Genomic DNA, 50,105 nt, shown 5'->3' with positions numbered 1-50,105 from the left:
TTTTGCGAAAATTTCGCAAAAATGAGACATAATTTTAGATGAGACATAATGAGGCCTCACCATTAGAATTGGCATTTTTTTGACAGTGGAAACAATAGAGTGAAGAGATCGGAAAACTAGATTCCGCTATAAAGCTTTTGGTGGGTCTCGCGATGGCTTTTGGTAAAAGTATCCATCTATCAATGTGTAATTTTTCTTCAGCTCCTTCTCTTTGTTAGATGCGTGATAAGAGTAGATCACCTTCGATTCCATTGCGTTTTTACAAATGGGACAAGCTAGCGGATCTCTAACATCAAACGATGATTTAATGGCTTCTGACCAAGTAGATTTCTTGGCCTGAGATTCTAACTTTAACCTCTTTGCAGGTCTTACATAAATTCCATAATAGCGAACAGACTTCTCATGTTTGTTGGGAAGAAAAAAAAGCATACGGGCAAGAAATTCATCAATCGGCATCGTTAAACTTTGATACAACTTTTCTTTGGTGATGGATTCGACATTGCTTTTGTAACGGAATGTTAACGTTTGTTTATTTTGATCTACTTTTTGAATTTGGCTATTATGAAAAAGTCCAAAGGCAATGTATTGGGCGATACGATATATGGAATCAGATTCTCGAACGTTAATTTTTTCAAAGTAAACATGGAAACCTTTTGGATAACTTTTCGTGAAAAAAGTATATTCGTCTTTATTTATATATTTCTTTCGAAGTAAGTATTTGCAAACATTCCTTTGCCAGTCGAATCGCACGGTTTTGTAAGGCATAAAATCGATTTGTTTGATTCCGTTAGAGGTTGTATTTAAAAGATCTCTCGTTGCAATCGCATGGACATGCGGATTGAAATTTAAATGATTTCCGGCTTCGTGAAGTGTGCTAAGGATACCCGGTTTAAAACGTTTGTCTGTCAGGCTAATGGTTCGTAATCTTTTTGTATAAACCTTTGCCGCAAGGCCATTGAGAAATCGTGGATTGACAAGTCTTTGAAATAGAAGTTCATTCAGTCTACCTGGCAATGTGAAGACGATATGATAATGTGGAAGTTCAGGATTTAAGATTCTGGAAAGGTGAATCGACCAACCAAAGAGCTTTTTTCGATAACAAGACAAACATAGCCGACTCTTACACGAAAAAGGAACTGCTAAAACAATTTTACAATCTTTGCATTCGTTCCATACAAAACCTCTATTGAATTTACCACAGGTAAGAAGTTTTTCCACCTCTCGAAGCTTCCAGATTGGAATTTTTCCGAATTTAGATTCGAATTTGTCCACATAACTTGTAATAAATGTCTCATAATGATTCTTCCAAATATTTTTATACTCGGACTCGCGGGTGTGGGCAGGTGTATAGGCTTGCTTGGCTTCTTTGGAAGAAATGAATATTTTGAATCTCCAAGTAGAGAAAAAACTCTCCTTAGAGAAAGGTCATGAATTTTGGAGAAGTGACCTTTTTTATTTTATAGTCAAACCAATCCTCCGCGCCCCGGATCGACCGAGCGCCCTCGTCGAGGGAGAGCCGGAAATGTGCGCCCCAAAAAAAAAAGGGAACCATCACTTGGTTCCCTTTGGGTTTTATATAAAATGATTTTAATACTCGTCGTTTCGATACGCTTCGCTACTCAACGACCTCGGCATCATCGATTGACTACTCAACGACCGAAACGATGACGACCCTAAAAGCGGAGCATTGAGTAGGCCGAAGGCCGTATCGAAATGCGAACTACTCCTTATCTTATCCCTGGTTTGATGTATTTCAATTCATCCAAGTAACGACCCGTTCCAAGCACCACACAAGTCAGTGGGTTTTCGGCACGGAAGACAGGAACTCCTGTTTCTTTGGTGAGGTAGTGTTCGAGACCACGGAGGAGGCAACCACCACCTGTGAGAACGATTCCTCGTTCTACGATGTCGGCGGCAAGTTCTGGAGGAGTGCGCTCGAGAACCGATTTGATTCCGTCTAGGATTTCGTCTGTTGGTTCTTTGAGGGCTTTACGGATTTCGTTGGAATCAAGTTCGAGGGTGCGTGGGAGGCCAGAGATCGCATCACGGCCTTTCACTTCCATCGTGTCGACACGTTTGTCGGCGAATGCGTTTCCGATTGTGAGTTTGATATCCTCGGCAGTTCTTTCTCCGACCACTAGGTTGTATTGGTTACGAAGGTATTTCACAATGGCTTCATCGAATTCGTCCCCACCGGTGCGGATGGATTCGGCAATTACCATACCACCCAGAGAGATCACAGCGATTTCTGTGGTTCCCCCGCCGATATCTACAATCATGTTCCCTGCTGGTTCATGGATCGGGATGTTGGCACCGATTGCAGCAGCAAGTGCTTCTTCGATGAGGAAGATTTCGCGAGCTCCGGCTTGTTCTGCGGACTCACGTACGGCACGTCTTTCTACTTCGGTAATTCCAGAAGGAACTCCGATGACGATGCGCGGTTTTACAAATGTAGTGCGGTTGTGAACTTTAGCGATGAAGTAACGAATCATCTTTTCCACAGTTTCGAAGTCGGCGATCACCCCGTCTTTCATGGGGCGGATGGCAACGATGTCACCAGGAGTTCTTCCTAGCATTCGTTTTGCTTCTTGTCCCACTGCAAGGACTCGACCAGTAGAGGCCTGGACTGCCACGACCGACGGTTCTGATAAGACAATCCCTTGTCCTTTCACATGCACGAGGGTGTTCGCGGTTCCCAAATCGATTCCCATATCGTTCGAGAAAAGTCCATAAAGGTTATCAAATATCATATCAGATCCTGGTGAAAGAAGTACGAAAGGGGGAATTTACGGTGGGTTCACACCAAAACAATAGAATTCTACCCGTTCCCCATAATTTTCGGCTGGTTTTTGCTTTCAACCGTAAAAATTTTCGATAGGCTAGTTAGATACAAAATGCTTCCTTTCTCACAAATCTTAAGAAAACCAAACCAGGCATTTCGCACGGAAAAGATCCTTGCTGCCATTGATTTGGGCACAAATTCCTTTCACATCGTTGTCGTAAAACTAAGACCGGATGGTACACTCGAATACCTTACCAAAGAAAAAGAATCAGTAAGACTTGGGAGCGGTAGCAGTGATTATGCGGTCATTACGGATGAGGCAATGGATCGGGGACTTGCTTGTTTGAAACGTTTCCAGTCTTTAGCTGCCTCCTATCAGGCTGAAATTCGAGCCGTTGCGACAAGTGCCCTTCGGGAAGCTGAGAACCGCCAAGTATTTCTAAACCGAGCCGAGAAGGAAACGGGAATTCAAATCCAAGTGATCTCTGGAAACGAGGAGGCTCGCCTCATATATTTAGGGATTTTACAGGGTCTTCCGGTCTTTGACAAACGAATCTTACTCATTGATATTGGAGGCGGAAGTACGGAACTTCTGGTAGGAGAAAAGGGCGAGATCCTTTTTTCTACTAGTTTGAAACTAGGAGCCATCAGGTTAACAGAAAAGTATTTAAAGAAAGATCCACTGAGTGCCACGGATATACAAAAATGCCGGATTCATATTGAATCGGTTTTATCTGCCTTTTTACCGCAAATTGAAACTTGGAAACCCTTTATGGTTGTGGGGAGTTCAGGTACGATCACTTCTGTGACCTCCATAGTTCTTGAAAAAAAGATGGAAAAAAGGGACAGATTGAACGGAACCGAGGTGACAATCGATCAGTTTAAAGAAGCACGTAAACAGATTTTAGATGCTGATAGTTTGAAAAAGAGGCTTAAAATTCCAGGACTTGATTCCAAAAGAGGGGACATCATCGTTGGTGGAGTTTTGGTTTTAGATGAAGTATTACAAAGGATCAAAGCTCTTTCCTTTACGGTGAGTGAGTTTGCTCTCAGGGAAGGGATTGTGTATGACACAATCGAATCTTGGTTTCGCAGAAAAGATTCTACTCTACCGCCTCTAGACAATATTCGAGAAAAAGCGATCAAAACTGTCGCTAATCTTTATCCCGCAGGAAAAAAACATGCAGCTGCCGTCGTAAAAACCACCTTGCAGATGTTTGATGATTTGAAGGATTTACATCAACTTGGAAATTTAGAACGCGATTATTTAGAAACAGCTTGTTATCTGCATCAAGTGGGATTATGCATTTCGCATCACAATTATCACAAACATAGTTACTATATCATTCGAAACTCAGAGGCAATGGTGGGATTTTCCAATGCTGAAATTGAGATCATTGCTCTTATCGCTCGTTATCATAGAAAGGGTGGGCCCAAAGGGAAGCACGAAGAGTTTAAGGCACTGAGACCTGAAGACCAACTCCTTGTCAAAAAACTTGCAGCCTTCCTTCGCATTGGCGACGGCCTCGACCGATCCGAAAAATCAATCATTGAAAGATTGGACGCTGTATATGAAAAAGGAAAAGTCCTCTGTCGGTTGTATCACCAAAAAGGTACAGATCCTAATTTAGAAATTTGGTCTGTGGAAGAAAAAAAAGATCTTTTTGAAGAAACCTATGGTGTATCTTTAGAGTTTCAAACTTTTACCTTATGAAATTCCATTTAAGATTTTACTGTTTCTTTTTCCTTCTGTTTCCTTTATCTCTCTTGGCTTTGCCAGTGGATTTGACTAAGAACTGGAATGTCAAAAAAGGTTGGTGGGAGTCTGAAGTTCCGATGGGTTCCGGTTGGATTGTATTGGAATCACTACCACTTGTTTCTATCAAATCTCAATTAGAATTCCCTGAAGGGAATTTGCAACAAGTGACAATGGTAAAACCATTTCTTTTATCCGAAATCGATTTCAAAGAAACGGAAGCTGATATTTTTGCCTTACACATTCCCAATTTATCTAATTTGTACAAAGTGTACATAAATGGGGAACTCGTCGATACGGGCGGAATTTTAGAAAATGGTCATATTGTTAGAAGCGGATATAAACGAAATATCCTTATTAAACTTTCCAGGAATTCGCTGAAAGTTGGGAAAAATGAAATTCGGATCCTACTTGCTGCGGAACCTGGAGAGGAGTTGAATTTTTACAAAGTATTTAATGACTATACTACATCAATAGATCGTTATACGGTCTTGGAAAAAGTAGAAGATGAATATATTACATTTATGCTTCTGTTTTTATACTTTTTTGTGGGGATTTATCACGCTTTGTTTTATTGGAAACGGCGAAACGAGGAATACAATCTTTACTTCGCTTTATTTGCGGTATTTTTATCGGTTTATATGTATTTCAGGTCGCAGGCAATTTACTATTGGGACGTGGATCCATTTACAGTCACAAAAGTAGAATACTTTGTGGTATTTCTCACTCCACCTTGGCTTTTGTTATTCGTTGATACTTTTTTTCGCAAACGAATTAGCCGCATCACAAAAGGATATTTTGTTTTTAGCATTGCACTTGCTATCGTTCAATTTTTTGTCAATAGAGCCATCTCCGTTGTGCTTTTACGAGTTTGGCAGGGATCGGTTTTAGCATTCAGCGTAGTGTTGTTTTATATAACTATTCGTGCGGTAATGAAAAATAATAAAGACGCCAAAAGGTTGTTAGTTGGAATTTTATTCTTAATGTTCACCGCAATTTGGGATATCATAGGTGCCTCGGGAATGATTTCCATCCAAAACTTAAATCTGTCTCGATTTGGTTTTTTGTTTTTTGTCTTAGGAATTGCTGTTGTTTTGGCCAATCGGTTTTTGCGAGTTCACAAACAAGTAGAAGAGCTAAATGCAAACCTAGAGCGAAAGGTTGTCGAAAGGACAAACGAGCTACAAGAAATGCTCACTCGTGTTCAGGAATTAAAAGTCCAACAAGATGGAGATTATTTTTTAACTTCTCTCCTTCTTGATCCGCTGCACGAATCCAAAAAATCCCATTCAGAAATGATTGGAATTCAGTCGTATATCAAACAAAAAAAAGAGTTCGAATTCAAAGGCAAAACCAAGGAGATCGGTGGAGACCTTATCATTTGTGATGACATTGTTCTGAATGGGAAAAAATACTTCGTTTTTATTAATGGAGATGCGATGGGTAAATCCATACAAGGGGCAGGCGGCGCACTTGTGTTAGGTGTAGTTTTTTTATCTTTTATTAAACGAACACAACTATTATTAGAAAGTCAGTCCAAATCTCCAGAACGATGGATCAAAGAATGTTTTTATGAACTTCAGACTATTTTTGAATCATTTGATGGATCTATGCTTGTTTCCGTTGTTCTTGGACTGGTCGAAGAAGAAACAGGTGTGCTTTATTATCTCAACGCAGAACATCCTTGGACTGTATTATACAGAGATGGAGTTGCTTCTTTTATAGAAGACGAGTTGGAACTTCGTAAAATCGGTACGAAAGGAATGGCGGGACATGTTCGGGTTCGAGTCTTTGTTTTGGAAAAAGGAGATATTCTTTTTATTGGTTCCGATGGCCGAGATGATTTGATTTTGGAAACAGGGCCTGATGGTTCTCGCATTATGAACGAGGATGAAACCAAATTTTTGCAAGTAGTCGCCGAGTCAAAAGGAGATTTGGAACAAATTGTTAAGAACCTTCAATCGATAGGAAGTTTTTCCGATGATTTAACTCTTCTTAGGTTAGAGTGGATGGGTTCTGGCAAACGAATGAATTCCTATTCACTAAATTCTTTAGGATCTGATCATTTTTTATATTCAGAACTCCAAGCTGTATTAGAATCTGGAAACGCAGAAGAAGCCTATCAAAACATTGAACGAATGTTAGCGAATGAGAGCTTGGAGGATGATATCCGAATTAATTTACTAAGGGAAAAGTCAAGAATTTCGCTATTATTAAGGAAATTTGATTCGGCAGTGGCATCTTTGGAATCTATATTTCCTTATTTTGTAACGGACAATGAAATTTTATTACAATTAAGTTACGCCTATCGAAAGTCGAAAAATCTAAGTAAGGCGATCGAAATTGGAGAAAGACTTAGAGCCAGAGATCCCAAACACATTCGAAATCTTATTAATTTAATAGAATGTTATCGGCTACAGAAAAATGAGGAACGAGCTAAAAAGATTCTCTCAAGGCTTGGATCCATTGCTCCTGAGAATCCCCAATATTTGAAGCTAAAGGAAAGTTTCAGCTAAAGAAGGTTTGATTCTAGTCCTCTGGTTTTTTTTAAAATCCTCTTTTTTCCTCCAGGGAGTCCCTAAAATGTCCGCTTTGGGTTGTAGAATCAGCGGTATATTTGTGATATTACAGAAAAAGGAAATAGAATGGATTTTAAGTTCACTCCGTATCATGTCTTTGTCGTTGGTTTACTTGCATTTTTGCAGTTTACAGTTGTTCTTGATTTTATGATTCTATCTCCCCTGGGAGTTCTGGTCATGAAAGAACTCCAAATTTCAACACAACAATTTGGGTTTGTTGTCTCTGCTTATGCTTTTAGTGCAGGTATATCGGGATTGTTAGCTGCCGGTTTCGCCGATCGCTTTGATCGCAAAAAATTGTTACTTTTCTTTTATGTTGGATTCGTTATCGCAACCTTTCTCTGTGGAATCGCAACGAATTATTTCTTTTTATTTGGTGCTCGCATATTGACAGGTGTATTTGCGGGGGTTCTATCTTCCATATCCTTTGCCATAGTTGCCGATTTATTTCCTTTGCAAGTGAGAGGAAGGGTGATGGGATTCATTATGACTGCTTTTGCAGCAAGCCAAGTATTTGGGTTACCCATTGGTATTTTTATATCCAATCTATGGGGTTGGCAATCTCCATTTCTCATGATTGCAGGAATTAGTGGAACCGTTGGATTCATTATTTTTATATTTTTGAAACCTCTTACTACACACCTTGATAACAAAACGGATACTCATGCATTGCATCATTTAGTAAAAACAATAACCCAACCGAAATATCTACCTGCTTTTCTTGCAACTACCTTACTTGCCACAGGCGGATTTATGTTAATGCCGTTTGGTTCTGCATTTTCTGTTCACAACCTTGGTGTAAAATTAGAAGATTTACCTTTGGTTTATATGGTGACAGGTGTTGTTTCTATGTTAGGTGGTCCATTAATGGGTAGACTCAGTGATGCAATTGGAAAATATAACATGTTTGTGATTGCATCAGCTATTGCGGCTTGTATTATTATCTATTACACAAAAATGGAAATCACACCATTACCTATTGTAATTTTAGTAAATTCATTTCTTTTTGTTTTTGTCGCCGCACGGATGATTTCTGCCAATGCATTGACTTCCGCTGTTCCCGAGTTACATGACCGTGGTGCCTTCATGGCAATTAGTTCTTCGATCCAACAAATATCAGGTGGAATTGCTGCTTCTGTTGCGGGTTTAATTGTGATTCAAACTTCTAGCGGTTATTTGGAAAGATACGATATTTTAGGATACGTGGTTGCTTGTGCGATTGTGTTCACTGTGATACTCATGTACAGTGTAAACCAAATTGTTTTGAAAAAACATACAAAGTAATAAAACGAAAGTTTTCAAATAAAAGTGAATCGGTAGGAATCATTTGAAAGGCGGGAAAGATCTCCCGCCTTTTTTTGTAATCAATTTGGAATTGGTTATTTCTTCGATAGTTCGTTTGCCAAATCCACTAACAAGCGTACACCATATCCAGTTGGTCCGTGGAATTGGGTTCCAGATTTTTTCTTTCTCCATGCCGCACCAGCAATATCAATATGCGCCCAGTTGATTGACTCATCTACAAACTTTGAAAGAAAAATCCCGGCAGAAATAGTTCCTGCTCCCTTTCCACCACCCGTGATGTTTTTTAAATCAGCAATGTCTGATTTTAAATCTTCCCCATACTCTTCCCAAAGAGGAAGTTCCCAAACACGGTCGTCCGAAGATTCCGAAGCAGTGAAGAGTGCATCCCGGAGTGGATCAGAGTTAGTAAGGATGGCCGCCGCTTCATGACCTAAGGCAATGATCACAGCTCCCGTAAGAGTGGCTAAATCCACCATATAGTCTGGTTTGTAATTTTTGGAAACATAGGATAAAACATCACCGAGAACAAGTCTTCCTTCTGCATCCGTGTTTTGCACTTCCACAGTGGTTCCATTGTATGCCGTATAAACATCACCTGGTTTGATCGCTTTTCCATCTGGCATATTTTCTGCGACACCGATCGCAGCTACTATATGGATCGGCAGTTCGAGAGCGGCAATGGCACCAATCGCGTGTATGGTGGCAGCGGCCCCACACATATCATATTTCATTTCATGCATTTCGCCTGGTGGTTTTAAAGAAATTCCACCCGTATCAAAGGTTAAACCTTTTCCAACTATAGCAAATTTCTTTTTGGCTTTGGCCGGTTTGTATTCTAATATCACCATTTTTCCATTCAGTTCTGAACCTCGTGCCACAGCCAAGATTCCACCTAGGCCTTCTTTTTTCAGTTGCGGTTCGTCCCAAACTTTAACAGAAAGTTTGTATTCCTTTGCAATTTCCTTAGAACGAGAAACAAAATCATCAGGAGTAAAATAGTTTGCAGGAAGATGTGCGATATGACGAGCACCATTTACATGTTTGGCGACAATTTTACTTTTTGATAGTCCCGATTCTGCAAGACTAGTCGCAGATTTGTCTTCGAACTTTAGATATACGGCGCCGACTTTCTTTTTTTCTTTTTTCTTTGTTTGTAAAACAGAAACAGGATAACTTCCTATAAATAGTGTGTTTGCAATTTGGTAAGCGATGCGATCAGCAGAAAACTTTTTGGAAAGGGATTTGGAGATGATAATTTCAAGACCCATTCCATCATAATTTAGAATTTTTTCTCCATATTTAAAAAAATGAGAGATAAACTTTCTGAAATTAAGTTTTTCTCTCTCACCTAATCCTAGATAGATGGTTTGTTCTGTTTCATCGCGAAATTCCTTTCCGAGTTCTCCAGAAAAAACTTTGGTTTCGATTTGAATCGGGAATTTTTTCCCAAGTTCTTCTTTGACATCTTCTTGAAAGATGGGGATAAGTTTGTAAAAAGTTCCAGATTTTGGGGAACCGATTTGGATTTGGAGCGGAGAGGTTTCTATTTTCATTTCCCTTGGATTTCCTGAATGTCTTTGATGATTTCTTCAACGTGTCCTTTTACCTTCACGCTGTCATAGATTTTTTTGATTTTGAGAGAGTTATCTAAAAGAAAGGTCGATCTAACAATACCCATTCCCTTTCTCCCCATAAAAACTTTTTCTCTCCAGACACCGTAAGCTTCACAAATTTCGCCTGATTCATCAGAGATTAGATCAAAATTGAGTTCTTGTTTTTCAATGAATTTGGTATGCGATTTCGGATTGTCTTTGGAGATTCCCACGACATTAAATCCAAATTTTTTGAGCCTTGAAAAATTATCTCGGAAGTCACAAGCTTCTGTTGTACATCCTGGAGTCATATCCCTCGGATAAAAATAAACAACTACTCCATTTTTTCCTGTTAGGTCTGCGAGTTTTACTTTTTCGCCGTTTTGGTTGACACTGGTAAAATTGGGGGCTTTTTTCCCTACTTCCAACATAATATTCTCTCCTGGTATTTGCATTCTTTTTGACATTTTTTAAGTTGTCAATTTCGGAATTTGGTTCGATACTCTTTGTATGGACTCCAAGGAAAGAGCAGCTCTGATTCGCGAAGCCAATACCGCTTTCAACGCAGGCGATATACGTAAAGCACGTGAACTCTTCCTGAAAACGGATTACAAGGATGGTCTCATTCGTTTGGGTGATCATTTTATGTACGATCGGAAACTTCCTATGTTGGCCTTTGGATATTATAAAAAGGCAGGCAGGCAGGACAAGGTGGACGAAATTTTCCAACGAATGATTTATGGTCTTTCCGTTTGGCTCGGTCGTGATAAATGGAAACTCCCGACACCTGCAAATCAGGTGGAATCCACTGAAACTAAAACCTCTTCGCCGCTAAATCCAGATGATTTTGTTGTGCATCCCATTCTTAAGGCAAAGGCTTTGGAGATACTTTCTTCAAATCGATAGTCCCTTCGGATCGTCTAAGGAATAAACATGATAGACAGTTTTACCTTACAAGCCCTTGTTATCTCTACTCTTATCTTATTTTCTATATTATCGAGTAAGTTATTCTTTCGTTTTGGATTTCCAATTTTACTTATTTTTTTAACCTTCGGTATGTTAGCTGGTTCCGATGGTCCTGGCCAAATTGATTTTAGTGATTATGGCCTTGCGCAATCGATTGGTATTTTTGCCCTTATTTATATTCTGTTTTTGGGAGGACTAGAAAGTGAGTGGGATAGTTTAAAAAACTTTTTATCTGTCGGTATTCGGTTGTCGATTGTGGGAACCATTCTTACTGCACTGATTTTAGGGGTTCTCATCCACTTTTTATTTCCTGTTCTTGGATTTATGGAATCGTTTTTACTTGGTTCCATCGTGAGCGCAACGGATGCGGCCTCGGTATTTAATATCTTTAAAACAGGTTCTTCTGATTTACCAATCCATTTAAAGAAGATCATTGAATTCGAATCAGGTTCCAACGATGCAGTAGGTGTACTTTTAACAACCATCTTTATGAATCTCATCACTGCAGATGCGAGTTTCAATGGTTTCCAATTTTTTCGTTTTTTTGTGATGCAAGTTCTTGTTGGATCAATGATGGGATATAGTCTGGGGATCCTCATTCTTTATCTAATGAACTCCGTCAAACTGGGATATGATGGTCTGTATCTAGTTTTTATTACTGCCTCAGTTCCTTTTATTTATGCAGTTACAACAGTGTTCCAAGGGAATGGATTTTTAGCTGTATACATTGCCGGGATTATTGTTGGCCGAAACAAATTCATTCATAAAAAATCCATCTTTCGATTCTTGAATGGTTATGTTTGGATTTTGCAAATCGGTATGTTCCTTTGTTTTGGTCTTCTTGTTTTTCCTTCACGTATGGCCAATATTTGGGTACCGGGACTTCTCATTGGGGTATTACTCATTCTTTTTGCAAGACCAGTGGCTGTGTTTATTTCGCTTCTACGAGTTAAGTTACCTGTCAAAGAAAAGTTATTTATTTCTTGGGTTGGATTACGTGGTGCCTCACCGATCATCCTTGCAACGTTTCCTATTGCTCAAGGTCTCGTTTGGGGTGATTTACTTTTCCATATTGTCTTTTTTGTAGTCCTTGTTTCACTTCTGATCCAGGGTTCCCTCATCCCGAAAGTGGCGCAGTGGCTCGGAATTTTAAAGGTCAATCCTGATCGCAAAATTTATCATCCAACAGACTTTGATAACATTGAGTTTCCGGGAATGACCTTACAGGAGTTGATTGTGCCATATAACTCCAGTGTGGTGGATAAAGCATTGTTCGAGATTAAACTTCCAGAACAATCGCACATTCTACTCATTGCCAGGGGGGAACAATTTTTAATTCCTTCCGGTAACACACAGGTAAAAGGTGGGGATGTAGTTTGGGTGCTTGCCAAAGATGATGTGATGCCTACCATAGGCAAAACGTTTATGGCAATTTCTTAGATAGTTGGATTTTTGTTACTTCTTAACTTTTACCAGTTTTTTATCTAATCGAAATCCATAATACACAGGAAGGGCTATGAGAGTGATCATTAGTCCCCAACCTGCAGTCACTGGTTTTTCAATAAAGAGGATTGTCATCACGGCAATATTTGCCAAAATATAAAGGAAAATGGGCAAAGGATAAAAAGGAATTTTATAATCCGATTTTAATCCCATCTTTTCGAACCGAAAGGGTGTTGCTGCTGTGAGGCACGAAAGAATTAATATCGAACAAGTGATCATATAAAGCAGAGCTTCGATTTCTTTAACAAACAAAAAAAGAATCGCCACAAAGGCCTGAAAAAAAATCGAAACATAAGGACTATGCCATTTAGGATGGATCTTAGAAAAAGAAGGAAGGAAAACTCCATCTCTTGCCATCGCAAAGTAAACACGGCTTCCTCCGATAAGTATTGCTGACATGGAACCCAAAATCACCCAAGCAATAAAACTTGTCGTTAAAATTGAATAGTTTACACCAAATAACTTCTGAAAGGCGATGGCACCAATCCCATCTTGGCCGCTTAATTCTTCAATAGGGGCAGAAATTACGAAAAGCAAATTGATAACAAAATACAGTCCTGCGACAAGAAAACAGGCGGTAATGGCAGAACGAACAATCGTTTTTTCTGGATTTTTTACCTCTTCTGCAATGTAGGTAATCATATTCCATCCCAAATAAGAAAAAGACACCGGAACAATCCCAATCAAAACTTTGGAATAAAAAGAAAGTTCCGTTAGGTTAGGGATAGGGGAATGGATTAAATAAGACCAATTGGTGTTTCCAATCGAAAATCCGAGTGCTAAAAATAGAAGCAGGCCTGTAATTTTTAAGACAGCAAAAACATTTTGTACACGCACTGCCGACTTAATTCCAAAGTAGTTGAGCGTACTAAAAAATAAAATTGGTAAAACACCAATGAAGGTAATGGAACTAATCTGTAAATCCAAACCTAACAAAGTATATGTGGGAGATTCCCAAACAGGAAGTTCTGGAAATAAAATTTGAACATACTTTCCGAAGGCGAGGGCAAGTACAGAAACACAAGCAGAGAAATTAGTGAGTAGGGATGACCAGCCACTCATAAAAGCAATGGCTGGAGAGTAAGCAACTCTTAGATAAACATAATCTCCTCCAGCAAAAGGGAGGAGGCGAGCTGCATAAGCATAGGTGATGGAACCAGAGAGAGCTAAAATTCCGCCAACAATCCAACAGAATAGGACAATCCAAAGATTTCCGGTTTCTTTGATCAAATACCCGGAAGTGAAAAAAATTCCCGACCCCACCATAGAGGAGAAGAGAACAGAAATGGAATCAAAAGTATTGAGGCTACGTTTTAATTCCAATTAATTGCCGAGAAGTCGTTTCACCATTGTTTCAGAAATTGGTTTCATAGAAGAAGCAGACAAAGTTCCGATTTTACCTTTGAACTCTTCTGGGTTTAACATCATACCAAGAGAAAAGATATTTTCGCTCTCTACTTCCTTTTTCTTTAGTTCTGCAAGCAGGCTGGAAATATTCCCTTTGCTGGTTTCTAAAATCTCTGGTTTGGTTACTTCCCCTTCACCTAACTCTGGGAACAGTGGTTCTCCTTCAAAAAGGAGTTCTTTCAGTTTATCTTCTTTTTGGGTGTTATCTTCCAAAAGGCCAATCCGAGATTGTTCCCTGGAAAGTTGTTTTTGCAATTCCGTGAGTCGCGATTGGATATTGTGATACTGAACAGGAAGGCTGACAACAAAGTCGGATTTTTCATCTGACTTTTGTACAGGAGTTCCTGACTTTCCAGAGACATCTTTTGTGTCCTTTTTGTCCTGGATTAGTTTTTCGGCTGAGTTGAGGAGACGATTGAGACGAACATCCATGTCCTACCTTCCTTGGTAAAGGCCTTATGTCTCGGCGGTGCCTGGACATATATCCTATGACTACCTGTCTAATTTTCGGTTAGCCCGTACAAGGAAAATAAACTTTTTCTAAAAAAAGTAAAGAATTATTAAAGTTGACTCGGGTTTTTGTAAGGTTTTGCTTGTGGGAGTTTATGGAAAGAAACCAATTTCTTCTCTTTCTCTCCTTTTTGTTCTCCACCATTGCCACAATTCTCGGAATTGCCATTTTGGTATCTGGATCGAGTCTTGCCCGTTTCTCTAGTGGGACTGGCGGCGGTCTTTTCCAAGCCAGTGAAATTGGAGCTGTCGTCATACCGATCGTAGGTGAGATCCATTCTGGGGTATCCACATTTGATTCTACGGGGGCAGAAACCGTTTTGCGCCAATTACGTGATTTAGAAGAAGATGGAAATATCAAAGGAATCCTTGTTGAGATCAATTCCCCGGGAGGAACAGTTGCTGCTTCCCAAGAAATTTTCAACGAACTCCTTCATCTGCGAAAAACCAAAAAGATTGTGGTGAGCATGAAGGATGTGGCCGCCTCCGGTGGGTATTATATCGCCGCAGCTTCCGATTATATTTTTGCACAAAACGGAACCATTACGGGCTCCATTGGTGTCATTTCCTTTGCGCCTAACGTGAAAGGTCTTTTAGATCGTTATGGAGTGGGCGTTCGTACTTATAAGGCTGGGAAATACAAAGATATGTATTCGCCATTTCGCGATTCCACAAACGAAGAAGATGATATGATCGGCAAACAATTACAAGACACCTATCGCAAGTTTGTGGAAGATGTTGCCAAAGGAAGAAATAAAACTGTTAAGTCCATCGAAGAATTAGCAGAAGGAAAAATTTATTCCGGCGAAGATGCGTTCCGTAACAAACTTGTAGATGACATTGGTGGAAGAAGAGAGGCTCATAAAAAACTTTCTGAACTTTGTCAATACGATGGTCTCATACCACTTTTTGAACAAGAGGTCTCTCCTTTCGATCGATTTTTACAATCAATAGGTGTTAGCTTTTTTGGAGATAACTCTCATGTATCCAAAATCAGATCTCTCATTCAATCTCAAGTTTTGGTTATCTTACCAACAGCACTCGGAAAATTAATGTTATGAGAGATTTTTTCTTCGATTTAGTTGATGTTTTAGAATTGGTATTTTTGGATCCCCTTCGTTATTCGGAGGAGGTCCAGGAAATCCCATTTGCAGCAAGTCCTGTATCCAGTTGGATGTTTTCCATCCTTTCCGCCTTGTCTTTGTCAGTTGGTATGAGTATTCTTTCTGCTCCATACACCATTTCGACTATTTCGTTTTTGTTTTTTGGTTTTATTGCCAATTTGTTTTTGTTTCGTTTTTTCCCTTTTTTTTATGCTTTGGTCGCAGATTATTATGTACAAAAAAAAGGAAGATCGCCAAAACTTTTATTTTTGATTCTTTTTGCGAGACACTCAGTCGTATTGTTTTTGTTATTTGCTCCTGTTTGTATTGTATTTCATGCTTTGGGACTTTCAGGACTTGGAACGGGCTTTTTTCTACTTTTGAGTTTTATTTTGTTCTACAGTTTGGTTGTTTCTCGCGGGCTCAAGTCCATCTATGAACTAAGAAACCGTGATTCCCTTCGGTTTTCGTTTTATGCACTTGGCCTTACCATTCTATTTCCTTTTCTTATGAATTTGTATACGGCAACTAGTATACTCCAATCGATTTCAGGCGGTTTTTAGTTTGAATTTACTGATCACAAATGACGACGGAATTTCTTCCGCCGGAATTAAAGCTTTAGAACGTATTCTTGGAAAATCTTATCAAACTTATCTCATTGCACCATTGAAAGAACGTTCTGTGACTTCTATGGCGCTTACCGTGTTCCAAGGGATGCGTGTGGAGCGAATCAATGACAACCATTATATTGCCGACGGCTTTCCTGCCGATTGTGTGAACATTGGACTGTATGCAGAGATCTTTCCGAAAATTGACTTTGTGATCTCTGGGATCAACAGGGGTGTGAATATGGGTTATGATGTCCATTATTCCGGAACTGTTGGTGCGGCAAAACATGGAGCTCTTCATGGGATTCCTTCTCTTGCTGTGAGTTCTGGTCGGATTGACCCAGAGGATGGTTATGAGAAAGAAGCAGAACTTGTTTTATCTTTTCTTTCAAAATACAAATCACAAATCCAGTCCGGTGAAGTTTGGAATCTAAACTTTCCTCCCGAAATTTCTGGATCAGGTTCGTTAGACGAAATTGTATTCACTCGTCTGGGCAGGCGTCGTTACTCTGAAAAGTATGAAAAAAAACAAATCATAGAAGGTGTCAGCGAATTTCAATTAAATGGAAGTTTGCTTGGGCATGATGATGAAACGGGCACTGATTTTGAAGCCTATTACCAAGGAAAACTTCCTGTTACACCCATCCAATTGGATCTCACTGAAAAAAAACGATTAGCGGAATTACAATCCAAATAGAACTCATGGCAGAAGAAACAGATTACCTCGGTTATATGAACAAAGGCAATTATGCTATGGCACTGAATCTTTTGGACCAGGCCTTACTCCAAAATCCAGAAGATCCCATCCTTTTGTATAATTTTGCTTTGTGTTGTTTTCAGACAAAAAACTTTAAAAAATCGATTCAGGTTTTGGACCGAATCTTAAGCGAGTATCCGGGATTCATTGAATTAGATAATGTGTACCGCTTAAAAGTATTTGCCCTTGTGGAATTAAAGGATTGGGAAACAGCCGAGTCCATTATCAAAGAGAGATTGCAAGTTGCTGTGGATGATCCAAAACTATTGTCTTTTTTGGCCCATGTTTATGAATACACACATCGCTTGGAAGAGGCCATAGAAATTCACAGACGGATTCTAAAGCATACTCCCGATTACAAAAACAGTTTGAACTCACTTGGATACCTGCTTGCTTTGAAAAAAAAGCTAAATACGGAAGAACGTTCGGAAGCCATTCGGTCTTTAAAAAAAGCATTGGAACTCGATCCCAACAATCCGGCCTATTTGGATTCCTTCGGGTATTTCTTGCAAACCATTGGAAAACCAGAGGAAGCTTGGAAAGCCTATCGCAAAGCCCTACAAAAGAACCCAAACCATCCCATTCTCCTCGAAAGACTCAAGAACCTGAAGAAATAAATCTCCCTTTTGTTGACACAGTCCTTCTTCCAAAAACACTGGTGTTTCAAGGACTTTCTCGGGATGTAGCGCAGTGGTAGCGCATCTGTTTTGGGTACAGAGGGTCGCAGGTTCAAATCCTGTCATCCCGAATCAGTTGGTTCTATCTGACCCGGTAGCTCAGCTGGATAGAGCAACTGCCTTCTAAGCAGTTGGTCGGGGGTTCGAATCCCTCTCGGGTCGATGATTGTTCTAGAAACGGTGGATGTAGTTCAGCGGTAGAGCCCCGGTTTGTGGTACCGGTCGTCGCGGGTTCGAATCCCGTCATCCACCCATTAAAAAATTTCCCCTTCAACGATATAGTTTTTCAGCTAAGGGTTATGGGTGCCTCGCGTTCGTCTGACCCTCCGTGGCCAGAGCTCCCGCCCGCATCCATCCGTGGATGCTTTTCGGCGCCCATAACCCTTAGCTGAAAAAGATTCGAATTCATAGGGAAATTTGGTACGAATAAAAAGTTTAATAAGATACTAAAGATTGGGGTTCGAACGATTTTGCGATAGAGTTCGAGTAGGAGAAAAATGCAAGACACCTTGCATTTTTTCCGTTAAGCGAGAACGACCGAGCGCAAGGATTTGCGAGCTCTCGCCAAAGACGGCCCGGAACGAGTTGTGCTATAGTACCATTGGTCGTTTAACACCAAGGGATCATAAATGAATATGTTTTATAGTTTAGGTTGTCGTGAAATTTGGGAATCAATCGTAACTCGACGAATCAATATCTTTACAAATTATCTTTTTTCTGGACTCCAATCGTATTCCATACGTTTTGCGGTCCGAGTTGCTACTTCCAAACCAAATTGTTTTTGGAGAAGGTAAAAACTCAAATGGATACCGGAGGAAATTCCACCCGATGTAAGGATTTTCCCACTATCAGTATATCTAACGTTTTCTATCACATTTAATAGTGGATAATTGTTTTTTAGAGTATTAACATCCATCCAATGAGTAGTGACTTCTAAGTAGTCTAAAAGCCCTATTTCTGCTAATAAAAAAGCTCCCGTACAAACAGAGGCTAAATGCTTAACTTTTGAATATTTTGCTTTAATCCAACTAATGATTGTTTGATTTCTAATCTTTAACTCTTCGGCGCCGTATCCTCCAGGGACTATAAGAATTTCCATCCGAGGGCAATTTGAGTATTCAAAGTTAGGCAAAACCATCAATTCGTTACTTGCTTGAAAGGGAAAAAGGTTCTTTGCCACTAGAAATAGACTACACAATTTCCTTTGATCAGTAGTTACTGCGAGCGAAACTACTAACGAAGGGACCAGTAATGTCCATTACTTCTACTTTAGGGAATATGAGTATTCCTATTTGCAACATGGATAAAAACCCTCTTTTTTTACTTTACATGATTAAAAATTAATTTCTAATATGGGTCGTTTGTAATGAAACAAAATAAGTAATTTCGTGGAAGGTAAAACGATATGTCATTCCAAGATGCGATTAAGGTATGTTTTCAAAAATATGCTGATTTTAGTGGCAATGCGAAAAGGCCAGAGTTCTGGTGGTGGGTAGTCTTTTGTATCATCATTAGTGCGATACTTAACATGTTCCTTCCTATCATTGGTGGAATCTTTTCCCTAGCGGTCTTGTTGCCTAGTTTGAGTGTAGGTTCCCGTCGTCTACATGATGTGGGAATGAGTGGTTGGTGGCAATTGATTGGTCTAACTGGAATTGGAATTTTGGTGCTTATTTATTTTTGGGCACAAAAGGGAAAATGACAATCGGTTTTTTTAAAGTTTAGGTTCCCTATTTTGCGTTAAGGGGACGTAGGGCTTGGTCGCCTTCCATTGTTAAATGGTAGGCGACGGGAGCGTTAGCGCACCCCGAAGTGACCCGGCCCTTTTTTATAGGGATTTAATAACTGGTCCCATTGGGAACGCGCTGCTTTTTCTTTTTAAAAATCTTCTGATCCACTTCTAATGCATTTTTTATAAAAGTGATTAAGTCTAATTCGTTGATTTCTTCCTTTGAATGGTAGGTGATACAATAAACTTGCTTTCGATTTTCTCTTTCTAGTTTTTGATTGGGATCGTTTAACAGATAACCATTACAAAATCCAAACTGCACGCCAGATTTTGGTCCTGGCTTAATGGAAGCCGGCCAAATGAAACAAACTCGACTATTTTGAAAGTAGTAAAGGACGGAATAGGAAATCCTTTCTTCGAGACTATCAAATGGTTTTAAAATTTCTTTTAACCGCAATATAATAGAAATCTCGGTTTCTGTAAGAGATGAATAGAATTGTTCGAATTTATCTTTCATTGAGTTGTTATGGATTTTGTCTATCTAGTGACGAATGAATAGAAGAGTAGGGAAAATTTTTCGTCAACCCATTGTTTGAAGGAAAAGGAACTTTTTGGATAGAAATGGATTCGATTAAAGTGACCGATTAGAAAAAGTGATGATAGGTTTAGTCTTTTTTTTCTGGCAAAAGGATTATTTTTTCTTTTGCGTTTGGAATGCGGTCCAAGGGACTTATAATATTCTCTAAGCGACTTCTTGCTACTTTCGTATAAATTTGTGTGGTTCGGACACTAGCGTGTCCGAGTAATGTTTGAATCATTCGTAAATCGGTTCCCAATTCTAATAAATGCGTAGCAAAAGCATGTCGCAAACTATGGAAACTAACCTTCTTTTTTATTTTTGCCTTCTGCGCAGCATTTGTGAAGATACTTTCCGCAGTACGAATGTTTAGTGGTCTATTTTTCATACCTGGGAATAACCAAGGATTCGCTTTAACTTCGTTATAACTTTGTTTTAGGAGTAAGTTGTATTCTCTTATTTTTAGATATTCTTTTAATTCTTCAATGAGTGTGGTAGCAAGAACAGTATATCTATCTTTTTTGCCTTTGCCTTGATTGACACGAACCATATTTCGTTTTAAGTCTATATCGGTTATTTTTAAATGAATCACTTCGCTCACGCGTAATCCTGAAGAATAACTGATAAGGAGTAACATTTTGTGTTTTTGGTTTGGTAAAGCGTTGAAGATGGCTCTTGTTTCTTCTGCGGACAAAACTTCTGGGAGTTTAGATTCTACTTTCATCTTGGGGAATTTTAGATGAGTGAACTGCTTTCTGACCTCACGAAAATAAAAGATAAAGGCTTGTCTTGCGGAACGAACACTAGAGGATTTTGCACCACGCTCAATAACTAAATGGTCCAAATAATTTTCTAAATCCAACAATCGTATATTGGATGGAAGTTTTTCTGTAAACAATAACAATCGAAATAGATGAGAGTAGTATGTTTTTCTTGTACAAAAACTTAAATTTCTTTCTCTGGTTGCTTTGAAATAGTCTTGTAGTATCCCACATTGTTTCGGAATTTCTCTTGGTAAAATTCTGATATCATGCTGCTCAAAAGCATCTAATAATTGTTTTATAATGATTGGATCGTTCGGATAAGACCAAGTTCTATTTACAGGATGGTAACAACCTTTTGGAATCGATTTTGCAATAGATACAAAAATTTCTGAAAATCGAAATCGTAAATGAAATCGATTGTCATCGAGTGAATAACGAAGTTTTAACATTTGGCACCTAACCTTGTATTTGTATTTTAGTTAGGTGGAATCTCTTTGGTTTGGTTCTTATAATTTAAAGTTTTGTTAGTTTTTAATGGAGTTTCGTATATTTTCCGGAGTTGGGGGTGAATCTAGTATCCCCGCCCTGACTTTGGGAGGGGTTCTAGACCCGCCACCCAATGTGTTCCCTCTATCACAACCCAATCAATTTCGATAACCAAAACTACTTTTGCAGCTTTTTTTTCTTGGAAAGTTCGCATTCTCGCACAACCTAGAGAGAACAAGGAGACTTATGAACCTAATCACTGTCGGACTCGGCGTATTTTTTATTCTCTACGGAACCACCACCTATATCCTTCGCATTTACAAGCCGAGTTTTTTTTGGAAATTAGAGCCGATGAAACAAAAATGGGGCGAAAAACGCGGATACTTCATCCATGTATTTAGTTATTCCATCCTTCCCATCATCTTAGGAATTGTTTATACCATTCTTGGGTTTCGAGGTTAATTGGTGTTTGGTGAAATTTTCCGGATTTAAGATTTATAATACCAACCATTTTTAGTTAGGTGGGCGCCTCCGATTTTTCCTTATTCAAAAATTTTAACTAAAAAGGACCGGGCCCTCCGCTGCAATCTTTCTCTTACGAGAAAGGATTTCCGCTAGGGTCCCTGGCGCTTAAGTTTTGTCTGTTCTTTAGAGTTTGTGAGAAAGGATGGTATCTTGTCTTGATGGAGTTCTATCTTCTGGATAGTCTGTACTATAATGCAGTCCACGACTTTCTTTTCTTAGGAGTGCTGAACGAACAATGAGTTCCGCAACTTTCACTAGGTTTCTAAGTTCAAGTAATCCAAGAGAGACAGTGGTTCTATTGTAATAGTCCTTTACTTCTTCGGAAATTAGCTTCAAACGACGGAGTGCCCTTTCGAGTCGCATATCTGAACGCACAATTCCAACGTAGTTACTCATAATGGTTTTGATTTCGATAAGATCATGTGAGATGAGAACCCATTCTTCTGTATTGGTCGTTCCTTCTTTGTTCCAATCAGGAATAAGATCTGTTTCGGCAGAATAACTTAATTTTCCTTGGGACCGAATATCTCCAGCAATTCTGTGCGAAAAAACAAGGCACTCCAACAAACTATTTGATGCTAATCGGTTTCCGCCGTGAACTCCAGTGCAAGTTGTTTCCCCACATGCATATAAGTCGGCAATATTGGTTCGTCCAAGAAGATCCGTTGCCACACCCCCGCACATATAGTGAGCCGCTGGCACTACTGGGATGGGATCTGTTGTAATATCGATACCAAGTTTTTTACATCGTTCATAAATTGAGGGAAAGTGGTTAATGATATCGTTTGCGGGTCTATGAGTGATATCGAGAAGGACATGGGGTTCTCCTCGTTTTTTCATCGTATCATCGATGGCACGAGCCACAATATCACGCGGTGCTAGTTCTCCCAATGTATGATAGTCTTTCATAAAAGGTCTACCACCTATCTCTCGTAAGATGCCACCATGACCGCGAACAGCTTCTGAAATTAAAAAACTATTTCCCTGTTCATGGAAAAGGGAAGTAGGATGAAATTGATAAAATTCCATGTTTTTAACAATGGCACCCGCCCGGTAAGCACTCGCCACTCCATCACCAGTCGCGATGTTTGGATTGGTTGTGTGTAAATACACCTGACCTGCACCACCCGTGGCTAAAATTGTTTTTTTAGCTAAGACTGGAAATACTTCTCCTGTTTCTGTATCTACAATGTAGGCACCATAACATCTAAGAGGAAGATTGTCTTTGTCCTTTAAATGGTGTTTGGTGATTAGATCTACACAGGCATGGTTTTCTAGAATTTGAATGTTTTTATTAGCATGGACATGGTCAAGTAGCGACTGTTCAACGGCACTACCTGTTCTGTCAAGTGAATGGATGATGCGATTTTTGCTATGACCACCTTCGCGCGCAAGATCCAGTTCCCCTGTTTGGTTTCTGGTAAACGGAACACCGAGTTCTAGAAGCTCCCGAACCCGTGTGGGTCCTTCTTCGACTAAAACTTTCACCGCCTCTAAGTCACAAAGACCAGCACCTGATTCTAAGGTATCTTGGATATGTTCTTCGAACTTATCCTTATCATCGAAAACGGAGGCAATTCCCCCTTGCGCATAATTGGTATTGGATTCGTAGTCTGCTTTTTTAGTAACAACCACTACAGATCCAAGCGGAGCTAATTTGAGGGCGGTAAATAAGCCACTCACTCCGCTTCCAATGATCAAAAAATCCGATTTAATTCGTGTCACATGATTCCCAATTTATTGAATGCTATTCCCTTATGAAAAGAGATTAGGATTACTTTGTATTTAACATTCCTTCGATATAATCCAAACTTCTAATTAACATATAGTCTGGTTTAATAGCATCGTTTGCATGTGATTTTAAGAAAGCATCTGCCTTCCCATTTTTCTTTGCATATTCTTTGATCGCATTGACATTGAATTTGGATTTTACCACTCCTTCGTGTGGGATGAGTGGAAGGTGGTTCCACATATCCTCTTCACGATAACGGAAAGGAAAACTGCCGTCTGGTTCTTCTGAAACTTCAATGTCTGGAGATACGCCTACGACTTGGATCGTTTTTCCAGACGGGGAGTAGTATCTTGCATTTGTAATTTTAAGTAAGTAATCAGGATTGTTTTCTAAGTTATTTAAACTTTGAACGGTTGCTTTACCAAAAGTTCTTTCCCCAAGTAAAATCCCTCGGCCGTGGTGTTGGATCGCACTTGCTACAATTTCAGAAGCTGAAGCTGATTTTGAATTGATTAAGACAACTAAAGGTAGTTTGGTGATATCTTTATTCTTTGCATATTTTTCTTCATCACTTCGGAATGGAGTTCTTGTAAATACAATCATTCCTTTTTCGATAAACATGTCTGCGATATCAATGGCGAGGTCCAAATATCCACCGGAGTTTCCGCGTAGGTCTAAGATCAAAGCCTTCAATGGTTTTCCACCTTCTTTAGCTTCTTGTTCCATCTCCACAACCGCATTCGCAATTTGTGTATCAATGGGAGCTTCGCCAGGTCCTGGTTTTACGAATCCAGTGAGTTTAATATAACCAACTTGTGGGTTTTCTTTTACGATATGATGGGTTACGTTTTTAATCGTAATTTTATCGCGGATCACTTCAATATCAGTTTTTCCGGTATTCCCTTTTCTTGTGATAGTAAGGACTACTTTTGTTGCTTTCGGTCCTTTGATTTTTTTAACTACTTTATCGAGCGTTAAATTTTTAATTACTTTTCCATCGACTGCGACAATCGTATCTCCACTTCGGATTCCTGCTTTCACGGCTGGGCTTCCTTCCAATGGGTTTTCCACTACCACTTCTCGACTACCACCACCAGATAAAATCGCTCCAATTCCTTCAAAAGAACCATCGCTGATTTTCGCCATTGATTCTTCCCACATTTCTTTAAGGAATACATTAGAATGAGGATCTAAAGAATTCAAATATCCATTCGCAGCAGCAAGAAATACTTGTTCCATGCTGAATTCTTTTTTATCTTCCTCTTCTTCAGGAAGTTCGCCATCAAGTTCTACAAGTCCTTTGAGGACGGGAGTTTTGTATGTTTCTAAATTGTCTTGGATGTAAGTAATGACTCGGTCAAATTCTTTCCGTGAGAAATTAATTTCTTCCCATTTTGCTGCGATAACAGATTTTTTCAGTTTTTCTTTTTCGATGAGTTTTTTGACTTCTGCATCAGAAAGTTTTCTATTTTCGTTTTTCTTTAATTTCTCTTTTTGGATTTTTTCAACAAGAGTGTAGTCAGGATCAAATAACACAAATTTGTCGGAAGGAGAAATTTTAAAAGTTTTCCCAGGCCAAAGATCCTCTTTGTCGTCATATTTTTCCCTCTCAGCGAAATAACTTTCTGGGTAAATATACAGCGGGTGTGGCATACTGAGAACGGCAAAAGAAGCCGCATCAGTAAATGCTCGGTTTTTATTGATGTTTTTATCAATATAGAACTTATCCACAGATTTGACCACTGTTTCGAAGTCTTGGTAAGTAAAATTGGTTACACGGTTAGGCGCTTTTTTGGCTTCCGGTTCGCAGGAAATAAAGCCTACAGGAAGGGCAAAACTAAGTAGGGTGAAAAAGGAAAGTAGGTAAACAATTCGTTTCAAGGGATCGCTCGTAAAGTGGATAGATTATCCTAAGAATTTCCGATTTTCCAGTCCATGCAACTCAAAAAAATTCGGGACAAATCTAGGACACACGTATATCATAGACGGTGCCATGCGCCCATTCGTTGTCCTGATTTTCACTCTTTCCTTGGGGTTTTGTACATCAGAACCTCAGAAAAACCCTACCCGGGATCCGTACAGTTTGGAAACCCTCATCTTCTTGGAAGAGGTGCTTTTGGATGTTTGGGAGTCCGCAGATACAAGAGAAGCTGCCATATCTCGACTAAGATACGTTTGCCGGACTCGAGATACGGATGATGGTTATTTATGTTACACATGGGGACTATTGGAATACCACAGGGGAAATTATTCCGAAAGTTATACTGCCTTTAGAAAGGCTCTAGAAAAAAATCCCAATGATAGTCTCTATAAAAATATGTTAAGAATTTCTGCAGAAAAATCAGGAAATATTGCAGATCTCAAGGCCCATTCCCGAGACGGAGAAGCACTGGCGGTATTCACAGAAACACAAAAACTTTGTAGGGAAAACAAACCGCCAGAGTTTGTTTCATTTCAACTTCTTGCAGAGCGTGGAATCCTTACCAAAGAATCTTTGCGTCGGGGAGTTCTTGCGGATTGTTTCCAACGTCTAAATGATGTAGACAAATCTAACATTCTAAAAGAAATTCGCCTTTCCTCGATATCTTATAAAGAGCGTCTTTATGCCGATCAAATGAAATCGGATCCTTTTTCTAAGATTTGGGATACTGCCAACTACCACAGAGGAGAATCGGGAAAAGAGGCGGCTGGTGCGAGTGCGGGAGTGGTTTCAGTGAGTTCTTCTCTCGGCACAGAAGCGGGAGTTCCCTTACAAGGGACAACATTAAAATCTGGGACCGCGATCACTGACTCTTGGAAAAAAGTGAAACTGGCTTCTGCTTCAGGCAATGAAGCACAGGCACGGGACGCCCTTCGCAGTTTCCTTTCTGAAATCCAAATTGCAAAAAGAAAAGGAAAACTCGAAGGACAATTGGCCCTCGCACTAGAAAGAGCGGCAAAGTTACTTTTAGAACAAGACCCGCAGTATGCTAAGTTGCGTTTCCTTGCGAAAGAACTTTGAGATATTCTTTTATCGTTTTTTCCATTCCGTCCACAAGGCTTTGGCTTACCAGTCTGTGGCCGATGGATACTTCCACTAAATAAGGGAGTTTTGCAAATAGTTTCAAATTATTAGTATCCAAATCATGTCCTGCATTTACGCCTAACTCAAGTTTGTTTGCTTCTATTGCCGCTTTTTCGTATTCTTTAAAACTTGATAAACCTTCTTCATGTGATTTTTCATAGGCAGAAGCAAAAGGTCCTGTATAAAGTTCGATCCTATCAGCTTCTAAATCTTTCACTAACTTATATTGTTCAAAATTGGTTTCCATAAACAAAGAAACGCGAATTCCTTCATCGTGAAAACGTTTGACCATAGAATTTAAAGTTTGGAACACTGTTTTGTCTTTTAAGTCGAATCCATGATCGGAGGTGATTTCACCTGGTTTTACAGGAACTAAGGTAGCCTGGTCTGGTTTGGCCGCAAGGACTAGGTCTAAAAAACGTGCACTCGGTTCGCCTTCGATATTAAATTCTTTTTTGGGAATTCCCTTTTTTAGCAAATTTTCGTTGTAAGATTGTAAAAACTCTCTTATTTCGAATACATCCTGTTTGGTGATATGCCTTTCATCCTCTCTAGGATGGATGGTTAAGCCGTAGGCGCCTGCATTCAGGATAATCTCTGATATTTGAATGACATTGGGAATGGATCCACCACGAGAATTACGCAAGGTGGCGATCTTGTTGACATTGACACTTAATTGGGTCATAGGAAAAAAAAAACTTTTCATTAATTTTCATCCAGGAGAAAACCGTCCAATTTCAAAAAGGTTGTCCCCGAGAGGGGATTTCCAAAACTGTCAAAAGTACGTTTATGGTCGCAAAAAAAGCAGTCAAGAAGCAGGCCCCGCCCAAGAAAAAAGCGGTAGCCAAAGAAAAACCAACTAAGGATGCAAAGTCCGCTTCCCCGAAGGAAGAGAAAAAAAAGCCCGTGGCTGGTGCTAAAATCCCCGCTACGAAGGCTAAGGCTTTGCCAGCTCCGAAAGCAACTCCCGCGGTAAAAATCGATCCCAATAACCCTCTGGGAAAAAAGTTCAGCTGTTATTCTTGCGGAACTAAGTTTTATGATTTGAATAAACCCGAAAAAAAATGCCCCAAATGTGGTGCAGACCAATTGGCCAAACCCGCTATCAAATCTCGTATGGCTGCCATTCGCAGTTCCGAATACGAAGTGGAAGAAGAGGAAGAACCAGTTTTGGAAGAAGATGAACTCTTAGAAGAAACGGAAGAATTGGAAGAGACCGAAGAAGAGGAGGTCGTAGCCGAGGAAGAGGAGTGATCCTTCCTGTCCTTGGTGGACCTACTGGTTCCGGAAAAACCGCACTTACCCAAACCCTTGACCCTAATCGTTACGAAATTGTTTCTTTTGACTCACGCCAAGTCTACCGGGATCTTCCGGTAGGCACAACGGCTCCCACTCATTCAGAGGCTAGTTACATCCGCCATTGGCTTGTTGGATTTTTAAATGCCAATGAGTCTGTCAATGCCAGCCAATTTTCCCTTTGGGCCCGAGAGGCAATCAATGATATTACAGCACGAGGAAAAATTCCATTTTTGATTGGTGGTACAGGATTTTACCTCCGAGCATTTCTTTTCGGGATGTTTCCCGTACCAAATGTACCTAAAGAAACCAAAGACTATGTTTTGAATCTTCCATTGGAACTGGCAAGGGAAGAGTTGGCCTCTCGAGATCCCAAAGCCCTCGCCTCTTTACCACTCCAAGATGGTTATCGAATCAAAAGAGCTCTCGAAGTGGTGCTCACTGGAGTTTTATGGTCCGATGTTTCCAGGGAAACTGTGGGTGGATATTTAAGAGATCATCCAGATGTCCAAATCATTGGACATTGGTTGGATTGGCCCCGCGAAATACTTTACCAAAGGATTAATGTTCGGGTCGAACAGATCGCCACGGGTATGTTAGCGGAGACGAAAGAAGTAATTTCTAGATACGGGTCGGACTGTCCGGGCCTTCGAACCTTAGGTTACAATTTTGCGCTTGCATTCCTAAATGGAACCATAGACATTAATACATTCATTGAGCAGCTGGCCCAAAGCCACAGGAATTATGCAAAACGACAGATCACTTGGTTCAAAAAAGATCCGTTACTTTCGCCCATTTCTTTCGAAGCCGCTGTCCAATTGTTTACAAATATAGATAAAATATAGAGAAAAACACTCGGGATGTCCAATGTCGGCAAAAAATAATATCCAAGACCAACTTCTAAATACTGCAAGAAAGGAGAAAATTGATCTCACCATCTACTTGTTAAACGGAGTTCCGCTGAAAGGAAAGGTTGTCAGCTTTGACAACTTCACAATCATCCTAGAAAACGATAATAAACAGAATTTGGTTTATAAACACGCCATTTCAACCATCATTCCTGCAAAACCCATTAAACTCCACAGTGAGGAGACACCGAAAGAAGCGGGAGGGGCCTAACTCTTTTCTGGTTTTCCTCTGTTTGCTTTGCTAAATTCTGGTTCCAAACCCTATGGCAAAATTACCTAAAGAATCCCCGGTTGTTCTCATTATGGCTGGCGGAAAGGGAGAGAGGTTTTGGCCTCGCTCCCGTACGAATTCCCCAAAACAACTCCAGAAAGTTTATTCCAATAAAACCCTTCTTCGGGAGACCATTGACCGTGCTCTCACTATTACCACTCTAGACCGAATTTATATTGGAACCAATGCTAACTTAAAATCAGAGATTCTCAAAAAAGATCCTAAGTTTCCCTCCACCAATTTCATTTTGGAACCAGAGGGCAAAAACACAGCGCCGATCATTGCTCTTTCCGCACTTTACTTTCAGAAAAAATTCGGAAATCCGAACTTAATCGTATTATCAGCTGATGCTTTTATTGACCCTATCAAAGAATTTACCAAAACCATCGAACAAGCCTTATACGAGACGGAAAATGGAATGGTTCTACTTGGCGTGAAACCAAATCGCCCAGAAGTAGGTTACGGTTATATTAGCACAGGTAAGCCAACTGATGTAGGTTATACGGTTAAAGCTTTTTTTGAGAAACCTGATTTTAAAACGGCTTTAAAATACATAAAGAAGAAGAATTTTTATTGGAATCCAGGGATTTTTTTATTCCGCACAGAAACCATCCTTTCTGAATTGGAACGCCATGCTCCCCATATTTTAAATCCTTTAAAAAATGGATTCCCTTTTAAAAGTTTTGGGGATTTAAAAACTGCCTTCCAAATGCTTCCTTCTGAAGCGATTGATACGGCCATTATGGAAAAATCCAACCGGATTCGAATGGTAGAAGCAACCTTCAATTGGGATGATGTGGGATCTTGGATGTCACTCGAACGCATTTTGCCTGGTGATAAAGAAAAGAACCACCACCAAGGAAAAGAAGTGTTATATCATAAGGCTTCAGGGAATATTTCTTCTGTTCAGAAGGAACTCATTGCCTTTCTCGGTGTGAAAGACCTCATTGTTGTGGAAGAACCAGATGTTCTTCTTGTCACTTCACGTGAAGGAGTGGGCGATATCAAAGCGATGTTATCCACAATGAGGAAAAATAAAGTTTTACAAAAGTACCTCGACTAGAAATTTGACAGAACAGGCTTGATATAAGGAGGAAGGAATGCCTTCCGGAAAAAAGAGAAAGCGTAGAAAAATCGCAACCCACAAACGTAAGAAAAAACGCAGAGCCAACAGACACAAAAAGAAGAAATAATCTTTCTTCAGTGACTTAATGTTTCCTCCGATAGATTTGTTATGAAGCAAGTCTGGAGGAAACAGAAACCCCGCACACCCGGTTTCATCCGAGCATTTATCCTGGAAACACCTCTCGGGGATGTCCTGGAGGCTGAGTTTAATTTTCACGAACGACTCGTTCGGTTAGCTGTAGAAATCAAAGAAGAGAAAGGGCGTATGTATGGTGCCACTGTGAAAAACGGTACTGTACAAGGTGAGAAGGATATTACTTCTGGCCGTGCTTACCCTGTCTTTCGAAAGATTTGGCCCTTTCGCGAATACTTTAGTACCCTTCCCGATAAAGACATGCTGGCATGTATCGGAGGGGCGTACGAAATATACCCTCCCTTTGTACCAGATACTCCAGAAAAAGGTCGATCGCAAAGATTTCCTTTGGAGTCTGCTTTATTTCCATCCACTCGGTATGATTCCATTTTCGGGATTGTTCGAGAAACTCGTTTCCAACGTTGGAGAAGAGAGCGTCGTGAGGCCAGAGAAGCTCGAGGATCGCTCTGGTTGCGTTTTAAGAGACGGGTCTGGGGAGATTTGCAAGATATCTGCATGGGCGTCGGATTTGGATGTTTGGTCTATTATCTCTACTATGATTATGTCGTATTAGGATTGACTTTAGGCATTTTAGGTATGGCGGCTGGACTTCTGGATTTTCTTGTCAGAAAACGCTCCGTCCTAATGACAAAAGTGTTGTCATTTCTTAGTTTCGGTTCATATTTTTTCTATAACGGCTACGTCTACTTCTAGGGAGTGGGCTAGTCCATTTGTAGAAAAGAAATATGGCAAAAGAAACATCATCGGCAAACCAATTCATTCATGAGCAGTACATTATATTCAATTTGGGTGATGAAGAATATGCGATTCCCATCACTATAGTCGAAGAGATTGTCAAAATCACTAACCTAATCCGTGTTCCGCAATCCAAAAGTTATTTTGCAGGTATTATGGACATCAGAGGAAAAGTCGTTCGAATGATCGACCTGGCCAAACGTCTCAATATTAAAAATATTACCGATGGTGCTGCTGACCGTGCCATCGTCATCAACGTATCTGGTAAGTCCATCGGCGTGATTGTGGACAAAGTTTCACACGTGGTTCATTTTCCAGCCAACCAAGTAGACCCACCGCCACCTTCTGTAAAAGGAATTTCTTCAAGGTACATTACTGGTGTTGGGAAAAAAGACAATAGGTTCATTATCTTAATCGATATTGAAAAAATCCTCACTGTGGAAGAAATCACTGAGTTGGCAACCGTCTAACTAAAACTAGGTTTCACTAAAATTGCCAGATATGATTATTTCCAAGTTCTATTACTTAAGAAAGAATTTATATTCTATGGCGGAGCTTGTATTAGAACAGGTAATCCTATTAAGTGAGGCCTTAGAAGCGGATGATTATGAACAAGCCGAACGTATTGTCGAGCGGGATGATCTCATTGATGATTTAGAAAAGGAAAACGATAACCTTTCTCAAAATGCGATTTTGGAAGCAGTCAGTAATCGTAATATCCTCGGTATGGGTGATGTGGACAATGATATTGTTTTGAAAAAAGATCCACTCCGGTTTGCTCTTTCTGCCATTCGGATCACAAGGAATATGGAGAGGATGGGAGACCAAGTAGTCAACTGTGCCGATGTATTTCGTCATAAAACTATTCGAAAAGGTCTATTCAAAAACGAAGAACCCATGACTCTCATTTTATCTCGGGTGACTACACTTGCAGGAATGGCAATTGAATCCCTTGTTGAAGAAAAAGAAAGGTTTATGGGTAGTGTGAATACCTTAGAAGATGAATTGAATGCCCTTTGTGACCAAGCATTCCATAAGTATCGCTGCATTCCCGATATGGAAAAACAAGAATTTGCTGATGTGTATCGAATCATTCTCGCTTTAGAAAGGTTAGGTGATTATGCGGTGAACGTAGCAGAAGAACTTGTCCGACTCAATACGGGTAAAGACATCCGCCATTTAGAAAACGTAAAAACCAAAGCCTCTCATTTTCCTTAAAATAAATTGACAACTTTTATAGGAAGGTATTAATTTCCTTCTCTATGACTTCAAATGGACTTCGGCAGAACCAGAAAAGAACGGGATTTATGTTTCCTTATCTTCTTATCACTAATTTAGATCCTTTTCTATTTTTTGTTGGAATGTTCCTTTTGTTTGGATTAGAAAATTTTGAATCCATCCTAAAAATTCTAATCTACTTAGCTCCACCAATCATTGGTCTTCATGCCATTTTATTCTTTTTTAAAAATCGGGAATTTCGAAAACAAATGCAAAGGCCTGAAGGGATTATATACACAGAAAAAGAACTAAAATTCATTCGGAGTTTTGCAAAGTCTGGAGCTTTGAACATTTTGTCCACTAATGTAGGTGGACCCATTCTTACCATGTTACTCGCTTACCATTATGGTTTGGTAAAAACTTATGGGGAAGTTGTGTTTTTTATTATTCTCGGGGTAATACTTGCGATGGCGATTTCTTCTATATTTTATGTAACTGTTGAAAAGAAACTTTATGAAACTTATATCCAATTTAATTTGCCTCCACTCAGTTTGTTTGCTAATTTGCTTTTCCCGATATTTGCAACATTTGCCATAGGATATTTTATTTTTTCATTTTATATCTACTATCAATTCCGTTCACAAGTAGACGTTCATCATTTAGAAAATATCTGTATTGGGTTGAGTTTTTTTATACTATAGATGATTGGTCTTTTGTTTTTTGTGATTTGGAATTTAACGGGAAATACTTCAGCAACCATTCGTGATGTTTCAACTATGTTAAAATCATTTTCAGACGGCGATTTGCGTTCAGAATTAAGACTAAACCAAACAAAAAATGAAATTGGTCTGATCTCCGTTTATTTGAACGATGCGAAATTAAAGTTAAATCGATTGATTGCATCCATTACCAAACACTCCAAAAAAATAGAAGAGGAAGCAAAAAACTTAGAAATTCTATCCGCTGACTCTGCAGAACATTCGCAAATCCAAGCTTCCTCTTTGGAAGAAGTTGCAGCAGCTTTAGAAGAAAACGGGTCTTCCATTAATGGAATATATTCCGATGCACTAGAACAAAAAAAATTAACAGCCTCTACCAACGAATCCATCATTCATTTATTTACTTTGTCTTCGAGTTTGAAACAAGTTTCATTGTATGCAAAGGAAAAAGCTGATTCAGTAGAAAATGAAGTAACAAAAAGTGCAAAATCGATTATCATGACCATTGAATCAAGTGAAGAGGTAGATAAAAATGCTATCGAAATTGGTAAGATTCTTGCAATCATTAAGGAAATTTCTGAACAAGTCAACTTACTTGCATTAAATGCATCGATCGAAGCAGCGAGGGCCGGTGATATGGGTAGAGGATTTGCCGTAGTTGCTTCCGAGGTTGGGAAATTGGCAGAAAGGACTGCCTCGTCAACAAAAACGATTTCGGATTTGATTAAACGAGTGTCTGCTTCGACCGCACTTTCTGTTGAATCAGTTAGATCGGCCAATGAAACTTTTAAATATCTTTCCGAGAGTGTTATTGAAATCATCAATAGTATTGATAAAGTCAACCAAGCAAATTTAGAACAAATTACTGAAGTAGAAGAAATTCGTAAACAATCAGAACATATTGTGAATCGTTCTAGTTCTGTTTCTTTTGCCACGGAAGAACAAAAAAAAGTAAATGAGGAGATGGGAGCATCCGTCCATCATTTAGCAAATGACACGGCGAAGTTGTCATTGATGTCTGAAAAAACCGCCAAATCTTCTGCTGAGTTAAATTCTCTAATTGTCGAATTAAACAAAGAATTATCTTTGTTTAAATTGTGATTTCTGCGACATTTATTTTTAAGCAAAAAACTTCAGATGAAGAATTTCAAACATTAGATAGTTCCATAGAATCCTTTGTGGAAAATCATTCTGAATATTTAGGAAAAGACCAATGGTCGGACCAGGAAAAGGGAACGATGGCGGTAGTATATTATTTTCAAACGCAGAAAGGTTTGGATGCTTTAAAAACATTTTCTGATCATAAAAAAGCAAAGTCTCACTATTCAAAATGGTATGAAGGTTACCAAGTGATCATTGCAGAAATAACCAATTGTTATGGAGATGGAAACTTAGATCACGTGACAAATCGATTTAAGAAAGATTAGATTATCTGAAGTTTTGAATGATAAAATAGGATTATGTTTGTTGTTTTTTAAGAATTTCGCTATAGGTATTTAGTAAATTTTCAATATAAAACGGCTTTCCTATAAATCCATCCATTCCTACGGCAGCACATTTTTCTTTGTGTTCGTTTAATACATGTGCTGTGACGGCAATGATGATAGTTTTATTTGGTTTTGTTTGTTCCAATTCTCTGATTTTTAATGTAGCTTCAAACCCATCCATAACGGGCATTTCACAATCCATAAGAATGAGATTATATTTATTTTGTTGGAAAAGATTTACGGCAACTTCTCCATTTTCAGCGACATCAAAATTGATATTGTGTTTTTTTAAGAGTCCACCAATTACTTTTTGGTTTAATATATTGTCTTCAACAATCAAAAACCTTTGGTTTGTAAATGTTGATTCAACAATCTTAGGTAAAAATGATTCTGATTCATAAACTTTATCTAAGTCGGAAGGATTATCATAGGGAAGTTGACACCAAAACAAACTTCCTTTTTTTAGTTGGCTCTCCACGCCGATGGTTCCTCCAAGTAATGAAGCCAACCTTTCCGATATAGCAAGACCTAAACCTGTTCCTCCATATTTGCGAGAAGTGGATGCATCCGCTTGTGAAAACTTTTGAAAGATAAATTGAATTTTTTCATTTGGTATACCGATCCCTGAATCTTCTACTTCAATACGTATCCATTGATTTACTTTTTTGAGTCGAAGGATTACATAACCTTTTTCAGTGAATTTAATAGCATTTCCTAATAAGTTGAAAATAATTTGTCGGATTCTGCTTGGATCGGAATAAATAAATTGTGGAACGTTCGGACCAATCTCCAGTTTAAGCTCAATCGATTTTGATTTGGATTCAATGGATAATAAATCAAAAATTTCGGTAACAGTAAGACGAATATCAAATTTCATTTTTTCAATTTTTAGCTTACCTGACTCCATTTTCGAAAAGTCTAGGATATCATTGAGGATGGTAAGTAATGACCTCCCTGCGGAAGCAATGGATTGTACGAGGGATTCTTGTTCTGGATCTAAGTTTGTTTTTAAAAGAATTTGTGTAAGTCCGATCACTCCATTTAAAGGAGTTCGAATTTCATGACTCATGGAAGCTAAAAATTCTGACTTAGCACGGTTTGCAATTTCTGCCGAATCCTTTGCGCGTTCTAATTCTTTGTGAATTTCTTTCGTTAAACCAATATCTGTGGATATTCCGCAAAGTGCGTAAATTTCACCCATTTGATTTCTTAATGGAATTTTAACAGTGAGAAAAAAATATGTTTTACCGTCCGTTCTATTGGTTATCTCTTCTTCTGCATGTAATGTTTTCCCTTCTAATAAAACAGATTTATCGTTACTTAGAATTTTTTTTGCCGTTTCTTTTTCTAAGAATTTATCGTCCGTTTCGTTGAGAATATCTTCCAGCGGATATCCAAATAGATCGCAAACTGCCTTGTTTGCAAAAAGATACCGAGCGTTGTTATCTTTTAAATAAATACAGGCAGAAACATTATCTAAAATGCTTCGGAGTTTTGATTCGCTTTCGATTAACCTTTGTTTGCTAGATTCACCTTCTTCATACAGTTCTTGTAATCTTTTTTGTGTTATGTTTAAACTATGTAGTATAGAGTTTTTAATCAATGAGGGTTTGATAGCACCAGAAAAATTACCTTCTCCTAATGAGGATATTCTCTGGAAAGCTTCATCAACGCTGCCTCCAATGATTGTCTTTAGTGATCTATGTGTTAGAAATAGACTTAATGCAAAAAATATCCCTGCAGTGACGAGGATGGTCTTTAAAACAAAAACTTTTCTTTTTGCATCTAGTATGGCTTTTGTGGTACGATCATTCAATTGATAGTATAAATCATTAATAGGTTTCATGATCTCCGCTTTTGCGCGAAGATAATTCTCATCGAATAATAAATTGATAACATTCGGATCTGTTTTGTTTCCATTTTTCATATCCCTTTCAACAAGAGACATTGCTTTAAACTCAATTTTAGTTAACTCATCTGATTTGCTTTTAGATTCTGAAAGTAACAAAAAATCTGAAGCAAGAAAGTTAGCTTTTTTCATTAATTCGTAAATGCTAATTTTTTCACCTTCGTCCGATGGTGGTGGAAGTTTGTCTGCAATGACAAAGTCCCAATAGGCATAACCGTAATTTTTGGGACGAGGACGATCCCCATTGCGGATATCCAAAATCATTTGGAAATATTGTTTATACTTTGGGTCCCTTTGGATGACATACAACCTTACTAAATTTGTAAGTTGGTCTGACGATTGCCTAAGTTCATTTGCTATGCGTGTGGATTGGTAACGATTTTCTTCTGCCTCATCGATGTTTCGTTCACTGGCGGTATAAAATAAAAATGCAATTGTGACAAAAATAAAAAGAATAATGTTCGAAAGTAAGTATGGATATAACCTACCTCTGTTCGTCCAAATTCCCTTCGGCATGGCAAAATAATAAGGAATCTTCGAGAACGGTAAACAATAATATTGGCGGTGCTTTTAAGATTAAGTTTTTCCCTCCATGTAAGCTTGTAATTCTTGTTGTAATCCCTCAGGAAGGCTCAAACCCCGAGCCCGTATCCTCTCGTTATACTTATTGAATGACATTCTGTGTTGGTTGGTGTTTAGGTAACCTTCTAAGGCGTCGGCTGCCCAAGGTATAATTTCTTTCACAAAGTCATGATTTTCTTCTAGTTGGTCGCAAAATGGGATAAAAAGTGGGCGATTGACCGGCCTACCTATGTTTCTATAAAATAATAAACAGTATAAAGTCTCATCACCGAGAACGGATTCTGTTCGGATTTTTTCTTCTACGTATTTTAAATTGATAGTATCCAAATAATCAATGTTAAATGTTTCTGGAGACAATCTTTTTAAAACAAATTTAGAAATTTCTGTTTTTACGAATGATAAATTGGTACAGTGTGTTGGACAACAACTTTGGTCTTTATGTAAATCGCATTCTAAAAGTAAAATGCAGTCAACGTCAGAGGTCGGATCTACAATGCCAAAATTAATGGATCCCAAGAGTTCCAAGGCAACTTCATATCCTTTGCGCGACAATTCCTGGGTGGCAAGTCGGAACGCTTGCATACGTTTTAAGGCGTATTTGGTATCATAATTTCGGTATTTGTTTTTTAGGACGAGATACCGTTCGACAATGTTTTTTGACATAAGAGATCCAGTTCTTCTGGTCGATTGGCTACAGTGAACGCCAGTCATTCCATTATACAACCCCTTTTGCTTGTTGGATTTTGATTTTTCGCCGATACTTAAATTCAGGGGGGAGCGGCAGAGAAAAAATGAAACTTGGCTTTCTTGGGAAACTTGGTGGATTTGATCCATTCTTAAAAAAGGCAAATGATTTCCTTTTTTACGCGAGTTACTTACCTTTTTACCTGTCCTTCTATGTTTTGCTTTCCCATTTTGGTGGGTTCGGTGCCGTTTGGGCCGGAGAAGAGGACAGGCGAAACCCTTTGTCTGGACTATATTTATCTCCCTTGCAAGTGATCTCTACAGAAGAAATCCAAACCTTGGATTCTGAAAAAAGAATTCCCATCGACGAAGATTCTGGAATCGCCCTTAGGGAAGAGCCAAAACCATTAGATCCCAATGCGCCGGAAGTTCCTGTCATCCCAGGTGCGGATAACCCGGTGGATGCGGGAGTAGAGTCAGGACCTAAAAATCTAGAAACTAAGATCCGTGAGGCGGAAGGACTCCTTAAACGTTATTACAGTCAGTTCATAGAAGAAAAACGAATTTGGGAAGACCGAGAAAAGGGAAATGTATATAACTCACGAACGGAGATGAATGATATTCGTCTTTTGTTATGGCAGAGCACACATAAAAATACAGAAACTTATATTGTTCGAGACTCTCCACTATTATACCAATTGCATATAAGGCTTGCACGGTTGTATGTTGAATCCGAAAAGTATGCACCTGCCTTAAGACATTATCTTGCAGCCTTTCGATACCACCCACTGGAAATGACAGAAGAAGGATTTCGAAATGGAGAGTGGCAAAAAGAAGACGTTCTCGGATATGATGCGAGTTCTGCGAAAGAACATGATCGTTTATATAACGAATGGAAACAAGCAGAACAAAAATTAAAAAAAACAAAAGATGAAATTCACCTCAAAGAAAGCAATTGGATTCGAGAAGGAAAAAGTTTAACCGATTTGGCGCCTCAATCAAAAATTTGGAAAGAGGATGTTCGCCTAGCAGATGAAAATCGAAAAATAACAAAACAAAGGTATGATGAATCCGTAAACCAACGATATTTGGTTTATCTAAACAAACGAAAACAAATTGAATCAAACGACCTTTATGCCTTTGCCAATGTGGTTCGTAAACTAGAGGATGATAATAAAGAACGTCTAAAAATAGTCAACAAACTGGGCACTGCCGGAAAAGGGATCTATGTGTTGTTTGATTATAAAAGAAATACTGATTTTTTTGCATATGAGTTAATTCTGGAACGAGCTTACAGGTTGTGGAATGAAAATCCTTTGGTGCTTACGGATATAGCTGAACAATACAGGCAAGATGGTAAAAAGGAAAGAGCTTCTGACTTTTATGAAAAAGGTTTGGCAGAACTTTTAAAAGTGAAAAATCCTACTGCGGAAGAACAGGAAAGAATCATAAAATCAAATTTACGTTTAGCCACTCTCAATGCGGATTTAAAAAGAAATATATTGGCAGGACAATACTACGAAAAGTTTTTTAATTTATCTCCTGATTCCATTGATAAAACAAGAGTATCCTTTGAAATTGGAGTTTTTTTCAATTTGCAGATTGGGGACCCAGATCGAGGAGCACCTTTCTTGGAATACTGGTTGGAAAGAAATAGTAAGGATTGGAATCCTTCATTAGATACAGATACCGGGCTTACCGAACTTGAATCCATCGCCTATTATTATTTGAGCAAAAAAGATAAAAAATACAAACGAAATGAATTAGAACGTAATAAGCTAAATATTTCCTTTTCTCAATGGAAGCGGTTAGATGAAAAGATGGTCCTTGCTGAAAAAGAACTCAATGATTTGATTGAGAAAAAACAAAATCTTAAAAAAGATCTTATGGTCACAACACTTGATGATATTCTTTCACAATATCGATTGATAGATTTAAAGATTGAAGACCAAGAAGCAGTCATTCGTGTATTAGAAACCAAAAGAAATAAAATTCCATTGATAAAGATATTGTTTCGGCTAGGTGTATTAGCTGAAGAGAGCAGAGACTTCGTGAAAGCCAAGGAATTTTATGAACTTATCGTTAATAAAGGAGGCGAAACGGATATTCGAGTTGCTTTAAAAGAATTGGAGCGTGTAAAAAGAATTTTAGAAACAGGAAATATACAACCTCCGATCAGCGAGAGTATTTAATAATTTCATCTGTCTGGTCGCCAGCTAATTCTTGTTCCAGATTTTCCTGTGTATAACCTTCGTCTGGTAAAACGCGAAACTTCACTTCATCTACTGTATCACCTTCATGAACGATTTTAATTAAATATTCACCAGTCCGTAACAGAGAAAATTCATCTCTTATCGCAAGGGAATCTGGCTCTACTCTTTTTTTCTTGATATCAATTTCTACGAAATCTAGTTCATAACGATTGAGAGAAATGTAGAAGTCAGTTTCCAAACCAGGACTTCTCGAAAATTGATAAACATAATGAATGGTGTCTGTAGGAGAAAAGATAAGATCGTCTCTCATCATTTTATAATCGGTGATGGTTTGAATGTGTTTTTCTAAAATATCCATCTCTTCCATTTTGGTTGTGGTCCAACCAAACTCACCTTTCGGGACTCCACATTGGATGAGGGTGATAGTAAAAAGAATAGGGAGAAGGGGAAAAATATTTTTAGATAAAAAACGAATGAGGGGATTATGAATCGAATTCTGTCTCATCTTACTATGATTTTCGACAGAATTTTGGATTCTCCTGTTAGGAAATCACCACTTTAATCGATTATTTTTCCTCGGTCAGAGATATCTTTCTCTTTTGGTTTTGTCCAGTCAGAAGGTTTTGGATATCCTTCCTTTTGTCTATTTCCCAATTCTTCCGCAATTTTTGCCGGTAAAATCAGGATCCGACTGACCCAACGTAAAATCAAAAAAAGCAGAATCGAAAGGACTATGATTTTTGCCATATCACCTCACCTAGCTCGTAAGGATTTTGGAAGATGGCGATCTTCTTCATTTTCGCCCCACCCAAGCCTTGTAACACCATACAATCCAACGAGGAGAAAAAAGAAAACGGAAAGATAGAGAAGGGGACTGTATTCCTCAGAATAAAATACTCTACCTTCGCCAGGTTTTGGAAGTTTTTTAGGCGTTTGTGGTAGACCAAATTTGCGGGCAAGGGACTCAATTTGGATGAAGTTGATGACGGGAACCTCTCGTTCCAAAAAGGACTTAATGACAGAATTGGGGACATGGACTTCTTCTGGTAAGTTCGTAATCAGTCCATTTTTGAAAACTTGTTTTCCAAGATTGGTTCCGAGGATGGTTGTACCTCCTCCCACATTCACGAATAACTTGATTGGTTTCCCTCCAGATAATTCTTCATACAATTTCATTCGTTTTTCTATCGAATCATCAAAATGTAGAGGGTCCAATAACTTAACTTGGTTTCGTTGTAATGCGCGGCCAAGAAGGTCTTTACCTTCTTTGGATATACCCATTGCTTTATCCTGAATCCCTCCAAGAGACGCATAACTTGATTTAAAGGAAAATATTCCGGATTCTGTTAGTTCCTTTTCCATATCTAGCCAAAGCATTTGTGGATGGTTGGCACCAAACTGTGAAGCCGAGGCACTGGAGATGATGATTGGTTTGAGTTTTAAAGTTTCAAGGGCAGCATATAAACAAACATTCAGTGCAGGAAAGGAACCTGATACGGCAACGGCCACCGTGTCACCTTCTTCGAGTTTGGCTTTTTTTAGAAATTGGATCATCACCGCAGCAAAGTTTGGATTGATGGATGTTTGTTTTGCTGACAAAGAACCGCTATTGCTTGTAACAGGTGTTAAAAACTCACCAATAAATCCAGAATTGGTTGGATCTAATTCTTTATAATCAGGTTTTTTATGTTTGAGAAGTTCTGGTTTTAAAATTTGAAATCCACGTTCTGCAAGTTTTGCTGCATGAAGTTTCTTTTTGAAATAGGATTGTTCTTTTTTTACTTTGCATGTTTCAATTAACAATAGTCCTAGAATCCCTAAAATCGCTAATAGAAATAATGCGATTCGGCTATGTTTCCAAGGCGACCAGTAAATTTTAGTCATCATAAAGTTTCTAACTCGGTACCTAAGATAAAAATAAGGAGAATTTTTACAAATATCGCAGCTAGTATGAGAACTGATGTTGTTTCTAAAACACCTTGTCTTTCATACCAAACGGCAATGAGACCAGGGATGATAAATCCGATTCCTCTTACTTCTGAAAGATAACCAATTTCGATATCAGGAAGGATTTGGTAGTTCAGCAAATATCCGAAAAAATAACCGAATAACAAAATAAAAACAATTTTTCTTTTTCCAAAGATTAATAAAAAATTGGATAAAACTTCGACACAAATATAAGAAAGTAATGCGATCAAAAAAGTGAGAGCTATGTTCTTTGGATGATTTAATGATAAGGCTAAGTATCCTGGTACGACAAGTCCCGTTCCCAGTATTCCGAACAATTCTGAAAAAACTAAACTGACAACTAGACTAAGCCCAATAGACAGGGGTAGAATTTCATTCATTCGTTTGTTCCGACCTGTTTTTCAAATATAATGATAATTCCATTCCAAGTCCTACTATATTGCCAATCCCAAAAACCATAGATTGTTTTGGCAGAATAGAAAGTAAAGATTCAAAAATTCCATCTAAACTTAAATGTTCCCATACAAAAATAGGAATGTCTTTTTTGGAATAAGCCTTTAAGTATTTAAAAGCGAGAGAAGTAGAAGATCCAATTAATATCACTGCATCGTATCCTTCCCAATTTGCGAATTCTTTGGTGAGTTGACGGCTTCGTTCCGGCCTGTCATCTCTCGTATGAAACAAAATATATCTTTTATTGTATTGCGGATATCTATCTATTGCGGATGACCAAATCATTTTTGTGCTATCTGGATCGTTAGCAGCCATTGCATTGACATAAATGAATTCCTTACCAAAAAAATGGATAGGAGATACAGAAAGGGCTCCGGGATCTGGATTTACTTTCCACATAGCTTCTAATGCCATATTTCGATCCACTCCCAATGTTTCGCAGACCTGAAGTGCAAGATAAACATTCTCTTTATGTTCCCAATAAGAAAACTTTCTCATCTCTTCATCGGAAATAGTGTGTATGGATTCTTCTTGGATTAAAATGGGTTTGGATTTTCGATCTTTACATACATTAGTGATTAACGATTCAAATTCTGTTGGACCTGTGATCAGAGTTCCTTTTGCAGGACAACCAGATAGCAAAGATTTGGCGACATCGGTTAACTCGGGTCCCATCACTTCCAGATGGTCTTCCCTGATGTTTGTGATGACTCCTATATCTGATTTCAAAATTTGTCCTTCACTCGCCCACTGGTAACGTGGTTCTAGAGCCATACATTCTAATACGACTATTTCGGCCCCCATACGTTTTGCCTTTTTTAGAATTTTAATTTGTTCTAAAATAGAGGGTTTTCCAAATCGAGAGATAGATTCTTCTGAACCATCGGGAAAAATCATTCTTGCCATTGTACCCGTTGTTTTTGCGAAAACTGCCATCCCAGTTGCGGAAAGTCCTGCTCGTATAAGCCTAGTTACACTAGACTTTCCTCTTGTTCCATTTACATGGATTCTATGTTTGAATTTTTTTAAAGTCTGATTGTGTAAAAAATATTCAAAAGTATAATAAAGCAGCAAAATGAGGATGATGAGGAAAAAAAGAAAAGCGTTTGGTTTCATCTGAAATTTTTATGATGATACATTTCCTTCAAGGGAATGTCATTTGATTGTAACTCAAATTTGAGAAGATTCACGTAGTTTTCTATGAGCATCCGTTACAAATTTTTATTAATATTGAGTGTGAGTCAAATTCTTCTTGTGATTGCTCTCACTACTAGTTTCGCCTACCTTTTGCAATCGGTAAAAAATATACCGCAAACGCAGCGGGCAGAGGATCTCTCCCGTAATTTTCAACGAGAATTGGAATTTAAAGAAGAAAAACTCAGGTTATTATTAGAGGAAATTACTTTCAACGCGCAAACTAGAGGAATTTTGGAAAGAGGTCTTAACGATCGATCTGTGCTTTCGAAAGAACTCCCGTATTTACAACAAATTCTAAAAAGATATGGTCTTTCAATTTTTGAAATTGGTGATAACCAAGGTAAAGTTTTATTTCGTGTCCATCGTCCCAAAGACTTTGGTGATGATAAAAAAAACCAACCGATCATTAAAAACGCATTGAATGGGCAGTCTACTGCTGCTCTGGAAGATGGACATAGTGGACTTGGATTCAGGTTAGCAGCGCCACTATTTGGTCGCGGCACAATTCTCATTGGCCAAGTTGTAGATGATAATTTTACAAAAACAATCTCGAAAGACAATCGTATTCATTTAGCAATTTTTCAAGAAGGAAAAGTGAAAACTATCGGTTCAGATACCATTCGTTTAGTGATGAATGAGAATCCAGGTTTGTTGATGGAGGAACAACGATTCCATTTTCAAAATAAACCATATTATCTAGTAAAAATTCCTTATGCAGGCAATTCACAATCTGTGAAAAAGTTGGTCTTTCATGTGATGATTGATGAGAATGAAGTAGAATCAAAAACATGGAGAATTTGGTCTTTTTTTGTGATCGCCTCATTAGTATTATGCGGTGTTATTTTCCTGATATCCTTTTTGTTTTCTAGAGATATGGTTGAGGCAATTAAACTCCTGACAACTGCGATGGTAGATTTGGATCAGTGGAAACCAGAAACATTGCCAACTCATAGAAGTGATGAAATTGGTCAGATGGGAAGAGTTTTTGTTGAGATGAAAGAGGAGTTGTCGGAACACCAAAATCATTTAGAGGAAATGGTAAACCAAAGAACTAGGGAACTAAATGAAACATTATCTGAAATGCAAAAACTCCAAGAAAAACAAGATGGAGATTACTTTTTAACTTCACTTTTGATCAAACCTTTGCGCGGTTCTTTTTCTAAATCAGAAACTGTTTCCGTCACAATATTTGAACGACAAATGAAACAATTCAAATTCAGAAATAAACAATCTGAAATTGGAGGTGATCTTTCTGTTTCAGATTCTATTTATTTGATGGGGAAAAAATATACGGTCTTTTTAAACGCCGACGCAATGGGTAAATCCATCCAAGGCGCAGGTGGAGCTCTTGTGATGGGAACTGTTTTTAAATCCATTATCACAAGAACACAAAAGTTACGTTATATGCAAGATAGACATCCTGAAAGATGGTTGAAGGAGTGTTTTCAAGAAGTACATAACGTTTTCATTAGTTTTGATGGGCATATGTTATTATCCGCTATACTTGGGTTAGTTGATGAGGAAACAGGAACTTTGTATTATATAAACGCGGAACATCCTTGGATAGTTCTCTATCGGGATGGGAACGCGAGTTTTCTTGAAAACGAACATTCTTTACGAAAAATTGGTTTCACTGAAATGAGTGGAGACGAAGTGGTCATTCAAATTTACCCTTTGCGGCCCGGTGACGTGTTGATATTAGGTTCTGATGGACGTGATGATTTATTTGTTGGTCAATCAGGTGGAAACCGTGTGATTAATGATGACGAAACTATTTTTTTAAGGCATGTAGCTGAAGGCGCAGGTGACTTAAATCAAATTTGTAAAGTAATGTTACAATTTGGAGATCTTACAGATGATTTAAGTATGATGCGAATTGCATTTTTAGAAGAAGTAGCGTATGCAGCAAAAGAAACAACAAAGCCAAAAGTTTATTATCAAATGTTGGGCGAGGGGATTCAGTCTTACCGAGATGGGGAATGGAATAACGCCATATTTGCTTTAGAATTAGCTTTAGACTCCGAGCCAGATGATCTATATTGTCTAAGAGAATTATCCAAGTTGTATATGAAATCCAAGGATTATGAAAAGGCAATTGAACTAGCAAATCGATATTTACAATTAAATCCGGGAGATACAGACTTTTTGTTTTATATAGCGTATGCGCATAAACAAAGAAGAGATTTTGTTTTAGCAACAGACTTTGCGGAAAGACTTCGATTTAGAGATCCAAAAAACTTTAATAATCTATTGTTACTTGCTGAAATTCTAATGCATAGGCGAGATATAGAACGTTCGAAGGAAGTGCTTCTGAACCTACAGGAAATTGCCCAAGAAAACCCAAAGGTACAAAAGTTAAAAAACTTTTGGAAAAAAATGGTAACTACTTCAGTAACATAGTTTATTTGAAGGAATTAATCGCCTCTTCCGTGCTTTCAAAGATTTGAATTACGGAAGAAATTTTCGAAATTCGGAATATTTGCCTGATAGTCTTGGATACGTTAACAATTCTTAAACCCCCACCTAACTCTGATAGTTTATCGTTGAGGGACATGATGAGGCCAAACCCAGAAGAATCTATGAAACTCACACCTTCCAAATCGAAGATAAAACGGTGTTCCTCTTGCGACGCAGATTCTTTGATACGTTCTTTCAGAATACCGGCATTTAACATATCTAAGTTGCCAAATAATTTCAGAACAACAATGCCGTTAGATTTAGATTCTGTATATTCCATTGAACCGATTTGAGAATAGCTAATTTTGGAAATTGGTCAATAGATTAATTCACAAACTTGTCCCATTTTTCTTCAACCGAGATGGATCTAAGAATCCGCCAAATCAGTTTGGAACCATTTTCCGAATTGGTCATAATGACCACACCATAACCTTTTTCAGCGTTAAATAGAGCAAGTGACTTATGTCCCTTTGTGTGACCACCGTGAAAAAAATATTCTGTCTTTCCGGTACGGTTTAAGAAAAATCCGTGGGCCACGAGCGCGTGAACTGTAAGATTGGCTGCACTCATTTTAGGAGAAAGTAAATATTCTGCCGATTCTTTTGTAAGAAAGTCCGATTTGCCTTGTTTTGCTTTTGCCACTTCCGCAAACAGGAGGCCAACTTCTTCAGGTGTTGTCCAAAGTCCTCCGGAGGAAAGTTCTGGTGTAACAAAGGTTTTTTGCGGTAATAGATTTCCTTGTTCGTCATACCCATCACAGCGGTCATCATTAGTTGTTAGGTTTTGACGGAATGTACTACGATTCATGTGTAGGGGTTGGAACACAATTTCAGACATTAGGTTTTGAAATGATTTTCCTGTTCTTTCGGTGAGTATTTCTTGTACAATGCTATATCCTCCTCCTGAATATCTCGACTTAGTTCCTGGTTTGTAATATAACTTTAACCCATTTCCTTTGGTTGTATTTATATCTTTTAATTCACGCAAATGTTTTTTTCCTGAGTTGATTGGATCATCCCAGTTTCCTTTTTCTGTAAGTCCGCTGGTGTGTGAAAGCAATAGATCAAGATTTACAATAGATCTTTTTTTTCCTTTAGGTACAGAGACTTTGAATTGTTTTAGTTTTCCTATCCAATTGGAATATAAATCTAATTGATTTGATTCAACTAATCGAAGTGTTGCGGTTGCAGTCATAGTTTTCGAAAGAGATCCTGCACGAAATAATGTATGTTGAGATTTTGTTCCATACATTTTTTTCCAACTTAAGGTATAGTTCTTAAAAACTGCAATACCTAAAGAGGGAACTTTTTCTTCCTTCATTAGATCTTCTATATAGATTTCGTTTGGAAGATTGGTTTTCTTTTTAAGATTTAATTTTTTAGCTTCAAAAATGATTTCAGTCAGAGCTGATTTTACTGAAGATAAATCTCCCTTACTTTTGCCATAGGGACTAACGATTGTTATGAAAATTCTACTTTTTAAGTCATGATATACAAAATTCGATATACCTTTTACTTTACCATAAGTCCAGTAAAAATAATCACCAACAAATACTCCTTCTCCAAATGCAATGGGGTCTTCTGAGATGGAGTCAGATAAAACTGTTTTTTTGAGCATTGTATCTCTAAATTGTTTTGAGATTAGTTTCGGTTTTTTAAGTTCCCGATTAAAAATCACAAGATCCTCTGGAGTCGAGTAAATTCCGCTATTGCCAATTAGTACATCATTAGAATCTACATTGGTGTTTTGTAATCCAAGCGGAGTAAAAATTCTTTCTTTTAGAAATTGTGAATAGGACGCTCCTGATGTTTTTTCTATTATGTAGGATAATAAGAGATAATCGAGTCGACTATACTTCCAATACTCACCAGGAGGAAATGCAGGTTTTAGTTTGGAATTCAAAAAATAGTTTTTTACATCATCCCGTTTTAAATTGCCTTTTTCTAAGTCAAAATATGGTAAGAACTCTATAATTTTAGGTAGGCCTGAAGTGTGACGTAATAGATGGCCTATAGTTACTTTGGAATGAGGAAACCACTTTAAATGTTTTGAAACTGGATCTGTTAAAGAAATTTTTTTCTCTTCTTCCAATATATGAATTGCATATGCCGTAAAAGTTTTTGTTGATTCACCTAACGGGAAATTATGTTTTTTATAAAGTTGTGCACTTTTTCTTTTTTTACCAGGATAAATGGATTCTCGAAAGAGGATGTTTTCATCTTGGGAAATGAGAACAACCCCCTGGAAACCTTCTTGTTTGATTTTCTTTCTGATTTTTTCTTTAGTTTCTTCTGAGAAGGAACCGATTTCGGGCTCTGCACAGTGAATCAAAAATAAACTGAATAGAAACCCAATAATAATCCGAAATTGCATGTTACGTTAGAAACTTAATCTCTTTGTATTAGACTTGGATGGTATCCTTCCGGTGCTTCAAAGCCTAAAAGATCCATCATGGTAGCTGCTACGTTGGCTAAACCTTTTTCATTTAAGTTTTGATTGAGTTTAATTTTTCCTTTCGGATCATAAAGAACGAATTGCACTGGATTGAGTGTGTGACTTGTTTTTGGAACTGGCTTTCCAACTTTCGTAGTTTCTGCCGTACCTTTTTTATTTAGCTGATACATTTCGTCTGCATTTCCATGATCTGCGGTAATACATAGGACAGTTCCTGTTTCATCGCAGATTTTTTTAACTCGCTCTAAACATACATCTAAATATTCCAGACCACGAACGGTTGCATCCATATTACCAGTATGGCCCACCATATCTCCGTTAGCATAGTTAACTCTTAAAAATGGGAATTTGTGAGAAGTTAAAGCCAGAACCAAATTGTCAGTGATTTCTTTTGCTTTCATTTCTGGTTTTTGGTCAAATGGGATAATGTCGGATTTTACTTCTTCGTAAGTTTCCAATGTTTGATTAAAATATCCAGACCTATTTCCATTCCAAAAAAATGTTACATGTCCATACTTTTGTGTTTCAGAAAGAGCATACTGAGCCACTCCTTCATTTGCAAAATACTCGCCCATAGTTCTATCGATTGCAGGAGGAGCAACTAAGTATTGTTTGGGGATAAAGAGGTCTCCGTCGTATTGCATCATCCCAGCAAATTCAATTTTTGGAAATCGTTTTCTATTAAAGGTGGTTAGTGTTTCTTCTGTAAACGCTCTAGAGATTTCAATCGCTCGGTCACCACGAAAGTTGAAAAATACGACAGAGTCATTGTCTTCCACTTTGCCAACTGGTTTGCCGTTTGTATCACTAATCACAAATCCAGGCAAATACTGATCAATAACAGCAGGGTTTTCTTTTCGGAAAGTATCAATTGCATCCTTGGCAGAAGGAAAAGTTCGACCTTCTCCTTCGACATGATGATTCCAACCTCTTTCCACCATTGACCAATCAGCATCGTAACGGTCCATCGTAAGTTCCATACGTCCACCACCAGATGCGATTTGGATATCGATTCCATTTTTACGATATGTATCTAGATATTCTTCAAACGGGATAAGATAGTCTAACGCTGATTTTTCGGGAACATCTCTACCATCAAGAAGAATGTGTAATCGAATTTTTTTTACGTCTTCCTTGATCGCGTTGTCTATTAGGGCTTTTAAGTGATCGATATGACTGTGGACGTTCCCATCTGAGAACAACCCCAGGAAATGAAAGGTGGAGTGATTAGATTTACAATTGGATATACATTTTTTCCAAATAGGGCCTGCAAACAAACTTCCATTTTCGATTGATTGAGAAACTAATTTAGCTCCTTGATCAAAAATCCGTCCAGATCCTAAAACATTGTGACCAACTTCTGAGTTGCCCATATCATCGTCACTTGGCATACCTACTGCTGTTCCGTGTGCTTTTAATAATACAGTTGGTTCCGTTTTCCAAAGTCCTTTTAAGACAGGCATCTTGGCTTTGGCAACGGCATTCCCATTTTCATAACCTTTTTCCGTAAACCCAACTCCATCTAAAATGATGAGTAAAACTTGTTTGGTCAATGGGCCTTTTGAATTTTTCTTTAGAGTTAACATAAATTAGATTCCCCTGTCTTTTTCCACTTTGGGATTTATTGTAGATTTTGCAACTGGAAGATATCGAAAGGTGTCAGTTCCACCGAACTTGGTACAGGATTTAAAAGAACATTTCCAAGATTGGAGTCATAAACATAAATTCCTGGTCTTGTAAAATCGGTAGAGCCAACCAACAATTTACCTTCATTGGTAAGTAACAATCCGGAGAGACTAATTCCAATATTTCCAGGGATTTCTAATAATGTACCAAGACGTTCGCCAGTTCTT

General features: G+C 38.4%; 46 protein-coding genes, 3 tRNA genes and 1 pseudogene (1 of these 50 only partly in view). 27 read left to right on the top strand and 23 right to left on the bottom strand.

Annotation, left to right across the window (positions count from 1 at the left end; all coding sequences use genetic code 11):
- Window positions 1-126: 126 nt before the first annotated feature.
- A complete protein-coding gene (locus ND811_RS15925; RefSeq protein WP_456085679.1) occupies window positions 127-1,284 on the bottom strand; it encodes an IS91 family transposase in 1,158 nt (385 codons plus the stop codon).
- A gap of 443 nt (window positions 1,285-1,727) precedes the next feature.
- Window positions 1,728-2,750, bottom strand: a complete 1,023-nt coding sequence (locus ND811_RS15920) for a rod shape-determining protein (protein ID WP_002972591.1) — start codon at window positions 2,748-2,750, stop codon at window positions 1,728-1,730.
- 144 nt (window positions 2,751-2,894) lie between these two features.
- On the opposite strand from ND811_RS15920, the gene ND811_RS15915 reads away from it, so the two are divergent.
- The 3 genes from ND811_RS15915 (at window position 2,895) to ND811_RS15905 (ending at window position 8,401) form a co-directional block, all read left to right on the top strand.
- Entirely contained in the window at window positions 2,895-4,496 is a 1,602-nt protein-coding gene (locus ND811_RS15915; protein ID WP_265352849.1) for a Ppx/GppA phosphatase family protein, read from the top strand.
- Window positions 4,493-7,054 (top strand): SpoIIE family protein phosphatase, encoded by a 2,562-nt coding sequence (locus ND811_RS15910; RefSeq protein WP_265352850.1) that lies wholly within the window; start codon window positions 4,493-4,495, stop codon window positions 7,052-7,054. Before ND811_RS15915 ends, ND811_RS15910 begins: the two co-directional genes overlap by 4 nt.
- 129 nt (window positions 7,055-7,183) lie before the next feature.
- The gene (locus ND811_RS15905; RefSeq protein ID WP_265352851.1) at window positions 7,184-8,401 is read left to right on the top strand and encodes an MFS transporter; all 1,218 of its coding nucleotides are present in this window, start codon (window positions 7,184-7,186) and stop codon (window positions 8,399-8,401) included.
- Between the two features lie 95 nt (window positions 8,402-8,496).
- Here the strand turns inward: ND811_RS15905 and ND811_RS15900 are convergent, their stop codons facing one another.
- Complete coding sequence (locus ND811_RS15900; RefSeq protein ID WP_265352852.1) at window positions 8,497-9,975, bottom strand: leucyl aminopeptidase; 1,479 nt, start codon at window positions 9,973-9,975, stop codon at window positions 8,497-8,499.
- Window positions 9,972-10,445, bottom strand: coding sequence for a thioredoxin-dependent thiol peroxidase (bcp, locus tag ND811_RS15895; RefSeq protein WP_265352985.1), 474 nt, complete (start codon window positions 10,443-10,445; stop codon window positions 9,972-9,974). Before bcp ends, ND811_RS15900 begins: the two co-directional genes overlap by 4 nt.
- Before the next feature lie 79 nt (window positions 10,446-10,524).
- Here bcp and ND811_RS15890 point away from each other — a divergent pair, with 79 nt between their 5' ends.
- Entirely contained in the window at window positions 10,525-10,920 is a 396-nt protein-coding gene (locus ND811_RS15890; RefSeq protein ID WP_265352853.1) for a hypothetical protein, read from the top strand.
- 27 nt (window positions 10,921-10,947) lie between these two features.
- On the top strand, window positions 10,948-12,420 hold the full coding sequence (locus ND811_RS15885) for a potassium/proton antiporter (RefSeq protein WP_265352854.1): 1,473 nt from the start codon (window positions 10,948-10,950) through the stop codon (window positions 12,418-12,420).
- Window positions 12,421-12,435: 15 nt separating this feature from the next.
- On the opposite strand, the gene ND811_RS15880 is transcribed toward ND811_RS15885, so the two are convergent.
- A complete protein-coding gene (locus ND811_RS15880; RefSeq protein ID WP_265352855.1) occupies window positions 12,436-13,806 on the bottom strand; it encodes an APC family permease in 1,371 nt (456 codons plus the stop codon).
- Entirely contained in the window at window positions 13,807-14,322 is a 516-nt protein-coding gene (locus ND811_RS15875) for an LIC10415 family protein (protein WP_265352856.1), read from the bottom strand.
- A gap of 221 nt (window positions 14,323-14,543) precedes the next feature.
- On the opposite strand from ND811_RS15875, the pseudogene sppA reads away from it, so the two are divergent.
- The 7 genes and pseudogenes from sppA to ND811_RS15840 form a co-directional block, all read left to right on the top strand.
- Window positions 14,544-15,342 (top strand): annotated as a pseudogene (gene sppA / locus ND811_RS15870) (signal peptide peptidase SppA); the annotation flags it as partial.
- Between the two features lie 115 nt (window positions 15,343-15,457).
- A complete protein-coding gene (locus tag ND811_RS15865; RefSeq protein ID WP_265352858.1) occupies window positions 15,458-16,066 on the top strand; it encodes a hypothetical protein in 609 nt (202 codons plus the stop codon).
- 1 nt (window position 16,067) lies between these two features.
- Window positions 16,068-16,808: a 5'/3'-nucleotidase SurE gene (surE, locus tag ND811_RS15860; RefSeq protein ID WP_265352859.1), complete on the top strand. Its 741-nt coding sequence runs from the start codon at window positions 16,068-16,070 to the stop codon at window positions 16,806-16,808.
- 5 nt (window positions 16,809-16,813) lie between these two features.
- Window positions 16,814-17,485 (top strand): tetratricopeptide repeat protein, encoded by a 672-nt coding sequence (locus ND811_RS15855; RefSeq protein WP_265352860.1) that lies wholly within the window; start codon window positions 16,814-16,816, stop codon window positions 17,483-17,485.
- 59 nt (window positions 17,486-17,544) lie between these two features.
- A tRNA-Pro gene (locus tag ND811_RS15850) sits at window positions 17,545-17,616 on the top strand.
- A gap of 17 nt (window positions 17,617-17,633) precedes the next feature.
- A tRNA-Arg gene (locus ND811_RS15845) sits at window positions 17,634-17,707 on the top strand.
- An 18-nt stretch (window positions 17,708-17,725) separates the two neighbouring features.
- Window positions 17,726-17,797: transfer RNA gene (locus tag ND811_RS15840), tRNA-His, on the top strand.
- Between the two features lie 454 nt (window positions 17,798-18,251).
- On the opposite strand, the gene ND811_RS15835 is transcribed toward ND811_RS15840, so the two are convergent.
- Complete coding sequence (locus ND811_RS15835) at window positions 18,252-18,725, bottom strand: DJ-1/PfpI family protein (protein WP_265352861.1); 474 nt, start codon at window positions 18,723-18,725, stop codon at window positions 18,252-18,254.
- A 225-nt stretch (window positions 18,726-18,950) separates the two neighbouring features.
- Here ND811_RS15835 and ND811_RS15830 point away from each other — a divergent pair, with 225 nt between their 5' ends.
- Window positions 18,951-19,247, top strand: coding sequence for a DUF805 domain-containing protein (locus ND811_RS15830; protein WP_265352862.1), 297 nt, complete (start codon window positions 18,951-18,953; stop codon window positions 19,245-19,247).
- A 136-nt stretch (window positions 19,248-19,383) separates the two neighbouring features.
- Here ND811_RS15830 and ND811_RS15825 read toward each other — a convergent pair whose 3' ends face one another.
- Window positions 19,384-19,791: a DUF1801 domain-containing protein gene (locus tag ND811_RS15825; protein WP_265352863.1), complete on the bottom strand. Its 408-nt coding sequence runs from the start codon at window positions 19,789-19,791 to the stop codon at window positions 19,384-19,386.
- A gap of 148 nt (window positions 19,792-19,939) precedes the next feature.
- On the bottom strand, window positions 19,940-21,064 hold the full coding sequence (locus ND811_RS15820) for a tyrosine-type recombinase/integrase (protein WP_265352864.1): 1,125 nt from the start codon (window positions 21,062-21,064) through the stop codon (window positions 19,940-19,942).
- Window positions 21,065-21,347: 283 nt separating this feature from the next.
- Here ND811_RS15820 and ND811_RS15815 point away from each other — a divergent pair, with 283 nt between their 5' ends.
- Window positions 21,348-21,563 carry a hypothetical protein gene (locus ND811_RS15815; protein WP_135696576.1) on the top strand — a complete coding sequence of 72 codons (216 nt, stop codon included), beginning with the start codon at window positions 21,348-21,350 and terminating at the stop codon, window positions 21,561-21,563.
- A 186-nt stretch (window positions 21,564-21,749) separates the two neighbouring features.
- On the opposite strand, the gene nadB is transcribed toward ND811_RS15815, so the two are convergent.
- Window positions 21,750-23,351 carry an L-aspartate oxidase gene (nadB, locus tag ND811_RS15810; RefSeq protein WP_265352865.1) on the bottom strand — a complete coding sequence of 534 codons (1,602 nt, stop codon included), beginning with the start codon at window positions 23,349-23,351 and terminating at the stop codon, window positions 21,750-21,752.
- Window positions 23,352-23,400: 49 nt separating this feature from the next.
- Entirely contained in the window at window positions 23,401-25,239 is a 1,839-nt protein-coding gene (locus tag ND811_RS15805; protein WP_265352866.1) for a S41 family peptidase, read from the bottom strand.
- 112 nt (window positions 25,240-25,351) lie between these two features.
- On the opposite strand from ND811_RS15805, the gene ND811_RS15800 reads away from it, so the two are divergent.
- Window positions 25,352-26,359 carry a tetratricopeptide repeat protein gene (locus ND811_RS15800; protein WP_322113479.1) on the top strand — a complete coding sequence of 336 codons (1,008 nt, stop codon included), beginning with the start codon at window positions 25,352-25,354 and terminating at the stop codon, window positions 26,357-26,359.
- Here the strand turns inward: ND811_RS15800 and ND811_RS15795 are convergent.
- Window positions 26,328-27,107, bottom strand: a complete 780-nt coding sequence (locus ND811_RS15795) for a pyridoxine 5'-phosphate synthase (RefSeq protein WP_265352868.1) — start codon at window positions 27,105-27,107, stop codon at window positions 26,328-26,330. The genes ND811_RS15800 and ND811_RS15795 overlap by 32 nt on opposite strands.
- A 104-nt stretch (window positions 27,108-27,211) precedes the next feature.
- On the opposite strand from ND811_RS15795, the gene ND811_RS15790 reads away from it, so the two are divergent.
- From ND811_RS15790 to ND811_RS15745, 10 genes are all read left to right on the top strand, one after another.
- Complete coding sequence (locus ND811_RS15790; protein ID WP_265352869.1) at window positions 27,212-27,676, top strand: FYDLN acid domain-containing protein; 465 nt, start codon at window positions 27,212-27,214, stop codon at window positions 27,674-27,676.
- Entirely contained in the window at window positions 27,673-28,563 is an 891-nt protein-coding gene (gene miaA / locus ND811_RS15785; protein WP_265352870.1) for a tRNA (adenosine(37)-N6)-dimethylallyltransferase MiaA, read from the top strand. The genes ND811_RS15790 and miaA overlap by 4 nt, the downstream gene beginning before the upstream one ends.
- Window positions 28,564-28,585: 22 nt before the next feature.
- A complete protein-coding gene (gene hfq / locus ND811_RS15780) occupies window positions 28,586-28,837 on the top strand; it encodes an RNA chaperone Hfq (RefSeq protein ID WP_135571899.1) in 252 nt (83 codons plus the stop codon).
- A gap of 52 nt (window positions 28,838-28,889) precedes the next feature.
- Window positions 28,890-29,960: a mannose-1-phosphate guanylyltransferase gene (locus ND811_RS15775; RefSeq protein WP_265352871.1), complete on the top strand. Its 1,071-nt coding sequence runs from the start codon at window positions 28,890-28,892 to the stop codon at window positions 29,958-29,960.
- 171 nt (window positions 29,961-30,131) lie between these two features.
- Window positions 30,132-30,869 (top strand): hypothetical protein, encoded by a 738-nt coding sequence (locus ND811_RS15770; protein WP_238734468.1) that lies wholly within the window; start codon window positions 30,132-30,134, stop codon window positions 30,867-30,869.
- Between the two features lie 32 nt (window positions 30,870-30,901).
- Window positions 30,902-31,381 (top strand): chemotaxis protein CheW, encoded by a 480-nt coding sequence (locus tag ND811_RS15765; RefSeq protein ID WP_265352872.1) that lies wholly within the window; start codon window positions 30,902-30,904, stop codon window positions 31,379-31,381.
- 31 nt (window positions 31,382-31,412) lie between these two features.
- The gene (locus tag ND811_RS15760) at window positions 31,413-32,129 is read left to right on the top strand and encodes a phosphate signaling complex PhoU family protein (RefSeq protein ID WP_265352873.1); all 717 of its coding nucleotides are present in this window, start codon (window positions 31,413-31,415) and stop codon (window positions 32,127-32,129) included.
- 89 nt (window positions 32,130-32,218) lie between these two features.
- Window positions 32,219-32,830: a hypothetical protein gene (locus ND811_RS15755; RefSeq protein ID WP_265352874.1), complete on the top strand. Its 612-nt coding sequence runs from the start codon at window positions 32,219-32,221 to the stop codon at window positions 32,828-32,830.
- Between the two features lie 21 nt (window positions 32,831-32,851).
- Complete coding sequence (locus tag ND811_RS15750; protein WP_265352986.1) at window positions 32,852-33,949, top strand: methyl-accepting chemotaxis protein; 1,098 nt, start codon at window positions 32,852-32,854, stop codon at window positions 33,947-33,949.
- Window positions 33,946-34,275, top strand: a complete 330-nt coding sequence (locus ND811_RS15745; RefSeq protein WP_265352875.1) for a hypothetical protein — start codon at window positions 33,946-33,948, stop codon at window positions 34,273-34,275. Before ND811_RS15750 ends, ND811_RS15745 begins: the two co-directional genes overlap by 4 nt.
- 31 nt (window positions 34,276-34,306) lie before the next feature.
- Here the strand turns inward: ND811_RS15745 and ND811_RS15740 are convergent, their stop codons facing one another.
- Together ND811_RS15740 and ND811_RS15735 are read right to left on the bottom strand one after the other, a co-directional pair.
- The gene (locus tag ND811_RS15740; protein ID WP_265352876.1) at window positions 34,307-36,760 is read right to left on the bottom strand and encodes a PAS domain-containing hybrid sensor histidine kinase/response regulator; all 2,454 of its coding nucleotides are present in this window, start codon (window positions 36,758-36,760) and stop codon (window positions 34,307-34,309) included.
- A gap of 60 nt (window positions 36,761-36,820) precedes the next feature.
- The gene (locus ND811_RS15735; protein WP_265352877.1) at window positions 36,821-37,489 is read right to left on the bottom strand and encodes a hypothetical protein; all 669 of its coding nucleotides are present in this window, start codon (window positions 37,487-37,489) and stop codon (window positions 36,821-36,823) included.
- Window positions 37,490-37,617: 128 nt separating this feature from the next.
- On the opposite strand from ND811_RS15735, the gene ND811_RS15730 reads away from it, so the two are divergent.
- Entirely contained in the window at window positions 37,618-39,702 is a 2,085-nt protein-coding gene (locus ND811_RS15730) for a tetratricopeptide repeat protein (RefSeq protein ID WP_265352878.1), read from the top strand.
- Here ND811_RS15730 and ND811_RS15725 read toward each other — a convergent pair.
- Genes ND811_RS15725 through pgsB form a run of 5 tightly spaced genes read right to left on the bottom strand, consistent with a single transcriptional unit; the run spans window position 39,686 to window position 43,260 of the window.
- Window positions 39,686-40,228 (bottom strand): LIC_12238 family plasminogen-binding lipoprotein, encoded by a 543-nt coding sequence (locus ND811_RS15725; protein WP_265352879.1) that lies wholly within the window; start codon window positions 40,226-40,228, stop codon window positions 39,686-39,688. The genes ND811_RS15730 and ND811_RS15725 overlap by 17 nt on opposite strands.
- Before the next feature lie 53 nt (window positions 40,229-40,281).
- Complete coding sequence (locus ND811_RS15720; protein ID WP_265352880.1) at window positions 40,282-40,470, bottom strand: hypothetical protein; 189 nt, start codon at window positions 40,468-40,470, stop codon at window positions 40,282-40,284.
- 6 nt (window positions 40,471-40,476) lie between these two features.
- Window positions 40,477-41,607 carry a poly-gamma-glutamate system protein gene (gene pgsW, locus ND811_RS15715; protein WP_265368963.1) on the bottom strand — a complete coding sequence of 377 codons (1,131 nt, stop codon included), beginning with the start codon at window positions 41,605-41,607 and terminating at the stop codon, window positions 40,477-40,479.
- Entirely contained in the window at window positions 41,607-42,071 is a 465-nt protein-coding gene (pgsC, locus tag ND811_RS15710) for a poly-gamma-glutamate biosynthesis protein PgsC (RefSeq protein WP_265352882.1), read from the bottom strand. The genes pgsW and pgsC overlap by 1 nt, the downstream gene beginning before the upstream one ends.
- Entirely contained in the window at window positions 42,064-43,260 is a 1,197-nt protein-coding gene (pgsB, locus tag ND811_RS15705) for a poly-gamma-glutamate synthase PgsB (RefSeq protein ID WP_265352883.1), read from the bottom strand. The genes pgsC and pgsB overlap by 8 nt, the downstream gene beginning before the upstream one ends.
- 84 nt (window positions 43,261-43,344) lie before the next feature.
- Here pgsB and ND811_RS15700 point away from each other — a divergent pair, with 84 nt between their 5' ends.
- A complete protein-coding gene (locus ND811_RS15700; protein WP_265352884.1) occupies window positions 43,345-45,741 on the top strand; it encodes a SpoIIE family protein phosphatase in 2,397 nt (798 codons plus the stop codon).
- Between the two features lies 1 nt (window position 45,742).
- Here the strand turns inward: ND811_RS15700 and ND811_RS15695 are convergent, their stop codons facing one another.
- The 4 genes in view from ND811_RS15695 to ND811_RS15680 are tightly spaced (at most 44 nt apart) and all read right to left on the bottom strand, a layout consistent with a single transcriptional unit that may run on beyond the window.
- Window positions 45,743-46,078: an STAS domain-containing protein gene (locus ND811_RS15695; protein WP_265352885.1), complete on the bottom strand. Its 336-nt coding sequence runs from the start codon at window positions 46,076-46,078 to the stop codon at window positions 45,743-45,745.
- Window positions 46,079-46,122: 44 nt separating this feature from the next.
- Window positions 46,123-48,171 carry a serine hydrolase domain-containing protein gene (locus ND811_RS15690; protein WP_265352886.1) on the bottom strand — a complete coding sequence of 683 codons (2,049 nt, stop codon included), beginning with the start codon at window positions 48,169-48,171 and terminating at the stop codon, window positions 46,123-46,125.
- 14 nt (window positions 48,172-48,185) lie between these two features.
- On the bottom strand, window positions 48,186-49,838 hold the full coding sequence (gene gpmI, locus ND811_RS15685) for a 2,3-bisphosphoglycerate-independent phosphoglycerate mutase (protein WP_265352887.1): 1,653 nt from the start codon (window positions 49,836-49,838) through the stop codon (window positions 48,186-48,188).
- 35 nt (window positions 49,839-49,873) lie between these two features.
- Window positions 49,874-50,105, bottom strand: the final stretch of a protein-coding gene (locus tag ND811_RS15680) for a hypothetical protein (RefSeq protein ID WP_265352888.1). The gene runs 1,340 nt beyond the window's last position; 232 of the gene's 1,572 nt are visible here — the last part of the coding sequence; its start codon lies off the right edge, out of view — the gene reads right to left on this strand; it ends in the stop codon at window positions 49,874-49,876.

Source organism: Leptospira soteropolitanensis (assembly GCF_026151655.1).
Lineage (GTDB): Bacteria > Spirochaetota > Leptospiria > Leptospirales > Leptospiraceae > Leptospira_A > Leptospira_A soteropolitanensis.
The sequence above is the reverse complement of the archived record's forward strand: the minus strand, read 5'-3'. Positions and strand labels throughout refer to the sequence as shown.

Excerpts from the sequence above, each read along its gene's own strand:
- ND811_RS15790 (WP_265352869.1), top strand. The coding sequence starts at position 27,212 with ATGGTCGCAAAAAAAGCAGTCAAGAAGCAGGCCCCGCCCAAGAAAAAA.
- ND811_RS15765 (WP_265352872.1), top strand. The coding sequence starts at position 30,902 with ATGGCAAAAGAAACATCATCGGCAAACCAATTCATTCATGAGCAGTAC.
- ND811_RS15830 (WP_265352862.1), top strand. The coding sequence starts at position 18,951 with ATGTCATTCCAAGATGCGATTAAGGTATGTTTTCAAAAATATGCTGAT.
- pgsB (WP_265352883.1), bottom strand. The coding sequence starts at position 43,260 with ATGAAACCAAACGCTTTTCTTTTTTTCCTCATCATCCTCATTTTGCTG.
- ND811_RS15775 (WP_265352871.1), top strand. The coding sequence starts at position 28,890 with ATGGCAAAATTACCTAAAGAATCCCCGGTTGTTCTCATTATGGCTGGC.
- pgsC (WP_265352882.1), bottom strand. The coding sequence starts at position 42,071 with ATGAATGAAATTCTACCCCTGTCTATTGGGCTTAGTCTAGTTGTCAGT.
- ND811_RS15770 (WP_238734468.1), top strand. The coding sequence starts at position 30,132 with ATGAAGCAAGTCTGGAGGAAACAGAAACCCCGCACACCCGGTTTCATC.
- pgsW (WP_265368963.1), bottom strand. The coding sequence starts at position 41,607 with ATGACTAAAATTTACTGGTCGCCTTGGAAACATAGCCGAATCGCATTA.
- gpmI (WP_265352887.1), bottom strand. The coding sequence starts at position 49,838 with ATGTTAACTCTAAAGAAAAATTCAAAAGGCCCATTGACCAAACAAGTT.
- ND811_RS15905 (WP_265352851.1), top strand. The coding sequence starts at position 7,184 with ATGGATTTTAAGTTCACTCCGTATCATGTCTTTGTCGTTGGTTTACTT.
- ND811_RS15720 (WP_265352880.1), bottom strand. The coding sequence starts at position 40,470 with ATGGCAAAAATCATAGTCCTTTCGATTCTGCTTTTTTTGATTTTACGT.
- ND811_RS15700 (WP_265352884.1), top strand. The coding sequence starts at position 43,345 with ATGAGCATCCGTTACAAATTTTTATTAATATTGAGTGTGAGTCAAATT.
- ND811_RS15725 (WP_265352879.1), bottom strand. The coding sequence starts at position 40,228 with ATGAGACAGAATTCGATTCATAATCCCCTCATTCGTTTTTTATCTAAA.
- ND811_RS15915 (WP_265352849.1), top strand. The coding sequence starts at position 2,895 with ATGCTTCCTTTCTCACAAATCTTAAGAAAACCAAACCAGGCATTTCGC.
- ND811_RS15695 (WP_265352885.1), bottom strand. The coding sequence starts at position 46,078 with ATGGAATATACAGAATCTAAATCTAACGGCATTGTTGTTCTGAAATTA.
- ND811_RS15855 (WP_265352860.1), top strand. The coding sequence starts at position 16,814 with ATGGCAGAAGAAACAGATTACCTCGGTTATATGAACAAAGGCAATTAT.
- ND811_RS15900 (WP_265352852.1), bottom strand. The coding sequence starts at position 9,975 with ATGAAAATAGAAACCTCTCCGCTCCAAATCCAAATCGGTTCCCCAAAA.
- ND811_RS15735 (WP_265352877.1), bottom strand. The coding sequence starts at position 37,489 with ATGTCAAAAAACATTGTCGAACGGTATCTCGTCCTAAAAAACAAATAC.
- ND811_RS15795 (WP_265352868.1), bottom strand. The coding sequence starts at position 27,107 with ATGACCCAATTAAGTGTCAATGTCAACAAGATCGCCACCTTGCGTAAT.
- bcp (WP_265352985.1), bottom strand. The coding sequence starts at position 10,445 with ATGTTGGAAGTAGGGAAAAAAGCCCCCAATTTTACCAGTGTCAACCAA.
- ND811_RS15730 (WP_265352878.1), top strand. The coding sequence starts at position 37,618 with ATGAAACTTGGCTTTCTTGGGAAACTTGGTGGATTTGATCCATTCTTA.
- ND811_RS15800 (WP_322113479.1), top strand. The coding sequence starts at position 25,352 with ATGCGCCCATTCGTTGTCCTGATTTTCACTCTTTCCTTGGGGTTTTGT.
- ND811_RS15890 (WP_265352853.1), top strand. The coding sequence starts at position 10,525 with ATGGACTCCAAGGAAAGAGCAGCTCTGATTCGCGAAGCCAATACCGCT.
- ND811_RS15875 (WP_265352856.1), bottom strand. The coding sequence starts at position 14,322 with ATGGATGTTCGTCTCAATCGTCTCCTCAACTCAGCCGAAAAACTAATC.
- ND811_RS15910 (WP_265352850.1), top strand. The coding sequence starts at position 4,493 with ATGAAATTCCATTTAAGATTTTACTGTTTCTTTTTCCTTCTGTTTCCT.
- ND811_RS15885 (WP_265352854.1), top strand. The coding sequence starts at position 10,948 with ATGATAGACAGTTTTACCTTACAAGCCCTTGTTATCTCTACTCTTATC.
- ND811_RS15760 (WP_265352873.1), top strand. The coding sequence starts at position 31,413 with ATGATTATTTCCAAGTTCTATTACTTAAGAAAGAATTTATATTCTATG.
- ND811_RS15825 (WP_265352863.1), bottom strand. The coding sequence starts at position 19,791 with ATGAAAGATAAATTCGAACAATTCTATTCATCTCTTACAGAAACCGAG.
- ND811_RS15755 (WP_265352874.1), top strand. The coding sequence starts at position 32,219 with ATGTTTCCTTATCTTCTTATCACTAATTTAGATCCTTTTCTATTTTTT.
- ND811_RS15865 (WP_265352858.1), top strand. The coding sequence starts at position 15,458 with ATGAGAGATTTTTTCTTCGATTTAGTTGATGTTTTAGAATTGGTATTT.
- ND811_RS15690 (WP_265352886.1), bottom strand. The coding sequence starts at position 48,171 with ATGCAATTTCGGATTATTATTGGGTTTCTATTCAGTTTATTTTTGATT.
- ND811_RS15740 (WP_265352876.1), bottom strand. The coding sequence starts at position 36,760 with ATGCCGAAGGGAATTTGGACGAACAGAGGTAGGTTATATCCATACTTA.
- hfq (WP_135571899.1), top strand. The coding sequence starts at position 28,586 with ATGTCGGCAAAAAATAATATCCAAGACCAACTTCTAAATACTGCAAGA.
- ND811_RS15920 (WP_002972591.1), bottom strand. The coding sequence starts at position 2,750 with ATGATATTTGATAACCTTTATGGACTTTTCTCGAACGATATGGGAATC.
- ND811_RS15820 (WP_265352864.1), bottom strand. The coding sequence starts at position 21,064 with ATGTTAAAACTTCGTTATTCACTCGATGACAATCGATTTCATTTACGA.
- ND811_RS15815 (WP_135696576.1), top strand. The coding sequence starts at position 21,348 with ATGAACCTAATCACTGTCGGACTCGGCGTATTTTTTATTCTCTACGGA.